Here is a 57,671-nt window from a genome sequence, read left to right on the forward strand (position 1 = left end):
TACCTGAACATACACCCGGAAACCAGTTTGGTTCCATCATTGTAAAAACGAAAACCGGGATTCCGGTTAAACTGGTTTTTGTCAGAAACCGCAATAACAAAAGAGACTGGCTGACGGTACTCAGTACTGATTTGTCCCTGTCTGATGAAGAAATTATCCGTATTTATGGCAACCGGTGGGCAATAGAAGTTTTCTTCAAATCCACCAAATCCCTCATGAAACTTGGCACCGAATTTCAGGGACGCAGCTATGACATGATGATCAGCCACACAACCATTGTTTTCACCCGGTACATCCTGCTGGAATGGCTTCGTAGGAACGAAAAGGATGATAAAACCTTGTGCGAATTATTCTTCAGGCTCTGTGATGACATCCAGGATATGGCACTCTCGACCGCTCTTCAAAGTCTGATGAGCGTATTTGTCGAACAATTAAATTCGGTAGGCTCTAGAAAGTCTACACTGTTAAAAAATCAACTCCAGCTATGGATTGACTCTCAGGCCTCTTTTATTAAGGCTTTGTTTGGTCAATTAGGCTGGGAAAGTTGAGTAACGATGCTTTAACGGGTGTTCATTCACCTTTTATTTTAGCCCTGAACTCGTGAATCCGTTGATTTTCCAAATTTAAATCACATTCGCTCCAACAAGGCAGATTGTTAATCTAATGTTAATATCTAAAAGGTATCTTAACATTACCACTTTCCACTAAAGAAAAAAATAAATTTGACGAAGTTATGTATGAAAACTACAAAAAATTAGATTGATTTAGTGTTTTTAAACCATCATAATTGTCTTTGTTAGATTTAAAAGGAGGATCAATTTTTGAATATCAGTTTTATAGTCGCTTTAATTGCAGCATTGGCATCCGTGCTTGTCGCATTTGTGATTGAGGGCGGTCACCTCGTCGCCATCCTCTCATTAACCGGATTCATGATTGTCGTGTTGGGCTCGATCGCCGCAACCATTATGTCATTTCCGCTTTCCGCCGTTAAACGCATTCCTAAACTGTTTAAAGTGCTGATGCGAAATGAAAAAAATGACCTGTTGTCTTTGATCGAAAACATTAAAGCGATGTCAAAAACAGCGCGAACCAAAGGGATCTTGAGTCTTGAAAAGGAAGTGGTTGACAATGATGAAATTGACCCTTTTACGAGACGCGGTCTGGAATTCATCCTCGATGGTCTTGATCCCGTAAAAACCAGGGAAGCCCTGGAATCTGACCTCGATATGATGGCGGAGCGTCACCATACCGGTGCGGCGATGTTTGAAGCGTGTGGCGGTTATGCACCAACCTTTGGTATCGTCGGGACCGTTCTGGGTCTTATTAATGTACTTGGTTCAATGTCTTCCAATCCGGATGGCCTGGGTGAATCCATCGCTGTCGCTTTTATTTGCACCCTTTATGGTCTTGCAACTGCCAACCTCATTTGGCTGCCCATCGCCAGCACCTTGAAAAACAAGAGTAAACAGGAACTCATCCGCAACTCCATGATCATTGAAGGTTTGATTCTCCTCCAGGAAGGGGCAAATCCCAATTTCATTGAAGATAAGCTAAAAGGTTTTCTATCTAAAGAAGATCTGGCTAAAGCTGGCGGTGGCGAAGATAAAGCCGGCGGCAAAAAGAAAAAAGGTAAATAAAGGAGCATAGATTAAATCAATGAAACGTCGACCAGAAGCAGAAAAGGACAACAGCGAACGATGGATGCTGTCTTACCTTGATTTTATTACCTTGCTCTTTGTTTTTTTTGTGCTCCTTTATTCCATGAGCAATGTGGATGCCGAAAAATATGAAGCATTGGCCAAATCCATGAATTCAGCGTTGGCTGGCGATAAGCAATCCCTTGAAAGCGGTCAGCAGGGCAGTCCCGAGGAAATGCTTGCCGGTCTCACGACAACATCAGACGGTCTGACGGTGGATGAAAACGGCAATGTCGTCGAAGAAGATCTCCTCGACGTCGTCAATTTAGTTAACACCCTGATTGCTGAAAAAGGCCTGCAGAATCAGGTCACGGTTAACATGGGCGATATCGGTGTCTGGATCACCTTTAAGGATTATGTTCTGTTTGATTCTGGAAGTACGGCCATCAAACCGGAGACAATCGGCACTCTGACTGAGCTCGGCGGTATTCTGAAAACTGTTGACAATTATGTCCGGATTGAAGGTTATACCGATAATGTGCCAATCAACAACAATATCTACAATAATAACTGGGACCTCTCTGTCATGCGTGCTTCAGAAGTTCTGGATCTGATTGTAACAAGTTCCGGCTTTCCGCCTGAGAAAATCAGCGCCATCGGTTATGGCGAATATCGTCCCATCGCAACCAATGATACGGATGAAGGACGATCCAAGAACCGGAGAGTCGATATCGTTATATTGAGAACCGATTATAACGCTACTGAAGAAATCCACTAGTTATAAATCTGGTCTGAAATTTTTAAAATGCAAACTGAAAGAGAGGCGCACCTTATGAGATTTGTCCCGACATCTTGCTTGCGAGAAGGAATGGTACTCGGAAATAACCTTTTGGGAAAAAACGGAGAACTGGTACTGGCACATGACGTTACCCTGACCACCGACTTTATCCATCGAATTAAACAACTCAATTACAACGGAATCTATGTGGAGGACGCAATTTCAAGAGATCTTGAAATTGCCAGCATCATCGACGATCGCGTCAAAGCCAAAACGGTTAGCTGCATCAAAGATGTCTTTATCTGTGCCGAAAAAACAAATACCATCACAAAACAGAAATTCACTGAAATGCAGAATCAGATTGAAACCATTATCGACGAGATTCTGAACAATAAAAGCACGATGATCAACATGATCGATTTGAAGGTTTTCGATGACTACACCTATTTCCATTCGGTCAACGTTGCTGTTTTATCCATCGTTCTTGGTGTCTCCATGGGACTCAAGAAACAGGCATTAAGCGACTTGGGCATTGGTGCCATCCTGCACGACATTGGAAAAATATTTATCAGCAAGCAAATTCTCTGCAAAAATGGGATGTTAACAGACGATGAGTTCGGCGCAATAAAAAAACACAGCCAATACGGATATGACTACATAAAAAAGGAATTCAATATGAGTCACTCTGCCCGATTGGGTATTCTCGATCATCACGAAAAATATGAAGGCGGCGGATATCCCAACAGCAGCATCGGCGATGAGATTTCATTGTTCGGACGGATCATCTCCATTGCCGATGTTTACGATGCGATGACGTCGGACCGTTCCTACCGGAAAGCGATTATTCCTTCAGAAGTCATTGAATATATTATGGGAAATTCAGAAACGATCTTTGACCCCGAACTGGTGGATATTTTCATCAAAAAAATAGCCCCCTACCCGACCGGTACCTGCGTGGAATTAAGCAACGGCCTGACCGGCATTGTCATTGAGAATTACGAAAACTACTGTATGAGACCCAAAATCCGTATTTACAAAGATAAAAAGAAGGATATCGAGATGTATGACATCAATCTGGCCGACAAGGATTTTCTTAATGTGACCATCACCAAAGTTGTTGATCTTTCGTTAACTTAACTGCCATCTTATATTTTAGCCTCAAGAAGGTGCTATCATGCCCATCAATTCATGTGAGTCTCAACCACACGAATTGATGGGCATTTTATTTTAACCGGATGTTATTCCGTTTCAAGTTTTCGCCATTTGGGCAGCGGTATGGCACCACCGATGACAGCGCCAATGGTCATCGGTATTATCCCGTTAATCGGGAAACAGATCAGCAACAGCAGGATGACTGCCATCGGCTTTCGCATCACCGTTGCTGTCAATGCCGCGGTCACGACGGCGACACAGAAGATCGGATCAATGGGAAGCATTAAAGCGCAGGCATAGCCGATCACAACGCCGGAAAAGATGGTTGGAAAAATATTCCCGCCGCGCCAGCCCATCTGCGCGCAGATATTCCCGATGAATAATTTCAGAATCCCCGTCAGCAGAAGAACGGCGAAACCCATGCTTTCCCATGAATCCATCACCATCGTCATCTGATGTTCACCTGCAAACATGGTATACGGGAGCAGCATACCCGCGCCACCAAGAATGATGCCGCCAATAATTGCTTTTAAGACCGTGTATCGCTTCAGCGGCGAAACCGCAACTTTAATCAACCGCTGGAAAACATAATAGAGCATTCCGAAAGCCACCCCGATCAGTGCCAGCGGAATGGCCGCCAGCCATTCACCACCGGCCACATTTTCAATCGCCGGAAAGCGCCCCAGGCCCATCCCGCCGCCAAAGATACCTGACAACAGATTTAATGCGCCGAATCCCCCCATAATCCCGACAAAATACATCAGAATTTTCGTGTTCTTCGGAATCACCGTCGGCTTTTTTTCATCTTCGATCTGATTCACAAAGGCAAACAGAGGCGATCCGAAGATGACGCCAATGGTTGCCGCCATCCCGATTTGAGCCAGCTCTTCAACCTCGGCGAAGATAAATTTGAAGCGGTCCGAAAACCAAAAGCACAATCCCACGATGACTCCGGTGAGTCCGGCTTCGGGCCCGATACTGCCGCCAAAAACAAGCGGCAATAGCGCGGCGACTGCGACGACAGGAAGATTATCGTAGGGAACTTTATTTCCCGCTTTCACTTCCACCATGATTTCGCTCATTTCATGGGGGTAGGGACCAAAACGTTTTGTATAAAGCCCGATGACCAGACCGCCAAACGCACAGATCACCAGTGGATAAAATATAAAATCGATATGGACGGGAATGTAAGCCCAGATCAAATCAATGCCCAGATTCATGATATCCAACAGCATCCAGGTAATTCCGCCGATGACGCCGCCCAGCAAGGCGACAAACAAACTCATGACGACTGTCTTTTTCAGTTTAATCCACACAATACCCTCCTCATTTTAAAAAAGACAAACCCGAATAAAAGGGTTTGTCTTTTTGTTTAGCTATTCGTAATAAATTTCATCAATCGCGCATCCTGCCGGAACGATCGGATAAACGCCTTCTTCATTGGAAATCTTGACATGAACCAGCAACGGCCCTGGCTTGTCTTTGATTATTTCAAGAACATTTTTCATTTCCTGCAGATTGGTTACCTTATAACCCGGAATGCCGCTGGCGGCCGCCAGCATCAGGTAATCGGTGCATTGAACAATATCCGTCTGGGCGTAACGCTTATCATTAAAGAGCTTTTGCCATTGACGGACCATGCCCAGTGCTTCATTATCAAACAGGAATATTTTCAGCGGTATCTTGTACTTGCTCACCGTGATCAGTTCCTGACAGTTCATCCGGAAGCTGCCGTCGCCCGCAATCAGAATCACATCCTGATCGGGGTTAGCCAGTGAAACACCGATTGAAGCGCCGAGGCCAAAGCCCATCGTGCCAAGGCCACCGGATGTGACCATCTGAGCCGGCCGCTTGACGTTCCAGTACTGACCGACCCACATCTGGTGCTGTCCGACTTCGGTCACGACGAAGGCTTCCGGATAGGCGTCATTGATGGCATTGATAATGCTTTTGGGATTATAGTCGTCTTTGGGGCAATACGGAATGACCCAGCTTTTTATTTTTTCATACCACTGCGGATATGTTTTTGCCTCGATTTTTTCTGTGATCAGAGGCAGCACATCTTTGATGTTGCCCTGAATCGCAATGTCCGTTTTGACATTTTTGGCGAATTCCGTCGGGTCCACATCGATGTGGATGATTTTCTTGTTTCTTACAAACGCATCGCAGTTGCCGGTGACGCGGTCGCTGAATCGTGCCCCGATGCCGATCAGCAGATCCGAATTGATGACGGCCATATTGGTTTCCTGAAAACCGTGCATGCCGACCATGCCGATGGACAGTTCATGATCTCTCGGGATCCCGCCCAAGCCCATCAGCGAATTAGCGACCGGTATCCCGGATTTTTCAGCCAGCGCCAGCAGCTCTTGATGCGCTTTCGATTTGAGAACACCCCCACCGGTGTAGATCACCGGCTTACTGGCCGCATTGATGGCGGCGATCGCTTCCGCGACTTTTGACATGTCAATTTCCGGATAGACCGGTTTCAATTTGGGAATATCCTTCCATTTATAATCGGTTTTTGATGTAAACACATCTTTGGGTATATCGATAACCACTGGGCCCGGGCGTCCGGACTGAGCGATTACAAAGGCTTCCCTGATGGTATCCGCCAGATCCTTGACATCGGTCACCAGATAATTATGCTTGGTGATCTGCATGGTGACACTTGTGATATCAATTTCCTGGAAAGAATCCCGGCCGAGCAGCGGCGTCGCAACCTGTCCGGTAATCACAACCAGCGGCACCGAATCCATATAGGCGTTGGCAATGCCTGTCACGGCATTGGTTGCCCCAGGACCGGAGGTGGTAATCGCAACCCCCACCGTATCGCTTGTTCTAGCATAGCCATCCGCTGCATGCACACCATTCTGTTCATGACAGGGACCAATTTCTTTAATGTCATGATCCAATCGGTAAAAAGCATCAAACAATGGAATAACCACACCACCAGGAAATGAAAAGACATGTTTTATCCCTTGTTCTTCCAGACAGCGAACGGTGATTTCTGATCCCATCAATAGATTTTTCTCTTCCAAATTTTCACTTCCTTCCTAATAACATTCTTGTTACAAACCATAAAAATGTTCGCGTTTACAAATCTCACGTTACACAAACGCTGGTTGAATTGTGTCGGGTATGCTGAAATCACCATCAGTCACGGCTTTACAAAACGCCTCCATGATGCATACAGTGATTTCAGCAATCCGAACACAAATCAATCCAGTTTATTTTTCAAAGACGGCACCGGTTGAAGCGGACGTTACCAGTTTCCCGTAACGTGACAGATAACCGGTTTTAATCTTCGGTTCCAGTGGTACCCAGGCCGCTTTACGTTGGGCCAGGACTTCGTCACTCACGTTCAGTTTAATCGAACGACCGGGAATATCAATGCTGATGCGGTCCCCTTCTTCAACGAGACCGATCACCCCGCCGGCAGCGGCTTCCGGTGAAATATGTCCGATGGAAGCACCACGGGTCGCTCCGGAGAATCGGCCATCGGTAATCAGCGCGACATCCTTATCCAGTCCCATTCCGGCAATGGCCGAAGTCGGGAATAACATTTCACGCATACCCGGGCCGCCTTTCGGTCCTTCATAACGGATCACAATCACATCACCCTTTTTAATTTTCCCGCCGCGAATTGCTGCCGTTGCGTCTTCTTCTGAATTATAGACACGTGCCGGACCTTCATGGGAAAGCATTTCCGGGGCTACCGCCGCCTGTTTGACCACGCAGCCATCAGGCGCCAGATTTCCGAACAATACGGCTAATCCGCCTGTTTTGCTGTAGGGATGATCCAGCGGATGAATCACATCCGAATTCTTGACGACAACGCCGGCAAGATTTTCGGCGATGGTTTTTCCGGTCACGGTCATGATGCTTAAGTCCAGCAGGTTGCCGTCAGCCAGTGTTTTCATCATCGCCTGAATTCCACCGGCATAATAAAGATCTTCAATATGATGATCTCCCGAAGGAGCCAGTTTGCATAAATGCGGTGTTTTTGCTGAAATCTCATTGACTTCCTGCAGATCGATGATGACGCCGGCTTCATTGGCAATAGCCGGTAAATGAAGAATACTGTTGGTCGATCCGCCCATCGCCATATCGCAGGTCAAGGCATTTTTGAAATTTTCCGCTGTCAGGATATCTTTTGGTTTAATGTCTTTTCTGAACAGTTCCATCACCTGGATGCCGGCTTTTTTGGCCAGTCGGACACGTTCCGCAAAAACGGCTGGAATGGTTCCATTTCCCGGCAGCCCCATGCCCAGCACTTCGGTCAGGCAGTTCATGCTGTTGGCTGTAAACATCCCAGAACAGGAGCCGCAGCCCGGACAAACTGAATCTTCAAAAGCTTTCAATTCATCCTCGTCGATTTTTCCAGCATTGAAAGCGCCAACCGCTTCAAAGGCGGTGTTTAAATCCCGGTCCTTCTGGCCAACTGCCTTGCCGGTCAGCATCGGGCCGCCGCTGACGACAACCGCGGGGATATTCAACCGCGCCGCTGCCATCAGCATACCTGGAATGATCTTGTCACAATTGGGAATCAGCACCAGTGCATCCAGCGCATGTGCCGTCGCCATAACTTCAATGGAATCCGCAATCAGCTCTCTGGAAGCCAGGGAGTATTTCATCCCGCTGTGTCCCATGGCAATTCCGTCACAAACGCCAATCGCCGGAAATTCAATCGGCGTTCCGCCGCCCATGCGCACACCTTCTTTAACCGCTTTGGTGATGGTATTCAGATGGATATGTCCCGGGATGATTTCATTGAATGAATTGACAACACCAACCAGTGGCTGTTCCAGTTCTTCATCGATATAACCCATGGCCTTAAATAATGAACGTTGCGGAGTCGTTTCGACTCCTTTTTTTACCTGATCACTTTTCATTTGATATCCTTTCATTTAAAAAATTCTAGGCATTTGGAAATACTTATTGTTTGCTTCGTTGCCGGTTTGCGCCGGTCCCTTTACTTTCTGATTTGAAAGCAGAAAGTTATATTTAAAGATTTTCGATAATTTTCTGACCCATTTCAACAGTTCCTACCAGTTTCATACCTTCGGAATAAATATCACCGGTGCGGTAACCCTGGGCCAGCGTCTTTTTAACCGCTGCTTCAATGCAATCCGCTTCTTTGATTAAATCCAGTGAGAAACGCAGCATCATTGCGACTGAAATGATGGTCGCAATAGGATTGGCTTTATCCTGTCCAGCAATGTCAGGAGCTGAACCGTGAATCGGTTCATACATACCAAATTTACCATCAGACAGACTGGCTGATGGCAGCATCCCGATGGAACCGGTAATCATGCTGGCTTCATCGGAAAGAATATCGCCAAACAGATTGCCGGTCACGATCACATCAAACTGTTTGGGATTGATGACCAGCTGCATAGCGGCATTGTCGACATATAAATGATTAAGTTCGACTTCCGGGAAATCTTTGGCAACTTCCAGCACACAGCTTCTCCAGAAACGAGACACTTCAAGCACGTTGGCCTTATCGACATTGGTTACTTTTTTATTTCGTTTCATCGCAATTTCAAAAGCCTTACGGGCAATCCGCAGCACTTCAGGTCGGGTGTATTTCATGATATCCCAGGCTGCTTCATCGCCGTCGCGACCTTTTTCTCCAAAATAAACATCACCGGTCAATTCACGAACGACCATGATGTCCAGTCCTTCTCCGGCAATTTCCGGTTTTAATGGACAGGCTGCCTTTAATTCTTCATAGAGAATGGCCGGTCGAAGGTTTGCATACAGTCCCAGGGCTTTTCTGATTCCCAATAGTCCTGCTTCAGGGCGTTTGTCGCCAGGAAGGTTGTCCCATTTTGGGCCGCCCAGAGCGCCAAGAATAACCGCATCACTGGCTTTACAGATATCAACCGTTTCTTGTGGCAATGGTGACCCTGTTGCATCGATGGCTACACCACCTGCCAGAACCTCTGTATAATTAAATGTATGGTTGAATTTTTCGCCAATTTTATCAAGTACTTTTGTACTGGCCCCAACAATTTCAGGGCCGATTCCGTCACCGGGAATAACTGCTATTTTATAATTCATCAATCTGTCTCCTATTATGTTTATTTTTTTGTTGTCTCCAAAGCTACTGTGAGCTTCGCTGCCGCTTTGCGCGAACCAATTGTTACACTGTACGTCGGACAGTCTACCGACTGTTCGCCTACACGTTACACAATTGGTTGCGCAAACCGACATCAAAGCAACTTCTGTTTGTTCTTGAAAATTCTTGCAATTATCTGAGTATTATTGTTCGTTTATAAAATTTACGAGACCGCCAGCGGCGATCAGTTTTTGCATGAATTCAGGGAATGCCTGTCCCTGGTAGGTTTTGTTTTTTGAAACATTTATAATGAGCCCCGTATTAAAGTCCACTTCCACCGTATCACCGGCTTCGATATCCGCTGCTGCTTCCGGACATTCCAGAATCGGCAGCCCGATATTGATTGCGTTGCGATAGAAAATACGGGCGAAATCGGCAGCAATGACGCAGGAAATTCCCGCCGTTTTGATTGAAAGCGGTGCATGTTCCCGGGAAGAACCACAGCCAAAATTCTTATCCGCCACGATGATGTCGCCAGCTTTTACAAGTTTCACGAAATCGGCATCGATGTCTTCCATACAGTGCTGAGCCAGTTCGCTGGGATCGCTGGTGTTAAGGTATCGGGCTGGAATGATCACGTCGGTATCAACGTTGCTTCCGTATCTGAATACTTTTCCTTTTGCTTTCATGATGACTCCTTTTTCCTATAACTCTGTCGCGGCATTGCAAAACGTCCGTGCGCTTCGCTGCCGGTTTCGCGAACCAATGTGTACACTGTACGGCGGACAGTCTGTCGACTGTTCGCCTACACGTTACCAAATTGGTTGCGAAACCGCCATCAAAGCTACTTAGGTTTGTGCTTAAAACATTTCGCAATTTCCTATAATTCTGTCGGATCGGCAATCCGGCCGAGGATGGCTGAGGCTGCTGCCACCTCCGGGTTTGCCAGATAGACTTCCGAGTCAACATGACCCATCCGCCCTACAAAATTTCGGTTAGTGGTCGCCACACAACGCTCTCCAGCCGCCAGAATTCCCATATGGCCGCCAAGACAGGGGCCGCAGGTTGGGGCGCTGATAATCGCGCCGGCTTCCACAAAGGTTTTAAAGTAACCCAATTCCATACACTGGAGATATATTTTCTGTGTTGCCGGAATAATCAGAGTCCGGACGCCTTTTGCAACCTGATGTCCCTTAAATATTTTCGCTGCTTTCGAAAAATCAGACAAGCGGCCATTGGTGCAGGAACCGATCACCACCTGATCGATATAAACAGGCTCGGTGATTTCATCGGTTGTCCTGGTGTTTTCAGGCAAGTGCGGGAAAGCGACCGTCGGTTTGACGGTTGATAGATCAATTTCGATGACTTGCTCATATTCTGCATCTTCATCGGCGGCGTAAACGGTGTATTCTTTCTGTGAATGCGATTCGATATAGTCAATGGTGCGATCATCCACTGGAAAGATGCCATTTTTGGCGCCAGCTTCAATCGCCATATTGGCGATGGTGAAACGATCATCCATCGTCAGGTTGGCAATACCAGCCCCGACAAATTCCATCGATTTGTAGAGCGCACCATCCACCCCGATCATTCCGATGATATGAAGAATGACGTCTTTACCGGACACGTATTGATTCATTTTTCCTGTCAGCACAAATTTTAGCGCCGCTGGAACTTTGAACCAGGCTTTTCCGGTCGCCATGCCGGCTGCCATATCGGTGCTGCCGACGCCGGTTGAAAACGCGCCCAGCGCACCATAGGTACAGGTATGTGAATCGGCCCCGATGACCAGGTTTCCGGCTACCACCAGTCCTTTTTCAGGAAGAAGGGCATGTTCAACACCCATCTGACCGATTTCAAAATAATTCGTAATCTCATGTTCTCCTGCGAACATTCTCATTTTTTTGCATTGTTCTGCAGCTTTTATATCTTTATTGGGAGCGAAGTGGTCCGGAACCAGCGCCACCTTGTGCTTATCAAACACCGCTGCGGCTTTGATTTTATCAAACACATCGATGGCTACTGGCGCTGTAATGTCATTTCCTAACACAAGGTCCAAATCAGCCATAATTAAATCGCCTGGTTTTACCTCACTCAGGCCTGCATGAGATGCTAGTATTTTCTGCGTCATTGTCATCCCCAATGCCACTCATCTCCTTTCAATTATCTATATCAATTTATATTCTTTTAATTTACGTTCCATATCGTTTAAAAGCTTGTATTCGATGGAATCGATGAGTGCAATCAGACTGGCCTCGATCAGGTCAGTCGATACGCCGACATTGGTCCAGATGTCGATCCCATCAGAGCTTTCGATCAGCACCCTTACCTTTGAGGCGGTGCCGGATTTCGAATCGATCACCCGAACTTTGAAGTCCGTCAGCCGGACCTCGCTGATCGTCGGGTAGAAGACTTCCAGCGCTTTTCTCAACGCCTTGTCGAGGGCATTCACCGGGCCATCGCCTTCCGCAGCATTGATTTCCGATTGGCCTTCAACGTTGACTTTAACCACCGCGGAAGAACTCAGCGCTTCTTTGTAATGCGTCTGCTCGCCGATTGTTTTGAAGTCCTCCAGGGTGAAAAACGGCTTGTATTTGCCGAGCTCCTTCCGAATCAGGAGCTTCACACTGCTTTCGGCACCTTCAAACTGGTAGCCCTGATATTCCAGCTCCTTGATGCGATCCATCACTCGTGTGGTTTCCTCTGATTTTTTGGTCAGACTGGGATCCACTTCGTTGATCAGCTGGATGATGGTGCTGCGACCGGAAACTTCGGACATCAGAATTCGCCGCTCGTTTCCGACTGCTTCCGGCGGAATATGTTCAAACGATGACGGATTTTTCAGCACGGCATCAATATGCATGCCACCCTTGTGGGCAAAGGCCGATTTCCCGACAAAAGGCTCCCTGCCGCTCAGACTGTAATTGGAAATTTCTGCAATCCGGATGGCCGATGAGGTCAGCTTCGACAACTCTTCTTCAGCCAGACAATCATATCCCATTTTCAACTGCAGATTTGGAATAATCGAAGTCAGATTGGCATTGCCACAGCGTTCGCCATAGCCCAGAAACGTTCCCTGAACCTGCCTGGCACCAGCCTGGACCGCCATCAGCGTATTGGCCACAGCCACCCCACTGTCATTATGACAGTGAATGCCGATTGGAATGCGCAGTTTTTTTCGCACATCGGTGACAATCTCCTGGATTTCAAAAGGCAGGCTTCCCCCGTTGGTATCGCATAAAGCCAGATAGTCAGCGCCGCCTTCCTGGGCCGCCAGCAGCGTTTCGATGGCATAGGGCGGGTCGTTTTTATAACCATCAAAAAAATGCTCCGCATCAAAGGTCACGTCTTTGCCTTTGGCCTTGAGATAGGCCATCGTCTCTTCAATCATCCGGAGATTTTCTGCAAGCGTCGTTTTAATGATATCGGTAATATGGAAGGTCCAGCTTTTTCCAAAAATTGCCACCGCCGGCGTCTGGGTTTCCAGGATCGCTTTCAGATTTGCATCTTCTTCGACCGCAATACCGCCGCGGCGGGTGCTACCAAAAGCGACCAGGCTGGCATGTTTCAGCTGCATCCCTTTGATTCGATTGAAAAACTCGATATCTTTTGGATTGGAACCGGGATTGCCGGCTTCAATATAATCAACCCCTATTTTATCCAGGGTTTCCACCACACGGATTTTGTCTTCGACGGAAAAGGAAATCCCCTCCGCCTGGGCTCCGTCTCTCAATGTCGAGTCGAAGATTAATATTTTTTCAGCCATTCCCATCCTCCCTTATCAAGAATTTTCATTTTTCTTTTCCTGGGTTTCTTTGATATAAAGCATCTGATTGACCGCATCCACATAAGCTTTTAAACTGGCATCAATGATGTCGGTGCTTAAGCCGCGGCCATGATAAACATGGGTGCCGTCCGATATTTTCACATGTGCTTCGCCCTGAGCATCAGTCCCGTCGGTGACCGCTTCGACGCCATAATCAATCAGGGTCAGTTCGCCACAGTCAACCAGCTCGCTGATTGCCTTGAAGCCGGCACTGATTGGACCATCAGCCAGCGAGACACCTTCGATCAGATCGCCATTCTTTCGCAGCCGAATGGTGGCCGCCGTTGAAATGGTATTTCCGGTGCTGATGATGAAGCGATCCAGGAAATAGATTTCCGGAATGGCCAGCTGCTTCTGTTCCACCAAGGCCAGGATGTCTTTGTCCGAGATGTCTTTTTTCTTGTCAGCCAGCACTTTGAACTGTTCAAAAAGGTCAACCACTTCTTCCGGTGTAAAACTGCTGTATCCCAAAGAATCCAGTTTTTCCACAAAAGCATGCTTGCCGGAATGTTTTCCCAACACCATTTTATTTTCCTTCAACCCGATCGATTCCGGGGTCATAATTTCATAAGTTTCCTTGTTGGCCATCATGCCGTGCTGATGGATTCCCGCCTCATGCGCAAAGGCATTTTCTCCGACAATGGCTTTATTGGGCTGAACCTTGACACCGGTCAGTTTTGTCAGCAACCGGCTGGATCGATAAATCTCGGTCGTATCGATGTTTGTCTCCACCTGATAAATATCATGTCGGGTTTTCAAGGCCATGACGATTTCTTCCAGCGCGGCATTCCCTGCCCGTTCGCCAATGCCATTCACCGTACATTCAACCTGACCGGCTCCTGCCTGAATCGCGGCCAGCGTATTGGCCACACCCAGCCCCAAGTCATTATGGACATGAACTGAAATCGTCGCTTTGTCGATGTTGGGAACATTGTTGCGGATGCCTCCAATAAACCGGGCATGTTCATCCGGGGTTGCATAACCGACCGTATCAGGCACATTGACGATGGTAACGCCCTCGTTGATGACCCCTTCCAGGACGCGATACAAAAATTCCGGACGGGTTCGGGACGCATCTTCGGCTGAAAATTCAACTTCACCAAAAAGATTTCTGGCAAACTTCGCCATCGCAATCGCTTGTTTCACGACTTCCTCCGGCGACATTTTAAGCTTGTATTCCATATGAATGTCTGACGTCGCCAGAAAAAAATGAAGTCGCGGATTAACCGCACCTTTTAACGCTTCATAAGCGGTCGTGATGTCTTTTTCGGTGCTTCTTGCCAGACTGGCAACGGTTGTATTTTTCAGCTCGTTGGCAACCAGTTTGACAGACTCGAAATCACCAGGAGATGCAATCGCAAAACCTGCTTCAACAATGTCGACTTTAAGACGTTCGAGTTGTTTCGCCATCTCTAATTTTTCTTTCAAGTTCATACTGCAACCTGGTGATTGTTCTCCATCCCGAAGAGTGGTATCGAATATTCTAATAATTCTGCTCATTGCATCTCCTCCTATATATTTATATTTAAAATTTTTTTTGTTAAAAAAGGGCAGAAGGTCTTCTGCCCTTAATGCGAAATAGTTGTCAATCCAATCGATCCGATTATTGATAAACACTAACGTAGTACCGACAATTGTTACATCGTGTTGCACCCTAAGGGGCAGGCTCTATGCATCAAGGCGAACAGGCGGTAGCCTGTACGAATTGCAAGCATACAACTGATTAACAATTGGTCGGTACGGTGTTATCAACAACCTGAAAAATCGATCCGATTATTTTTTTAACCAGGACATCATGGTTCTTAAATCTGCGCCAACTTTTTCAACCTGAGTTTCGCTTTCAATTCTGCGTTTGGCATTGAAATAGGGACGGCCAACCTGGTTTTCAAGCAGCCAGTTACGTGCGAATGTACCATCTTGAATGTCGTTTAAAACACCCTTCATTGCTTTTTTGGTTTCATCGGTGATGATTTTGCTGCCAGTAATGTAATCGCCGTATTCAGCGGTATCACTGATGGAGTAACGCATGAAGCCGAATCCGCCGCTGTTGACTAAATCAACAATCAGTTTCATTTCGTGAACACATTCAAAGTAAGCACTTTCCGGTTGATATCCAGCTTCCACCAAAGTATCAAAACCAGCTTTCATCAGGGCTGTTACACCACCGCAGAGAACAGCTTGTTCCCCGAAAAGATCGGTTTCGGTTTCTTCTTTGAAAGTTGTTTCAAGAATACCGGCACGACCTCCGCCAATACCAGAAGCATAAGCTAAACCGATATCGTGGGTGTTGCCAGCTGGATCCTGATGAACAGCAATCAAATCCGGCACACCTTTGCCTTCCTGATACTGACTTCTGACCGTATGACCTGGTCCTTTTGGTGCGATCATGAAGACATTGATATCTGCTGGTGGGTTGATCTGTCCATAATGGATATTGAAACCGTGAGCAAATGCCAGGTAGTTGCCTGCTTCAAGATTTGGTGCAATATCAACTTTGTAAATTGCTGCGGCTTTTTCATCTGGCAGAAGAATCATGATAACGTCAGCAGCTTTAGCAGCATCTGCTGCTGTCATTACTTTTAATCCAGCAGCTTCGGCTTTAGGCCAAGACTTGCTTCCTTCGTAAAGACCTACAACAACATTCACACCAGAATCTTTTAAATTCTGGGCATGTGCATGTCCCTGACTTCCGTATCCAATTATCGCAACAGTCTTTCCATCTAATAATCCTAGATTACAATCCACATCATAAAACATTTTTGCCATTTGTTAATTTCCTCCTAGATTTTAATCTTCTTAATTTATATAAATCCACTTATAAAGTGATGATTATATACTCATGATTCGCTAAAAAAGCACCAGAGATTTGGATGAAACGTCTACGAGATTAGCGGTCCATAAGGCGACCGCTAACCCTGCATTAGTTTTATACCCAAATAAAAAATTTGGACAAAACGTCTACGAAGCATTTGGCCTTTTTGGGGGCCAATTGCTCATGCATTAGTTTTATACCCAAATGAAAAATTTGGACAAAACGTCTACGAAGCACTTGGCCTTTTGGGGGCCAATTGCTCATGCATTAGTTTCATTAGCCAAATCAAAGATTTGGATGAAACGTCTACGAAGCATTTGGCCTTTTTGGGGGCCAATTGCTCATGCATTAGTTTTATACCCAAATGAAAAATTTGGACAAAACGTCAAAAAACCGCCTCTGTTTATAACAGAGGCGGATTCAATATCCACGGTACCACTCTAAAAATGAAATAGTCTCACAACCATTTCCTCTTCTGGTCTGAACGCATAAGCGAACCTAACCATAGTCATTTAACGCTGACATTCCAAAAAGGATTACGGCCTCCCCTACTCATTGGGTAAATTTTCAGGTCAGCAGCTCGCAAGTGAGTATTACATACCATTGAAATATTGGAATCACACCATTCTCCAACTCTCTAAAATTCAATCTTCGGTATTTTTCTCTTGGTCATCGCCGTTGTTTTATTTGTTTATTTTGCTTATCATTTGTGTCATTATATCGGTTAATTTTATCTTTGTCAATCACTAAAAATCATGATATCGGTTTCTAGTTTTATACTTCCACAATTTCGTATTTTTTATTTCCCAGACCGATTTTGACACCGTGGTCAATGGCCACTTTCCAGTTAGTTTCTGGATGCGTCATCGTGAACCGATCCTGATCTTCCGGATCGCTGACATGGTGCTCATGAATCCGTTCATCCAGATAGCTGCCAGCAATAATCGGTGCTTTGTTGCAGGCATCTGCGCACGCAACGTCCAATGCAACCGGATCGACTGATGCGAAAATTCCAACATCCTGAATAATCGGCAAGTCGTTTTCCACGTGACAGTCACAGTTCGGAGAAACGTCCATTACAAAACTGATATGCAACTGCGGTCTGCCGTCAACGACCGCCTTGGTGTATTCCGCGATTTTCTTATTGAGGATATCCTTGCTTTCATCGTATTTGGGAGAAATCGCATCGAAAGGGCAGATTCCCACACAGCGTCCGCAGCCGACACAGAGATCCGGATTGATGCTCGCTTTTCCTTCATCGCCGCCGTAGGAAATGGCGTTCATCGCACAAATTTTCGAACACACTTCACAGCTCCGGCATTTCTTTTCCTTGACAAAAGGTTTGCTGGATGAGTGCATTTCCATTTTTCCACGACGTGATCCCGAGCCCATTCCGATGTTTTTCAGGGTTCCGCCAAATCCGGTGTCCTCGTGTCCCTTAAAGTGAGTCATCGAAATGATCACATCCGCGTCCATAATGGCCCGGCCGATTTTCGCTTCGCGGATAAACTCGCCGCCCACTACGGGCACCTCCATATCATCCGTTCCTTTGAGTCCATCGGCGATGATCACATGACAGCCGGTCACAAATGGATTGTATCCATTTTCATAGGCAGCATCCATATGTTCCAGGGCATTTTTCCTGCGACCCACGTAAAGTGTATTGCAGTCCGTTAAAAACGGTTTACCGCCCTTCGCCCTGATGACATCAACGATCACCTTAGAAAAATTTGGTCGCAGATAGGCGATATTCCCCGGTTCACCCAGATGGATTTTTATCGCAGCGAATTTATTCTCGAAATCAATCTCGCCAAGACCGGCCTCCAGCACAAGCTTTTCCAGCTTTTTTAGAATGTTGTTTGAACCAGTCGTCCGAAATGTTGTGAAATAAACTTTCGATTTTTTATCCATATCTCTTCCTCCTAATATCAAATGATTTTGCCTTCATCCGTTTCTGATCAGAAATGAAGGCTCAGTATTCCGACCGTTTCTTTTCAAAAAAGTCCTTCAATATTTTTTCACATTGTTCTTCACAGATACCAGCATAGATTTCCATTTTCCGCGGCAGCATGGGATGTTGCCCCAGATAGGCCGTCGATTCAACCCCGCCGAATTTTTTTTCCGCAACGCCATAGACGAGCAAGGGTATTCGCGCCTGGATGACCGCGCCCATGCACATGACACAGGGTTCTGCAGTAACAAACAGCTGGCAGTCATCCAGCCGCCATCGCCCCAGTTTTTCAGCCGCTTCCCGGATCACCAGCATCTCGGCGTGCGCCGTCGGATCGGATAATGTTTCCTTCCGATTATGAGCGATCGCAATGACTTCTTTGTCGCAGACCAGAACGGCGCCGATGGGCACCTCGCCTTTTTTTTCACCGGCTTCTGCTGCTTCAATTGCCAGCGCCATATAATCCTGAAATGTACTATTTTTTGAGATTTCGACACCTCCTCATCAATTCGCCAATCAGCAGATCATTACTTTTTCAGTTCTTCCAAGTCCGCATCAAATCAGCAATCCCAGCAGCACACTAGCCCATCCCCGTTGTTCGGATCCGGTTTTCGGATTTTCCGAAGACTGTTTCTGTACCGGTGCAACCGGCTGGGGTTCAGGTGTTTTTCCTTCCGTCACATTGGCATTATTAACGGCTGCCAGAAAGCGCTCGTTTCCGGCTGCCTGCAGGTAGGTCGTCACGGCCTCATCACAGGCAGCATATTCATTGACGATACTGGCTGCCTTGAGCTCCGGATAGTCGCTGCTGGTTGCCAGGTAATTGTTGCAGGCCACCGTAACCATTTGGTTCGGATTCAAATCCACGCCGCCGATTTTTGCCGAAAATACCCGTTCACCCTTGGCTTTTGAAAGATCGTACTGCGCTTTGATTCCGTTCCACTGAAGATAGCTGCCGCTGTTGCTCGGCCAGGAATTGTTGTTGGCGTCTTTTGCCGTTCGGTTATTGATTCCGATTTCGATGCTGGTCTCCAGCATGCTTAAAATGTCAGCCCCGGAAACCTTTTTGGTGACCAGATAATTGCCGAATGGCAGCACATCGATCACCTGGCCTTTCGTAATATCACCTGCTGCTATCTCGGCACGGATGCCACCGGCATTTTCAACGGCAACATCTGCTCCCGTTGCGTACAGATAGCTGTCTGTCAGCACCCGGCCCAGATTTAATTCGCCCAGCCGGACCTCCTCCCAAATATTGTCAGTCGCGCCGCCAAGCTTGACCGGTGTATTTCCGACAATTTGTTTTTTGATCGGCTCCTGTCGCGTCTCAATTTCAGCAATGAGATCCGCCACCGTTTTGTCGGCCGGAATCAGTTCATCGGTTGCCTGACTGACCGTAATCAGTTTCTCCGCCTTGCTTTCAACAGTATAAGTCGGTTCAACGGCCTGAGTATCGGTCATATTCGCTTGACTTGTCAGAATCGGCTCCGGTCCCGGAACCTGCTCACTAACGGTGTTACTGTCGCTGATGATGCCAGCTTCACTGACAGCCACTGCTTTTTGTTCATTCTCTTTCAAGGTGAGCTCAACCTCACCCACCGCACTTGAATAGCAACCGGTCTGAACAATCAACGTGCCATTGACTTCAGTATTTTCAACATCATGGGTGTGGCCGTCGACGATGACATCAATCCCCGGCACATTCTGAGCCAGTTCATCACTGCGCATCAGAACGCCATTGCCGGAATCACCGATATGGGTCAGGGCTACGATCACATCACAGCCTTGCGCTTCCAGCGCCGCAACGGATGTCCTGGCCGTCTCAAGCACTGACTCCTCAATACCAAAGGTCAGCCCCTGTACATTATCCGGCGCGGTATCCGCATAGATATCGGGACTGATCAAACCGAACACCCCGATTTTAATCGTTTCTCCGTTCGCATCAATTGCTTTGATCAGATAATCATCGTTAAAAAACGGATTGCCGGTATCGCTGTAGGTGACATTAGCGCCCAATATTTTTGTGTTCGCCATCACTCCGAGCGTCAATAATCTGGCACTGCCATAGTTGAAGTCGTGATTTCCGGGAGCCATGGCATCAAAACCGACGGCCGCCATCAGTTCGGCAATGCTGCCGCCCTTTTCGATGGTGGCAAAGGATTGTCCGTGAAAGATATCGCCCCCATCTACAGTCAGATCGGGACTCTCCTGATTGATGATGGTTTTAAGCTTGGCATAGCCAATGGTTTTGTTCGCACTGTACATATACCGAGCATGGGTATCATTGGTATGGATGATTTTCAGGGTAATCGTTTCATCATCGTTTACAGTCGCCGCCAAAACCGCTGATCCCCAGCATCCAAAAATTATCAGAACCATCAGCAACAAGCTCAGAATCCGTTTGCACTTTTTCATTTCTTCTCCTCTTCGCCTCTTTTTCAACCGCTACTTGTAAAAGAAACGGCTGCACCTTTTCGCAATCACCCGTTTTTTTTACATGCCGGGGTCTTTCAGGCTATTATATATTTTTTTCTACCTTTTGAAAAGAAGCAACCGCAAATAAAAAAAACTGCCTTCGGAATTAAATCCGAAGACAGTATAACAATCTGACTTATTGCAAGGCCGTTCTGTGGGTATACTTGATCAGCGCTTTGCAGACCGCGGTGGTTAAAACACCGGCCACAATGGCTTCGGGCAGGCCGTTGATGGCAATAACCGATAAAATGATCCCGTAGAGCGTTGAAAATGCGACATTCTTTGCCTGCGCATAGCTCTGTCCAAAAAACAGGTAGATAAAATTCATAACCAGCAGCGTATTGGTCAGTGATCCGCCCACGCCTGCGATACCCAATGCCAGCACATCGCTGTTGTTAATCTTTTTCATCCCTTTATAGAGATAATAGGGAACGACGCCGACTAAAATTCTCGGCAAGAAACAGATAACCAGACTCCAGAAATTGCCGGAAGTGCCGCCAATCGAATAGAAAGGTGTAAACACAAAAGATGTCACCGTCGGATTGAACGTGTTGTTAAGCAAACTCGTCAGGCCAAAGACAAATCCCAGAAAAGCACCATAAACTGGTCCTAAAAGAATACTACCGATAATGACAGGGATGTGAATAATAGTCGCCCGCGTGAATCCTAATGGGATATACCCGAGAAACGGTGTCACTGCCAAAAGAACAATGATCGCAACAAAAAAGGATAGTTTGACCAAATCGTTGGTCTTTACGTTTTTCATTCTTTACCTCCTGCTATCGTTCCAGTCATGCCGGATACAATGCATGTATATTCTAACGTCTTTTTTAAAAAATTTCAAGCAAAACTTGTGTTTACTCTTATCACATTCATTTGATATAATAGATACAGCATATTTTTAATATGTGGTTGTCGACAAACACCGTACCGACAATTGTTAATAAAAATCCAAACAAATGAAAATAAATTTCAAAAAGGAAATTCAGATGAGAAAACTATTGAAGAATAAAACCGTCGTTCTCGGTATTACCGGCAGTATCGCCGCTTATAAAATGGCGAACGTGGCCAGCAGTCTGGCTAAAATGGACTGCGACGTCCAAGTCATCATGACAAAGAATGCGCAGGAATTCATTTCGCCGCTTGTTTTTGAAAGTTTGACCGGAAACAAATGCATTGTGGATACGTTTGACCGCAATATCAGTTATGACATCGCGCATGTCAGTCTGGCCAAGAAGGCCGATCTTTTCATGGTCGCACCGGCCTCTGCCAATGTCATCGGTAAAATCGCCCACGGTATCGCGGACGATATGCTGACTACTACCATTATGGCCTGCCGCTGTCCCAAGCTGATTGCACCGGCCATGAACACCGCAATGTACGAAAACATCATTGTCCAGAATAATCTGAGCATTCTCAACGGATTCGGCTACAACATCATCGATCCCGCCGTCGGCATTCTTGCCTGCAAGGATTTCGGCCCCGGCAAACTGCCCGATGAAGATTTGCTGATCAGCCATATTCTCCGGGAAATCGCCTATCCCGATGACCTGTGCGGAAGAAAAATCCTGATTACTGCCGGACCGACCGGTGAAGCCATTGATCCGGTCCGCTATATCACCAATCATTCCAGCGGGAAAATGGGTTATGCCCTGGCTAACGCGGCCATGCTGCGCGGTGCCGAGGTCACCCTGATCAGCGGAAAAACAGCCCTTAAAGTGCCCGCTTTCGTCAAGCATATCCCGGCCTTTTCTGCCAGTGAAATGTGTGCCCAGGTCATGGACCATTTTGAAGAAACCGACATCGTCATCAAATCGGCGGCTGTCGCCGATTTCAAACCCAAGCACTACTCCGATGAAAAACTGAAGAAGAAAGCCGGTCTTCCCGAGATACAATTGACCCCCACAATTGATATTCTAAAAACGATCGGCGAGAAAAAACGGTCTGATCAATTCGTCTGCGGTTTTTCAATGGAAACCGAAAATATGATCGAAAACACCATCGATAAACTGAAGCGCAAGAATGTCAACATGATGGTTGCCAATAACTTGAAAGAAAAAGGTGCCGGTTTTAACAGCTCGACCAACCGGGTCACGATCATCACCGCGGAGCGGACCGAGGAACTCCCGCTTTTATCCAAGGATGACGTGGCTCACCGGGTTCTCGATGCCATCATCGAAGCATTCTGATGACCATTTCGCAACTCAGCCATGTTGCCATGGAAATGGGCGTGATTCTGCTTTCAAATGGTGCCGAGACCTACCGTGTCGAAGAATCGATGCACCGAATCTGTCTCGCACTGGGCGCTCAGGAAGCTGAAATTTTCTGCGTCCCCACCACCATTATCATTTCGATCACAATGGATGACACCGCGCCGCTGACTCAGACGCGACGGATTCATACCCGCATCACGGATCTGACAAAGGTTGATGAAATTAATCATCTGTCACGGAAAATCTGTTATGAGGCCATCCCCTATGATGATCTGATTTCTGAAATCGGGCGCATTAACGCCGCACCTTCCTATCCCTATGTTCTTCAGGTTTTAGCCTTTGCCTTTATTTCGCAGATGTTCACCCTTTTTTTCGGTGGAAATCTGCAGGACAGCTGCATCGGTTTCGTGATCGGCATTGCCACCAAGCTGCTGATGGACCTCATGGGCCGGCTGGAAACAAACAGCTTTTTCATCAATATGATCGGCGGTGCGATCGCCGCATTGGTGGCCGTAACCGCGTCCGGACTGGGATTGACCACGCAGATGAATACCATTATCATCGGATCGATCATGACACTGGTTCCGGGACTCGTGATTACCAATGCCATTCGCGATATCATCGCCGGCGATTATCTTTCCGGTTTAACAAAGGGTGTCGAGGCACTACTGATCGCGGCTGCAATTGCCGCGGGCGTGGCAGTGCCGCTGAGCCTGCTGCGACCGTTCTGGGGAGGTTGAACAGATGACTTATTTTTTACCTTGTCTATATGCGTTTATCGCCTCTTTCGCATTCGCTGTCGTGTTCAATATCAAAAAAAACAAACTGCTGTTTTCCGCACTTGGCGGTTTCGTGGGGCAACTGACCTTTGCGTTATTTCAGTTAATCATCAGCAATGACGTGGTTCTGTACCTGTTTGCCACCATCGCTATTTCCCTCTATGCGGAAATCATGGCCCGGTTGACGAGTTCGCCAACCACTATTTACCTGGCCGTCGCGCTGATTCCTCTGGTTCCGGGCGGCGGAATGTACTATACCATGCTCGATTTTATCAATGGCGAGATCGATCTCGCGATTTCAACCGGGGTTCATACCCTACTGATTTCAGGGGCCCTGGCGATGGGCATCATCCTGGTTTCGTCTTCGGTGACGCTGACCCGAAAGGTCATGCTTAAAAGACGGCACCTAAAAGAAAAGCGTGAATCAGCATAAGCTGTTGATATACCATACCCGTACCGACCAATTGTTAATCAGTTGTCGGTACTACGTTTCCAGTTTGACTACTGAATCTATTGCCGGACCTCCGACAAAAAAAGGCTCATTATTTTATCTGACCATACGGTCCAGGATAAATAATGAGCCTTTTTCTGACATATCAACTGCAAAGCCGATCAGCAGCAGTCGCCGCCACTACAATCGGAATCGCTGCAGTCTCCGCCGCCGCAGCAGCTGCAGCCTGACGCGCTTTGTGATTTTTTAATCATTTCGATGACATCTTCTCTGGTCATCCCCGACCAGCTGACCAGATCTGAATTTGTGGGATAATCACCCATCTTTTTAATTTCGCCATCCACCACCGTGAGTGGCAGTGCGCCCATTCCGATGTTAATCAGCGCATCATTCACTTTCGGGTTCTGAACGAAAACCTCCGGTGAATCGGTGAGATTATACCGTTCGATTTCCTTACCCATGCTTACCAGTTCGCCGACGATCGCCGTTATCCGCAACAGGTCCGCATCCACACCTGGTCCACAGACACCGGTTGGGCAGCACATTGCCGGTTCAAAAATTTCCACTTTACTCATTTCATTCTCCATTTCATTTCTGTGCCAATGTGCACAAATGTTCTCAATCAAACGATTCGAACGAACCCTTATTCCAGGAAGCCGTCGATGATTTTTGCTTCCGCTTCGCTTTCTGTCAGTCCCAATGTCATCAGCTTGATCATCTGGTCGCCGGCAATTTTCCCGATGGCCGCCTCATGAATCAGCATCGCATCCAGACTGTTTGCGGTAATTTCCGGAATGGCTTTCACCACGCCGTGATCCATAATGATGGCATCGCACTCCGAATGGCCCATACATCGGGTATTGCCGTTGATTTTTGAAATAAAGGTCTGTTTTGAATGTTCCCTCGCTACGGAGCGGGAAATCAGATTGACGCTGGAATCCTCACCGTCCATATCCACTTCAAAGCTCGATTCAGCGAACTGATCGCCATGGGTCATCAGCTTTTCTTTGATCACAAGTTTGGCATTGGCCTTGAGCTTCGCTTTCGTGAAGCGTTTGGTGGAATCCACGCCTTTGATCTGCGTGGTTTCCATTTCCATAAAGCTGCCTTCTTCCTGTTGCACCTCTGTGACCGGATCGATGACCCGCTTGCCGGTGCCAGTTCCCACGCCGATATGCTTTTCAACATACAGAACATGAGAATTCTTTCCCAGGAAGAAACGATGAATGCCGTTATGTTCAGAACCGTCGCAGCTGTCGCCCGTGCTGACGCCGCAGCCGGCGATGATTTTAACGTCGGCATTTTCACCGATATAAAAGTCGTTGTAAACCAGATCGTGAACGCCGCTGCAGGAAACCAGTGCTGGTATATAAACATTCTCGGATTTGGTATTGGGTTTGACGATGATATCAATGCCGGATTTGTCTTCTTTTCCGACAATTTGAATATTTTCACTGGACTGTCTCGCCACACTTTTACTGTTGTCTCTGATGTTATAAGCGCCTTTTGGCAATTCATCCAGTCCGCTGACTTCTTTTAATAATTGTTTTGCGATATCATTCATTTCATTCATATTAAGCCTCCACAATATCCTGACAATTCAGACAGTTCAAAGGATCTTCGCAATGGAGCAATTCAGGCAGCACACTGTCCTTGGCGCCGCGTTTGATGATCGCCCCATCGACCATCGCGATGATCTCATCCGCCACATCCAGAATGCGTTCCTGATGCGAAATAATAACGATGGATACTTCCTTGTTGCTGTGCATTTTTTTGAACACATCAATCAGATGGTTGAAGCTCCATAAATCAATACCGGCTTCCGGCTCATCAAAAATCGATAAAATCGTATTTCTGGCGATAACCGTGGCAATCTCGATTCGCTTGATTTCTCCCCCCGACAATCCCGCATTGAGTTCCCGATTGATATAGTCTTTGGCGCACAGGCCGACTTCAGACAAGTAGTGACTTGCCTCGGCGACAGACAGGTCTTTTCCCGCGGCAACATTCAAAAGGGCATGCACGGTAATCCCCTTGAAACGAATTGGCTGCTGAAACCCGAAACTGATTCCTTTTTGGGCGCGTTCCGTAATACCTAAATTGGTGATATCTTCACCATTGAACGTAATCTTACCTTTGGTTGGTTTGACAACGCCGGTAATCACTCGGGCCAAGGTGGATTTTCCACCGCCGTTTGGGCCAGTTATGGCAACAAATTTGCCTTTTTCAATCGATAAATTAACATCTTTTAAGATCTCTTTTTCGTTGTCCACTTCAAAAGAGACATTTTCAAGTTTTAACATTTTTTCTCCTTCTCATTCCTTCTCCAGCAAGTTTCTATGGTATATTCTAACACTATTTTTGCATTTTTCATACTATTCAAAGGGTAAATTTTTATTCGTCATCCGACCTCTGCGACTTGATTTTTTTAAATTGTCGACAAATTTTAACCCTTAGTCTTCATATCCCTGCGGATGACTGCGGTGCCATTCCCAGGCTGTTTTTATAATCGTATCCAGATCAGAATACTTCGGCACCCACCCCAGCTGATTTTGCGCTTTCTGTGACGAAGCGATCAGCACCGCCGGATCACCGGGACGGCGATCGGCCATTTCCACGCGAAACGCTTTTCCGGTAATGGCCTTCGCCTGTTCAATCACTTCTTTAACCGAAAAACCGTTTCCATTTCCCAGATTGAACACATCACTCTCGCCACCTTTGAAGAGTCTTTCCATCCCCAGAATGTGTGCCGCTGCAATATCCATCACATGGATATAGTCCCTGACACAGGTTCCATCCGAGGTCTGATAGTCCTCACCAAATACCGAGATTTGCTCCCGCTGACCTAACGCTGTTTTTAATATCAGTGGAATCAAATGAGATTCTGGGCTGTGATCCTCCCCGATATTTCCGGCCGGATGAGCGCCCGAAGCATTGAAATAGCGAAAAACCATATATTTGAGCCTGTGCGCTTCGCCGGTCCATCGCAGCATTTTTTCCACTGCCAGTTTTGTTTCGCCGTAGGTATTGGTGGGATGCTTTGCCGCCGATTCTAAAATCGGTATTTGTTCCGGCTCCCCGTAGACCGAGGCCGAGGACGAAAAAACAAATTTCTTCACCCCGCATTCAACCATGGTCTCTAACAGGCACAGCGTTCCATACACGTTATTATTGTAATAATCCAGTGGCTTTTCCATGGATTCTCCCACCAGCGAATTGGCACAAAAATGCATCACACAGTCCAGCCGATGCTTTTTGAACACTTCATTTAAAAAGCCCTTGTCTCTGATATCTCCGGTTTCAATGACAACCCCTTCAGGAACAGCACCAGAATGCCCGGTGGAAAAATTATCCAAAACGACCACCTGGTAGTTTTTTTCCACCAAATCTCTAACCACATGTGAGCCTATATATCCGGCTCCGCCACATACTAAAATTTTCATGGTATCTCCTGTTTTGCAGAATCGAATTTTTAATTCTATTTTATATTCAAATTGATGATTCACTTAAATATCATAATCCAGTATAACAAAATTACGCAACAATAACCAGCAAAACAACACATCATTTGAAATTACACTGCTAAATAACTGAATAACGATCAAAAATGAGCTCAGGAACAACGGTACGGTGGTTTATCGAGAACGACAAAAGGAACCCCGGAGGATTCCTTTTGTCGTTTATTTAACAGGTAATTGCGAAATTCAAATGAAACGAACAACGATTGCTTTGATGTCAGTTTTCACAAACAATTTTGTAACGTGTAGGCGAACAGTTCAACGAACTGTCCGCCGTACAGTGTAAAAATTGTTTCGTGTAAACTGGCAGCGAAGCTCACGGCCGTTTCGCAATCACTTTTTGTTCTTTATTACATTTCTGATCTTTGTTTGTAACCCATGTAACGTTCGTAAGCTTCTTCTTTGGCTTTTTTATAAAGCGTTGCTGAAACTTCCGGGAAAGTCAGTTTCAACGAGGTATAACGAACTTCTGAATCCAGGAAGTCGGTGAATTTATCCATATCCGGTTCTTTAGAATCCAGGATGAACGGATTTTTTCCTTCTTCTTTCAGAGTTGGGTTAAATCGGTACAGATGCCAGTAACCGGATTCCACTGCAAAAGCTTCATGGGCCTGAGTGCGGCTCATTCCGCCTTTAATACCGTGATTGATACATGGTGCATAGGCAATGATCAGCGATGGGCCATCATAAGCTTCCGCTTCCGTGATTGCCTTGATAAACTGATTCTTGTCCGCGCCCATTGCAACCTGTGCAACATAGACATAACCATAGGTCGCTGCCATCATGCCCAGATCTTTTTTCTTGACTCTTTCACCGGCAGAAGCAAATTGAGCAACCGCTGCAGTCGGAGTCGATTTTGAAGCCTGGCCGCCGGTATTGGAGTAGATTTCCGTATCCACTACCAGTACATTAACGTTTCTTCGTGATGCCAGAACATGATCCAGTCCGCCATAGCCAATATCGTAGGCCCAACCGTCACCACCAAAGATCCATTGGGATTTTTTAACCAGGTAAGATTTATTGTCATTGATGAATTTGACGCGTTGACCTAATTGGCCGGCTGGAGAATAATCTGCCAGCGCTTTGACAAGTTGATCCGATGCAGCTTTTGAAGCGTCGGTATTCTTTCGGCCATCAATCCACGCATTGGCTGCCGCTTTCACGCCTTCAGGCGCATCTCCGGCAATGATTTCCTTGAGGTAGTTTTCAATGGTATCGCCCATTTTTTCAGTAGCAAGCGACATACCAAAGCCAAATTCGGCATTATCTTCAAATAATGAATTTCCCCAGGCTGGACCTTTTCCTTCAGCGTTTTTCGTATAAGGTGTTGATGGCGAAGATGCGCCCCAGATTGATGTACAGCCGGTTGCATTCGCAACCATCATGCGGTCACCAAACAATTGGGTAATGGTTTTGATATAAGGTGTTTCCCCACAGCCTGCACAAGCGCCTGAGAATTCCAGCAGTGGCTGACAGAACTGGCTGCCTTTAACCGTCGCTTTGTTCATCAGACTGTCTTTCACTTTGACCGTCATCGCATAATCCCACAATGGAATTTGAGCGGTTTCGGATTCGATTGGAACCATATCCAGCGCTTTTGTTTTTGCCGGACAAACATCCTGACAGTTGCCACAACCGGTACAATCCAGTGTGCTTACCTGAATGCGGTATTCCAGTCCTTCGAGTTGTTTTCCTTTCGCTTCAATGGTTACAAAACCTTCCGGAGCTGCCGCTTTTTCGCCTGCGTCCACCAGAATCGGTCGGATCGCTGCATGCGGGCAGATGAATGAGCACTGATTACATTGAATACAATTTTCCGGAATCCATTTTGGCACGTTCATTGCGATGCCACGTTTTTCAAATGCGGACGATCCGGCCATAAAGGTTCCATCTTCTACTCCGGTAAATGCCGAAACTTTGATGCTGTCTCCTTCAAACCGACTGATCGGACGAAGAATATCTTTAATAAATTTAGGCACACTTTCTGCTGGTGTTGTTTCAGCCGCAAGAGCTTTCCAGGAGGCTGGGATATCCACTTTAACCAGTGCATTAATTCCCTGATCGACGGCTTCATTGTTCATATCAACAATCTTCTGGCCTTTTTTACCATAAGATTTCTGGATGCCAGCTTTTGAGAAAGCCACGGCATCTTCGATTGGAATGATATTGGCTAATTTGAAGAAGGCCGACTGCATGATCATATTGGTTCGACGACCCAGGCCAATCTCTTCGGCAATCTTGGTTGCGTTGATGATATAGAACTGAATATCATTTTCTGCCATGTATTTTTTCATCGTAGCCGGTATTTTTTCTTCCAGTTCTGAAACATTCCAAACCGTGTTAAGCAGGAAGATTCCGCCCTTTTTCAGTCCTTTTAACATATCGTACTGATTGACGTATGCCTGTGTTGAACAGGATACAAAGTCCGAATTGTTGATCAGGTAAGGTGATTTAATCGGTTTTTTACCGAATCTCAAGTGTGAAACGGTAATCCCGCCGGATTTTTTACTGTCGTAATCAAAATAACCTTGAGCGTATAACTCGGTATGGTCACCAATGATTTTAATCGCTGACTTGTTCGCTCCGACCGTTCCGTCAGAACCAAGTCCCCAGAATTTGCAGGCGGTTGTGCCTTCTGCTCCGGTAACGATGTTTTCGCCTAACTCCAGGTTGGTATAGGTGACATCATCGACGATTCCAATGGTGAATTTGTCTTTTGGGGCATCGAGTTTCAAATTGTCATAAACGGCTTTAATCTGTGCCGGGGTGGTGTCTTTTGAGCTTAAACCGTAACGTCCGCCGACGATCAGCGGTTGTACCGGTTTTCCGTAGAATACGGTACAGATATCCTGATATAAAGGCTCTCCGAGTGAACCGGGTTCTTTTGTTCTGTCTAATACGGCAATCTTTTTAACTGTTTTTGGCAACACTTTCAATAAATATTCCGGTGCGAACGGTCTGAAAAGTCGGACTTTAATCAAACCAACTTTTTCGCCTTTGGCAGCCAGATAATCAATGGTTTCTTCAATCGTATCGGTTACCGATCCCATCGCAACGATGATGTTTTCAGCATCCGGTGCGCCACAATAATCAAACAGATGATATTCCCGACCGGTTTCAGCGGAGATTTTTTCCATGTAATCTGCGACGATTTCAGGCACATTTTCATAATAAGGATTGCAGGCTTCTCGTGCCTGGAAGTAAATATCCGGATTTTGAGCGGTTCCACGGGTGACCGGATGTTCCGGATTCAAGGCCCGATTTCTGAATTCCTGGATTGCCTCATAATCCGCCAATTTTTTGAAAACATCATAATCAATGACTTCAATTTTCTGAATTTCGTGGGATGTTCTGAAGCCATCGAAAAAATGCAAAAATGGAACTCTTGATTTAATTGCCGCCAAATGGGCAATTCCCGCCAAATCCATTACTTCCTGAACACTGCTTGATGCCAACAGCGCAAAGCCCGTTTGACGACAAGCCATAACATCACCGTGGTCACCAAAAATGGATAATGCATGCGCTGCCAGCGTACGGGCAGTAACATGAAAAACACCAGGCAATAATTCGCCGGCAATTTTATACATATTGGGAATCATCAGCAATAATCCCTGAGAGGCTGTAAACGTTGTGGTTAACGCACCGGCTGCTAAAGAACCATGTACGGCTCCGGCAGCGCCACCTTCAGACTGCATTTCAGAAACTTTTACCGTTTCATCAAAGATATTTTTTCGTCCTTGAGAAGCCCAAACATCCGCATATTCTGCCATTGGGGATGAAGGGGTAATTGGGAAAATTGCAGCTACCTCTGTAAACGCATAAGCAACGTGTGCAGCTGCAGTATTTCCATCCATTGTCATCATTTTTTTAGGCATGATTTTCCTCCTTGAAATTAAAACAGATTGTATTTATTGAGTACATAAACAGCAAAATTTTATCAACAAAATTATATCATAATAGTTTTTGAGTGTATACACTTAATTACAGGTAATTTTTTACCCCGAAAAACTTGAAAAACAGCACTTGTTTACCATATCTTTTATAATGTTATACTTTTTATTCATTAAGTCGTTTTTCAATGGCTGCGATCGTTTCTTTAAGAACTTTAGTCCGGGCAAAATATTTGTTATTTGCCTCAACAATAATCCATGGGGCATTTACCGTTGACGTTTTCAGCAACATTTCATCCACCGCAATTTTATAAATTTCCCATTTTTCGCGGTTCCGCCAGTCCTCATCCGTGATTTTCCATCCTTTGTGCGGGTTATCCTGTCTTTCAGTAAAGCGTTTGAGCTGTTCATCCTGGTCAATGTGCAGCCAGAATTTGATGACAATCGCCCCCCAATCAGAGAGATGCTTCTCAAATTCATTGATTTCCCGGAAGCTTCGGTCATACTCTTCCTGGGTGCAAAAGCCCTCAATCGGTTCTACCATGACGCGACCATACCAGGTGCGATCCCATACGCCCAAATGCCCATTCTTGGGAATATCCCGCCAGAACCGCCATAAGTAATGATGCATTCTTTCAATATCGCTTGGACTGGCCGTGGGATATACGGTGTAGCCCCGCGGATCGAGGTTTCTCGTCAGCCTTTTGATGCAACCACCCTTTCCGCCGGCATCCCAGCCTTCAAATCCAACAATCAGCGGAATTCTCTCCTTGTATAATTCGTACTGCAGCAGCCTGATTCGCTTCTGGCAGTCTTTTATCTCTTCCTGATATTCTTCTTCACTGATTTCCTGATCAAAGACAACACCATCGAGCACCTTGGAATGAAACGGCATATCGCCTTCATGAATCAAGGGTTTCAGTTCGATTTCCGGTGCCGTTTTAACTTTCTCAATCGCTTTTTCCAAACGGGTTTCCAAAACACTCAAAACCTTGATCAAGGCATAATCTTTGTATTCACCTTCAATAATGATCCAGGGGGCACACTCACTGTCGGTTTGTTCAAGTCCGCGATTCACCTTTTCATACAGCTTATCGTAGTGTTTGTTTTCTTTTTTGTCCCGGGGCGTTACTTTCCAGGCGGTGGCATCATTTCCAAGTAGTTTATTGAAACGTTTTTTCTGCTCTTTTTTACTGATGTGAACAAAAAACTTTAAAATAATCATGCCGTCATCCGATAAGGTTTGCTCAAATTCATTGCACTGTTTCATAAATCCCAGCAGGTTCAATGAGTCAATCGATTTTCGGTAAATCAGGTCACTGTAGTAACTTCGATTGAAAATGCCGATCTGTCCTTTTTCAGGTGTCTTCGTCCAGTAACGCCATAAAAAGGGACGGAATATTTCATCTTCGCTTTCCTGTTTTTTGAAATTATGGACGCGAAATGAGCGGGGATCCATTGGCATCAGCAGTTCATTGATCAGGGTTCCCTTTCCGGCGGCATCCCATCCTTCAAAGATGATTAATACCGGTATCCCCAAGTCATGAACCGTGCGCTGAAGTTCACCCAGCCGAATCGACAACCGTTCTTTTTCAGCTCGATAAGCCTCTTTGTCAATCGTCACACCTAAATCAATTTTTTCCAGCATAGCAGCCTCCTCTTATCTATCATTTTGAATAAAATTTAGAAAAAAAAGGGTGTCATTAAGACACCCTGATGTTGAAGCTAAAATTATATTTCGTCTATTTATTGAATTTTGCGTAAGTCGCATCCAAATCGGGATGGGACAAGGTTTCCATGACATAATCCGCATATTCTGATCCGGTTGCCCCGGTATCGCGGCCTGTCAGGACCAGTTTTTTCTCATATAAGCCGCAGATGTCCAGTGCTTTCTGGAGCATTTCTGCTTTTTCCTGATATCCGATGTGTTCCAGCAGCATGCCGGCAGCCCGAATAATGCTGCAGGGATCGGCATATTGGCCACGGCCTTCGGTTACCATTCGCGGTGCCGAACCATGAATCGCTTCAAACATTGCATATTGCTTACCAATATTTGCTGATCCAGCCGTGCCGACGCCGCCCTGAAATTCAGCTGCTTCATCGGTTAAGATATCGCCATACAGGTTCGGTAAAACCAGTACTTTGAATTGGCTTCTGCGTTTTTCATCAACAAGTTTAGCTGTCATGATATCAATATACCAGTCATCCATTTCCACTTCTGGATAGTTCTTGGCAATCGCTTTGGCAGCATCGAGGAATTTTCCATCGGTAGTCTTGATAACATTGGCCTTGGTAACGACGGTTACTTTATTCTTGCCGGATTTCCTGGCATAATCAAAGGCCGCCTTGATAATCCGATCCGAACCTTCCTGAGTCGTAACCGTAAAATCGATGGCGAGGTCATCATTGACATGAATGCCCTTGCTGCCGATGGCATAAGCACCTTCTGTATTTTCCCGGTAGAAAGTCCAGTCAATTCCTTTTTCAGGCACACTAACCGGACGAACATTGGCAAACAAATCCAACTCCCGTCGCATCGCAACATTGGCACTTTCGATATTCGGCCATGGATCGCCTTCTCTTGGTGTTGTGGTTGGTCCTTTTAAAATAACATCGCAGGTTTTCAGTTCCGCCAGCACATCATCCGGAATGGCTTTGCCGCAGGCAGCGCGGTTCTCTATGGTCAAGCCGTCGATTACCTTAAGGACAATTCGGCCCTTTTTAATGTCTTCCGACAGTAAAAACTCCAGGACGCGTTGCGCTTCAGCGGTAATAAAGGGACCAATTCCGTCTCCGCCGACAACGCCAATGACGATCTTGTCTTTCGCTTTAAAATCAGTAAAATCATTCTGGATCTTCATTCTTTCGATGCGTTCCAATTGCTCTTTAACCAGTTCTCCAAAATGTTCTTTAGCTCTTTCAATTTGTTGTTCGATCAAGTTAAATCCTCCGTCAAGTTTTTTTATTTGATTTGTCTTATTTTATCTATTAAGAAGCTTTTAGAATGAAGCTTTTTAACCGTTTGATGGGTCTTGTATTTTCAAAAATCAATTCCTTCGTCGCCACGCATTTATCGACTGCGGTCACAACCCAGCCGCCGACATGCATTGGTGGAATCGGGGTTAGCGGGAACATGTGTTTGACAATCATATCCGCCTGACGTTCGTCAATATCAAAGTATTTCTCCGCATTGACCAGCGCCGTTTTCGGATGCGAAAAGCCATGCATTTCTTTGATCCGTTTGATGCCCTTGGAATCTTTCTTCTGGTTTTGCCAGGACTCCGTAAAAAAATCGTGCAGCGTTGCTCCTCTGGCTACCGATTCATAATCTAATCCGAGAATCTTAGCTACACGATAGGAATAATAGCCAACTGAAACCGAATGCTCATATAATCCATTGCCGTGATGTTCAATCTTTTTTAATTTCTGAAATTCGCTGTGTGTTAATATATCGCCGACAATGGTTTCAAACTCATGATAGTATTTTTTTGTTTCCATTGAGACCTTTCTTGATTGGTTTATTTTTTTGTTCTTAATGAACTGACTAGATTATTATAGCATAATATCTTTATTCTAACTTATAATTTGAAAAATTGTTTGTCAAAAAAACAAAAAAAAGAACCTTGTAAACGAAAAAAGTGTTAAACTAAAACTAAAAGATCAGAAAGGATATTAATATGAACGTAAAAAAATTTCTTATCGGAGCCGGCCTGGCTTATACCGCCAGCATTGCCCTTTACACTGCTTTTGCCGTTAAAAAGGGCAAAGAATTTGAGGCCGACCTTGATAAAAGCCCAGAATCGCTGGATGACTCGGTAATCTGCGGTGGAAAAATGAAGTCATTCAATGGCCAGACCATGCAGGACCTTCGCCTTGGTGCTTTTTGTGGTGGCATGCAGCTTGATTTTTCGGATGTTGTCACCGATAAAAGCGACTACCGGATGGATATAAAAGTATTAAGCGGCGGCTTCAATGTTATTCTCCCTGATAATTTCAAGGTGAAAATTGTGGATACTTGTCAATTTGGCGGTATTGCCGATAATACGATCTGCACTGATCCGGAAAATCCCGTTTCGCTTTCCGTTTTTGCCGATGTCAAATGTGGCGGCATCAATTTTGAAAATGCCAACGCTGACCATGATCCATTTAAAAAATGCTGTCATCACGAAAAACAGAACGAAGTCAACATATCCATCGACGATTAAAAATCACTCCGGCCAGACAATTGAAATGATTGTCTGGCCGGAATTTTCTGCCATTTTATAACCGCTTTTCCAGTTCCGCAGTCAACGCTTCGTAACCGGGTTTGTGCAGCAGGGCAAACATATTTTTCTTGTAAGCTTCAACGCCTGGCTGATCAAAGGGATTTACCCCCAACAGATAGCCGTCCAGTCCGCAGGCCTTTTCGAAAAAGTAGATCAGTTTTCCCATGGTAAATGCATCCAGCCGGTCCAGATGAATAATGCCGTTCGGGACGTTTCCGTCAACATGTGCCAGCAGCGTTCCTTTAAAGGCTTTTTCGTTAATTGCATCAAGCTTCCGGCCAGCCAGGTAGTTGAGCCCCTCCAGATCCGCTTCATCGTGAAGAACCGCAATGGCCGACTGTTCCTCATCGATGATCAGCACGGTTTCAAAATGATTTTTGGGACCGTCCTGAATCATCTGTCCCAGTGAATGGAGGTCCGTCGAAAAATGAACCGCGGCAGGAAATAGCCCTTTGCCGTCTTTTCCATCGCTTTCTCCGAAAAGCTGTTTCCACCATTCCGAAAAGTATGAAAGCGACGGCTCATAATCAACCAGTATTTCTATTTTCTTTCCGCTGTTGTAGAGGACATTCCGGTATAGTGCATACTGAAAACAGGGATTCTCATCAAAATGCGGATTCTGATAATCCTCATAACCTGCCTTTGCTCCGGCCATCAGTGCATCGATATCGATGCCGGCGGCGGCAATCGGCAGCAGGCCGACAGCGGTGTATACCGAATAGCGTCCCCCGACATCGTCAGGAATCACAAAGCACTCATAGCCTTCTTTGTTGGCCATGAATTTCAGTGCCCCTTTCGACTCATCGGTGGTGACAAAAATACGCTCTTTGGCCTCGTTTTTGCCATATTTTTTTTCGATGAATTCTTTGAAAAAGCGAAAGGCGATGGCCGCTTCCGTAGTCGTTCCGGATTTGGAGATGACATTCACGCAGACTTCCTGATCTTTGAGCAAAGCCAACAGGTTTTCAAGATACTTGCCGCTGATGTTCTGTCCGGCAAAATAAATTTTTGGGGCCTTTCTTTTGGAACGCGGCTCGTCATTATAAAAGGGACTGGTTAATGCCGCGATCACGGCTTGAGAGCCAAGATAGGATCCGCCGATACCGATCACCACCAAGGCATCACAGTTCTCCTGTATTTTTTTTGCTGCTTTTTTTATCCGGGCAAATTCATTTTTATCGTACTTTACCGGATAATCCACCCACCCCAGGAAATCATTGCCGATACCGGTTTTGTTCATCAAATCCTCATTTGCCTGAGCCAGTTGATCAAAACGATTTTCAAACTCGCCGGGTTTTATATCTGTGTAGGAGAAATCAAAATGAATACTCATTAGCTAAGCCTCTCTTCGTGTTAAAATTATCACACTATTCTATCTCATTATAATTATCATTGATTCATTATAACACAGCCACCAGCCATTCTCCAGCCACTATTTTGCTACGCCTGGGAAATCATCAGACTGCGCAAATCTTAAAGCATGATTCTTCAATAGTGACTTTTTTTATTCATTATGATAAAATGAGCAAAATCAAGAAATGAAGAGGTGTGAAATGGAAACGCGAATACTGGGAAAAACCGGATTGGAAGTGTCCCTTATTGGGTTTGGTGGTATTCCAATTCAACGCTGTAAACAGTGGGAAGTCGACGAAATTGTTGAAAACCTTGTTGAAGAAGGTGTCAATTTCATTGACACTGCCAGAGCTTACACCAATAGCGAAAAAATGCTGGGCGAAGCCCTGAAGAACTGGGGGCGCGAACATTTTTTCCTCGCTACAAAAACCCCCAAGCTAAGCTACGATGATGTAATGGCTGACGTGAACACGAGCCTGAGCGAATTACAGACTGATCACATTGATTTATACCAATTTCATAATGCGAAAACCATGGCCGCCTATGAAACCATCATGGGACCGGAAGGCGGTTACGCCGCTCTGGTTGAATGTAAAGCGAAAGGGCTGATCAAACACATCGGCATCACCTCGCACAGCTACGAAGTACTGGATCGCGCGCTGGATGAGGCCATGTTTGAAACCATTCAGTTTCCTTATAATATTGTCGAAAATCGGGGCGCCAGTCTTTTCGAAAAAGCCAACCAGAAGAACGTCGGCGTTATCGTCATGAAGCCCCTTGCCGGCGGTGCTTTTATGAATCCGAATTATGCACTGCGCTGGGTGGCCGAAAACCCCAATATCTCGGTTCTGATTCCCGGCATGGATTCGGTCAAACAGGTGCTTGAAAACACAGCCGTTGGCAATCATTTTGTGCCTTTGACCAAAGAGGAACGATCTGTTTTTGAAGCCGATGCCAAGGCGCTGGGAAAAACATTCTGCCGCCGTTGCGGATACTGCGCCCCCTGTTCCCAGGGGATCGATATCCCGATGCAGTTTATCGTCGAAGGCTACTACCGTCGTTACGATCTTGAAGAATGGGCGCTGGATCGTTACCGCAGCTTTGCCGCCAACGCTTCCGACTGTATCGAATGCGGTGAATGCGAACCGCGATGTCCCTACAACCTCCCCATCCGGGAAATGCTCAAAAAGACCCGTGAACTCTTCGATCCATTAATATAAGTTAAAAAAAAAGGGGCTTTTGCAAAAGCCCCTTTAAACTGTATATTAAGCATTAACGTAGTGCCGACAATTGTTACATCATGTTGTGTGCCTCAGAGCGGACATGGCGATAGCCTGTCCGATTCTGCAGCATACAACAGATTAACAATTGGTCGGCACGGTTTTTTCGCCAATTCCACGGGTTTTTATCCCCTTCTTTTTTTAAAAATCTCCCAGATACAGACGGCCCATGGCATCTGCTGCCATAATTGCAGCGTAAACGACGTCGGCATCGACATCAAAAGGTTCATTGTGAATCGTTTCGCCGGGATCAGAAGCTGAAACGGCTACCGCCATGATCTTTTCCGGTGTCGGTTCGGTGCATCCGAGTTCACCCAGTGTGATCGGAAGCCCGACAGAAAGACAGAAATCAATTACTTCTTCAATTTCATCCATCGATCTGTTTTCCATAATCAATTGCACGAGGGTCCCGAAGGCCACTTTTTCGCCATGATACATGTGGTGGCATTCCGTCAGTACGGTCAGTCCATTATGAACTGCATGAGCCGCCGCCAAGCCGCCACTCTCGAAACCGACACCGCTGAGATAGGTGTTCGCTTCAATCACGTTTTCGACTGCCGGTGTGCAGACCTTCATTTCTATTGCCAGTTTTGCCTTCAAGCCGTCTTCAATCAGTGTATCATAACACAATTCCGCCAGTGCCAGGGCTGATTTAGTCGGATGTGCCCCCGACATCGTCGTGCCATTAGAATCCATCGTCGCCTGGGCTTCAAAGTAGGTTGCCAGCGCATCGCCCATCCCGGACACAAAGAGTCTGGCCGGGGCATCTTTGATGATATCGGTATCCATGATCACCAGTTCCGGATTTTTAGGCAAAACCAGATATTCATCAAAAATTCCGTCTTCGGTATAAATAACCGCCAGTGCCGAACAGGGTGCATCGGTGGACGCAATCGAAGGCGCAATCACAACCGGCGTTTTTTCGTAATAAGCGACCGATTTTGCCGTATCCAGGGTTTTTCCGCCGCCGATGCCAACGACAACATCGCAGCCATTTGCTTTGACAATTTTTTGAAGCCGTTCTATTTCAACTTTCGAACATTCACCATTAAATTTTTCGGGGATGAATTTGATTCCGGCCGCTTCAAAGTTGCTTTTCAGCTCATCCGCCTTCGTCCGCATCATCGTTCCACTCATCAGCACGAGCGCTGATGTACCAAATTTTCCAACATGTTCCGGTAATTTGCCAACTTCTCCAGCACCTTGAACATAACGGCTAGGAGACATAATGATTTTTTGCATTTTTCCTACCTCCGAAAATTATATTTGATTCGGTTATCATTATATCAAAGATGCCGAAAAATGAATTCGTTATCATCTGAAAAATTCAGCTTAATACGGATATTATTTGCGGCTGCAATCTTCTTTTCTGTCGAAATTAGTAAAATTTTGTTAATCACTGAAACTAAAAAGCACCCGGCCTTGCCGCTGTTTGGCAAGGCCGGGTGCACTACGATGCAGGTTTTTCGTTAGTCAGGCAAGATAAAAGTCGCCGTTTGAATTGACATCAATACTCAACGTTTGGCCCTCATGAACATTTCCCTGAATAATCTCTTTTCCGATCATCGTTTCAATGTATTTCTGAAGGTAACGTTTGAGCGGTCTCGCTCCGTATGCCGGATCAAAGCCCAGCTCGATGATGGTTTCGATGGCTTTTGGTGTCAGTGACACAGTAATGCGTCGCTCCACCAGTCGCTTCTGCAGATCCTGCAGCAGCAGCTCGACGATTTTTCCGATTGCTTCCTTGTTCAATGGTTTGTAGAGAACAATTTCATCGATGCGGTTTAAGAACTCCGGTCGGAAATAATTCTTCAGCAGTTCCATCACTGCCGCTTCGGTCTTTTCTGTAATTTCGCCGTAGGCATTAATCCCTTCCAGCAGATACTCCGACCCGATGTTTGAAGTCATGATGATGATGGTGTTTTTGAAATCAACGGTTCTTCCCTGCGAATCGGTAATCCGGCCGTCATCGAGAATCTGCAGCAGAATATTGAACACATCTTTGTGGGCTTTTTCGATTTCATCCAGCAGGATGACACTGTACGGTTTACGTCTGACCGCCTCAGTCAACTGGCCACCTTCTTCATAGCCAACGTATCCCGGAGGAGCTCCAATCAGTCGCGATACCGAGAATTTTTCCATGTATTCACTCATATCGATCCGGATCATATTATCCTCTGAATCGAACAGGGTGGCTGCCACAGCCTTTGCCAGCTCGGTTTTACCGACACCGGTTGGTCCCAGGAACAGGAACGATCCGATCGGGCTGTTGGGATTCTTGATGCCCGCTCTTGAGCGAATAATGGCATCAACCACCTTCTGAATCGGCTCTTCCTGGCCGATGACGCGCTGTTTAAGAGTATCTTCCAGCCCCAGCAGCTTTTCGCGTTCGCCGGAAACCAGTTTGCTCAGCGGGATACTGGTCCAGTCGGAAATGATTTCGGCAATTTCTTCTTCGGTCACTTTTTCACGTTTTAAACTGTCGCCTTCACCCTTCTCATCGGTTTTCTTCTTAATTTCCTCGATTTTGGCTGTTTTTTGAGGAATCAGTCCATATTCCAGCTCCGACGCTTTTCGGTAATCCCCTTCACGAATCGCTTTTTCACGCTCGTAGGTCAGCTGGTTCAGTTCCTCCTGAAGGGATTTGAGCGTATCCGCCGATTTTTTCTCATTATCCCACTGCATGCTCATGGCATTGAAACGTTCTTTGTATTCTGCCAGCTCCTTCTGCAGCCGTTCCAGCCGTTCCTTGCTCAGGGTATCTTTTTCTTTTTTGAGGGCAACCTCTTCAATTTCCAGCTGCATCATCTTCCGGCGGGCCTCATCCATTTCTTCCGGCATGGAATCCATTTCTGTCCGAATTTTGGCGCAGGCCTCATCAATCAGGTCGATGGCTTTGTCCGGCAGAAACCGGTCCGAGATGTAACGGTTGGACAGAGTGGCCGCGGCTACCAGCGCATTGTCAAGAATCTGAACCCCATGATACCGTTCATACGTGTCTTTAAGTCCCCGGAGAATCGAAATCGTATCTTCAACCGTTGGTTCATCCACCAGCACCGGCTGAAAACGTCTTTCCAGGGCTGGATCTTTCTCGATATACTGGCGATATTCATCCAGCGTCGTTGCGCCGATGCAATGCAGTTCGCCTCTGGCCAGCATCGGTTTTAACATATTGCCGGCATCCATGGCGCCTTCGGTTTTGCCCGCACCGACGATGTTGTGCAGCTCGTCGATGAACAGAATGATCTCGCCGTTGCTGTCGACAACTTCTTTCAGTACCGCTTTCAGTCGTTCTTCAAATTCACCGCGATATTTTGCGCCGGCCACCAGAGCGCCTAAATCCAGTGCAATCACGCGTTTGTTCTTGAGTCCTTCGGGCACATCGCCGGCGACAATTCGCATTGCCAGCCCTTCGACAATCGCTGTTTTACCGACTCCCGGTTCCCCGATGAGGACGGGATTGTTTTTGGTTTTACGGCTGAGGATTCGAATGGCATGGCGGATTTCCGAATCGCGTCCGATGACGGGATCTAGTTTATTGTCTCTGGCATCCTGGACCAGATCATGTCCGTATTGATTCAAGGCTTCATAGGTGACTTCGGGGTGATCATTAACGACCCGCTGTCCGCCGCGCACCTCTTTCAGCACTTTTTCCACTTCACTCCTGGTGACGCCATAGCGCTCGAGAATCTCAACCGCCTTGGATTTTTTTCCCAAACTGTAAAGGGCCAGCAACAGACACTCCACCGAGATGTACTGATCATCGAGTTTTTTTGCTTGTTTATAAGACTCATTTAAAACTTTTTCGGTGTCACTGCTGATGTATATTTTTCCCTGTTCACGACCGGGTCCGGAGACGCTGGGCATTTTTGCGATTTCGCTGCGCAGTTCCTCGGAAATGGTATGAGGATTTTTGCCGAGGCGGTCCATGATTCGGCCGACGACCCCATTTTCCTGAGTAATCAGACTCATCAATAAATGTTCCGGCGCGATTTCCATGTGGTTGTTTTCGCCGGCGATTAATTCTGACGTTTTGATCGCTTCCAGTGATTTTTGTGTGAATAAATTCATATCCATGATTTTTTACCTCTTTTTACTTTTTGTAATAATATTTATAAATCTCCTCTAACAGAGAATTGATGTTATTTTTTCGTTCATCGATGCTTGAAAAGTAAGCATTCATCGCACGATCAATCATTTTCAGATACCGGGTCAGATTTTCTGTCACCGTCTCAATATCCTGCGACAATTCTCCCTCGTCTTTGAATTCCCGCACAAATTTATGATTGATCTGCGCTTCCGCTAAATCGGCATCTTCGTTTTGCTCTTTTTCAATCGTTGTGATCAGATTGAAGAATTCATTAAAATGATCATTCAAATTTTCGGATTTTGTCCGGGAACTGATTTTCAGCACCGCATACTTTCCGCGCTCGCTGCTGATAAATTCGTAACTGTACCGGACTTTCGGGCGGTATTTGTATTTGAGACTCTTGCCGAATTGAATACTTGAATTCTTGTTGATTTGGCTAACCGACAGGGTATCACTGAAATTCACATCGAGCTGTTCAAGTATTTTCTGGATTTTCTGTTCCGGGGTTACCATGCCGATTTTTTCAGCCAGTATATCGTTGATTAGTTGGGAGCGGTTTGTATTCCTGGTATAGGCCATTTGATCGATTTTTTCAACAATTTCGTCAAATAGCATTAAGCTGTAAACACTTTTTATCATTTCATCACTCCTTTCATATAAATAATAATTCCAATTCATTGTTTTGTCAATCTATTTATATAAATCAAATATCAATTTATGTTTTTTTTAGTTGTTTTTAAGAATTCTCCTAGCCATTTCATACCCAAACAGATGGTGACTAATCAAAAAAGAGGCCATGACAAAGTCGGTTGAGACTGCCATGGCCGCCGCGGCGCAAAAAAAAGCATCGATAAACCAAAATTTAAAGCCAATGATCAGCCATTGCGAGCAACGGTTAATCATTGGCCTTAAAAGTTTATCGACACTTTATATGATTTGAATTTAGATGATTCCATTTCAAGTGTTTTACATTCCTGAACGCTGATACAGAAAATTCTATAAAAGCGAATAGACAAATGCAGATAACATAAACAAAACACCCGAAACTTTGGTTGTTTTTTCCAGGAAACCTTCAAATCCTTTTGCTTTTTTCTTTCCAAATAAGGATTCAGCACCACCTGCGATGGCTCCGGACATCCCTGCTGCCTTACCTGGGGATAAGAGTATTGCTGCAACAAGAACAATACTTGAAATAATCAATATAACCAGTAAAGCTGTTTTCATTGGTATCACCTCCGTATATAATCGTACATGATATGATATCATAAAAAGCACGGATGATCAAATAATATTTTATCGCTGAATCAGGGTTTCGCCGGTCATTTCTGCCGGTTTGGGAATATCCATCAGATCAAGCAGGGTCGGCGCGACATCGGCCAGCTTGCCATCATTTCTCAATGAAATTTTGCCGGCGCCGGCGATGATGCATTTTACTCTATTGCAGGTATGGGCGGTAAAGGGCTGACTGGTTTCATAGTCGATCATTTTTTCAGCATTCCCATGGTCCGCCGTCACCAGCACCGTGCCGCCTTTTTCCAAAATGGCCTGAACCACTTTTTGGGCACAGGCATCCACTGCTTCAACCGCTTTTTCAGCGGCTTCAAACACGCCGGTATGTCCGACCATATCGGCATTCGCAAAATTCAGCACCATCAGCTGATATTTTTCGCTTTCAACGGCTTCCACCGCCTTCTGTGCCACTTCATAGGCGCTCATTTCCGGTTTCAAATCATAGGTCGCCACATGCGGCGAGGGAACCAGGATCCGGTCTTCCAGCGGATACTGCTTTTCCAGACCACCATTGAAGAAATAGGTCACATGGGCATATTTCTCCGTTTCGGCGATTCGCAGTTGCGTGACGCCCAGATTGCTGAGATACTCGCCCAGGGTATTGTCAACGGACTGCGGTTTAAACGCGATGGCGATGTTCTCAAAGGATTGATCATACTGAGTCATTGAAATGAACTTCACCGGCAAATATCCGCTTTTTCTGCTGAACTCATTAAAATCCGGGTCGATAAATGCCCGGGTTATTTCCCGCGCGCGATCCGGTCGGAAATTGTAGAAGATAATGCTGTCGTCTGCCTTGATCCGCTTGTCCTCATCTGTGTCGATGACAGTCGGCAGAATAAACTCGTCGGTGACGCCCTTCGCATAGGTCTCTTCCATGACTGTCAGCGCCGATTTGGCATGTTCCCCGGCTGCGGCTGTCATCGCGTCGTAGGCTTTTTCCACGCGCTCCCAGCGGTTGTCCCGATCCATCGCATAATACCGTCCAATCACGGTTGCGATTTTTCCAATGCCGATTTCCGCCATCTTTTCTTCCAGCGCTCTGATATGGCCGATGCCGCTGTCCGGCGCCGTATCCCGGCCATCCATCAGGCAATGCACATAAACCCGGCTGAGTCCCTGTTGCTTGGCCAGTTTAAGCAGTGCGTACAGATGGCGTTCATGGCTGTGAACCCCGCCGTCAGACAAGAGTCCCATGATATGCAAAGCGCCAGCCTTTTCCTTGGCCGAACGGATCCCGGCAAGAAAGGCTTCATTTTCAAAGAAGTCGCCGTCTTCAATGGATTTGGTGATTCGCGTCAATTCCTGATAAACGACTCGTCCGGCACCGAGGTTCAAATGACCCACTTCGGAATTACCCATCTGTCCTTCGGGCAGTCCGACCCCGAGTCCGCTTGCCGTGATCAGCGTATGGGGATTTTCTTTGTAAAACGCATCGAGAAAGGGGCTTTTCGCTGCTTCAACCGCATTACCCTTCTCCTCACATTCTGAACAGCCATAGCCATCAAGAATAATGAGGGCAGTTAAATTTTTTTTCATTGTGTCTCACACCTTTCAATCGATTTTTCTATTACAGGTTGTTGGTAAAACCCGTACCGACCAATTGTTAATCAGTTGTATGCTGCAGAATCGGACACTCTTCGAGATGTCCGCCATGATGCAGACAACACGATGTAACAATTGTCGGTACTGCGTTTGTTCTTTATCTTACTATTATTCATCGAACTCTTCGCTGCTTATAGTTTTCTGAAAAATTCAGTTTTTCTATAGCTCCAATCAGAATTTAACAATTTCGGAAAAGGTCGGTTTGAGGGAGGCGCCGCCGACCAGAGCACCATCGATGTTTTCCATGGCCATCAGTTCTTTGACGTTGCCGGGATTGACGCTGCCGCCGTATTGAATGCGCACTTTTTCGGCAGCTTCCGGGCCGTACATCTTGGCGATGGTTTTTCTGACCCAGCCGCAGGATTCATCGGCTTCTTCTTTGCTGGCTGTTTTACCGGTTCCGATTGCCCAGATTGGTTCATAGGCGACCACCACTTTGGTGATGTCATCGATATTCTTCAGGCCTGCTTCGATCTGTCCGACCACTTTGGCTTCGGCTTTTCCGCTTTCGCGTTCTTCCAGGGTTTCGCCGCAGCAGACGATCGGGGTGATTTCCAGCGACAGCGCTTTGATTGCTTTCTGATTCACGGCTTCATCGGTTTCATTGAAATACTGACGTCTTTCGGAGTGACCGATGATCGCATATTTCACGCCAATGGCTGTGAGCATCTCGCCAGAAATTTCACCGGTAAAGGCGCCATTCTTTTCAAAATGCATGTTTTGTGCCCCAATGCCTACATTTGAGTCTTTTGTCATTTCAACCGCTTTTTGAAGACCAAGGTAGGTTGGACAAAAAACGACTTCAGCTTCGGCGCCTGCCACCAATGGCAAAAGCGTATTGATCAAGGTTTCCGTTTCAAAAATGTCATGATTCATTTTCCAGTTTCCGGCAATTATTGGTTTTCGCATTTTTTTCTCTCCTTATCGATCCTGTAAAATTTCGATGCCCGGCAGTTTTTTTCCTTCAAGGAATTCCAGCGACGCGCCGCCGCCGGTGGAAATATGGCTCATGCCGTCTTCAAATCCGAGGATTTTCACGGCTGCCGCCGAGTCGCCGCCGCCGATGATGGTAATCGCATCGGATTCTGCCATTGCTTTAGCAACGGCTGCAGTTCCTTTGGCAAATGCCGGCATTTCAAACACGCCCATCGGTCCGTTCCAGATCACGGTCTTCGCCGCCAGAATCGCTTTTTCAAATATTGCCGACGTCACCGGACCGATATCCAGTCCCATTGAACCATCCGGAATCGTCGTCACATCGACCGTTTTATAGGGCGCGTCGGCAGCAAAGGCCTCAGCGGCAACCACATCAACCGGCAGCAGCAGCTGTACCCCTTTTGACTTGGCTTTCGCCATCAGCTCTTTGGCCAGACCGATCTTGTCTTCTTCCAGCAGGGATTTTCCGATGCCATATCCCTGAGCTTTGAGGAAAGTATAAGCCATGCCACCGCCGATGATCAGCGTATCCACTTTTTCCAGCAGGTTGTTGATCACGCCGATTTTATCCGAAACCTTGGCCCCACCCAGGATCGCGACAAATGGCCGGGCCGGCGCTTCCAGCGCTTTTCCCATAAAATCCAGTTCCTTTTGAATCAGGAAACCGGAGACCCCGGGCAGGATTTCCGCAATCCCAACCGTTGAGGCATGAGCCCGATGCGCTGTTCCGAAGGCGTCATTGACAAAAACATCGCCCAGATCTGCAAGTTCTCGCGCAAATTCGGGACTGTTCTTCTTTTCTTCGGGACGGAAACGCGTGTTCTGAAGCAGCAGCACATCTCCCGGTTTTAGCGACGAAGCCGTGGCCACGGTGATCGAGCCGGTCACGACCGGATCATCATCAAAAATAACTTTTCTTTTCAACAATTCGGACAGTTTTTCCGCTACCGGAGCCAGTGAGTATTTAGGATCGGGGGCATTATTCGGCCGTCCCAAATGCGACATCAGAATCAGCGCGGCGCCCTGATCCAAAATATAATTGATGGTCGGCAGAGCCGCCACAATTCTGGTTTCATCAGTAATCCTGCCGTTTTCATCCAAGGGAACATTAAAATCCGCCCGCATTAAAACTTTTTTTCCTTTTAATTCGATATCCGATACGGTTTTCTTACTCATTTTTTTATCCTTTCCGTTTAAAGAAATTCAGAAGCAGTTGCAGATTCTGCAAAAGCTCCTGAAAGTTTTTGTTCGTTTCTATTTGATTTTATTAGATTTGAGTTGCCACGAAACTAACTAAACGTACTAATTGTGCTGTGTAAGACATTTCATTATCATACCAGGAAATGATTTTCACCTGTTGTTTTCCGCCCTCAACATTCATGACTTTGGTTAAGGTTGCATCGAACAATGATCCGTAGGACATGCCAATAATGTCAGTTGATACGATCGGTGCTTCATTATAGCCTAATGTTTCGTTTGCGGCGGCTTTCATGGCGGCATTGATTTCTTCTGCGGTGACGTCTTTTTCAAGCACGCAGGTCAGGTCAACCAGCGAACCAGTTAAAACCGGTACCCGCAAGGCAAATCCGTCTAATCGACCGTTTAACTTAGGCAGTACTTTTCCGACTGCAGCAGCCGCACCGGTAGAGGTTGGAATGATGTTCTGAGCAGCTGCACGGCCTCTTCGCAGATCTTTATGCGGACGGTCAAGCGTTACCTGGTCATTCGTGTAACCATGAACCGTTGTCATCAGACCACTGACCAGGCCAAAATTATCGTCGAGTACTTTGGCAACAGGAGCCAGACAGTTGGTCGTGCAGGAAGCCCCGCTAATGACGGTTTCGGTACCATCCAGGACATTATCGTTGACGTTGAAGACGATGGTTTTGACATCGCCTTTTGCCGGAGCCGATACAATCACCTTTTTAGCACCCGCTTTGATGTGTTTTCCGGCACCAGCCTGATCGGTAAAGAATCCTGTCGATTCAATCACAACATCCACACCCAGTTTTCCCCATGGCAGGTTTTCCGGATCTTTTTCACCAAATATTTTTATTGATTTTCCATCAACCACGATGGCATCGTCTTTGACGTCGATCGCATTTTCCTTGAATTTTCCCTGAGAACTATCATATTTTAATAGGTATGCTAACGTTTTTGCGTCCGTTAAATCGTTGATCGCGACGATATCAAATGCGGGATTATCCGCCATCAATCTAAATGACAAACGACCGATTCTACCAAAACCATTAATTGCTACTTTTACAGACATATTATCTGCCTCCTTAAAATATATATATTTAATCTATGACTCAGCCAGAAGACGATTTAGTTTGTTTCTGGCAGGGTTGACAACTTTTCGAGAATTTCTCTGGCGGCACTTTCATCGGTGATCAGCACCATATTCTCACGCACACGGCTGATTGCAATAATTGCTTCCGCTTTCGAAACACCGCCGGCTACAGCGATGGTATGGGGGATCTTTTTGAAGTTTTCAATGCCGACACCAATGGTGCTTGAGGGCGAAACAACTTCTCCGTTGATATCAAAATAGTGACCGAAGGCCTCGGCAACCGCCCCTTTTTCCAGGATTTCCCGCTTATCGGCAGAATTCAGGTTACGCCAGTCGGCCAGTACATCGGCACGGCCCAGTCCGAAAATAAAGATGTCGATTTCATCCATCTTATCGAAAACCCGTTTGATTTCAGGATAGTCTTTTAAAGCCTCCAGCAGACGCTGGTCGATATTGTCCGGCAGATGCAGCAGTTCATAATTTGAATGCAGCTTCAGCCCGATTTCCGCCACGACATTATTCGCCTGGGTTGAATGGCTTTTTCCGATCCCGCCCCGGGCCGGAATCACATAGACATCCGGGTAAAAGGCTTCCCGCATCTCGTCGGCTACAGCCGCGGTGCAGCTGCCCCCGGTGAGCGCCAGCGTATCCTTGTACTTCATGACGGATAAAACATATTTTGCTCCGGAACGTCCCATAAAACGAAGCACTTCATAATTCATATCCATGTCGCCGGGACAAATGATTGCACGGCGTAAATGAAGCTTGTCCATCAGCACCTGTTCCAGTTGTTCAAGGCCATTATAGGCATAGAGCAGATTCTTCAGTTTCAGCAGCGCTTCTTCGCCTGCTTTTGTAATTACTACCCCTTGCCGCTCGACTGAAACAAGTTTTTGCTTCTGAAAAAAATCAATTTCATTTCGCACCTGGCGTTCGCTCATGTCCAGAACAAAAGCCAGATTTCTTCGTCCAATGGGCTGCTCACTGCTGATCGTTGACAAAATATTGTAACGCATTTCAATAAGACGATTCACTTCTGGCACAACAAGCTCCTGGAGCTCGATCACTTCTTTGCTGATTTTTATTTGGTTTGTCACAGAATCACCTTTCCTTCGAAAACGCATACTCACTTTTGTCCCACTGGGACATTTTGATTATACATCATCTCTATTATAAAAACAAGTTAAAAAAAGAGCCGCTCAAAAAACAACGATACCGGCCAATTGTCCACTTGTTGCAGGCACCGGGGCTGCCCCCAGGCTGCAACATAATCGTGCAATGGCCGGTATGATTTTACGCCGACTGGCTATTTAATTGTCCAAAGGTGCCGCTCACGAACACCCGCCGCTTTTTTCACTACTGTCTCAATGATATTCTTTTCGCTTGGATGATGGTTGAATCATCAGCGCTTCCCGATATTTGGCAACCGTCCGCCTGGCCACATTGAGATTTTTGTCCTGCAGCATTTCCGAAATTTTCTGATCGCTCAACGGCTTTTGCTTATCTTCGCCGCCGATCATTTCCTTGATGAAACGCTTGATCGCATCGGAAGACTTATCCTCATCGCCCTGGGCATAGCCACGCTTGAAGAAAAACTTCAGCGCAAAAGTCCCCTTCGGCGTTTGGATATATTTGCCATGAATGGCGCGGCTTACCGTTGATTCATGCACCTCAACCATCTCCGCAACAGCCTTCAGGGTCAGCGGCCGCAATTCCTCCACGCCTTCAAAAAAGAAATTACGCTGATACTGGGCAATTGCCTCAATCACTTTTTTAATCGTGTCCCGTCGCTGCTCGATACTTTTAATCAGAAAGTTAGCACCGTCCAGTTTCTTTTCAAGGTATACCCGTATTTCATCGTTTTTTTGCGAATTTTTCAGCAGACTTCTGTAGTAATTGTTGATCCTTAGCCGTGGTGCCGCTGCTTCATTGATTTTGACCACCAATTCCCCATCCACGATTTCAATGCTTCCATCCGGAATCACATAGGAGACTCCCTCAAAACAGGAAAACTCACGGCCCGGTTTGGGTTCGAGCGTCTTGATGACTTCCTTGAATTCATAGACTTCTTCTACTGAAAGCCCGGTTGCCTGGGCAATGCGCTTAAATTGATTCTCCGCCAGCGCCATCAGCTGATTCCTGATGATGTCGAGAAAGACTTCATCATCATCATAGCCCATCTGGCGCAACTGAATAAGCAGACATTCTACAATATTCCGCGCTCCGACCCCGGCGGGATCAAACCCCTGAATGATTTCGATCACCCTGGCGACCAGTTCTTCATCCACACCCAGAATGTCTATGATGTAGTTTTCATCAACAATCAGATAGCCGTTGTCATCAATGCAGTCAATCAGGTAGTCCCCGGCCAGTCTTTCTTTTTCACTCAGTGTCTGTGCCAGCAGTCCGAACTGCAGGTGCAGATACTCGCTGAGGGTCTGCGCATTCGAAGAGAATTTCTCAAAACCGTATTCTTCATCCGGATCAGGACTGCTCTGCGCCTGTCCCCGGTATTCAGAAACTTCCATGCTCTGAAAATACTCATCCCACCGCACGTCCTCTTTCTGCGACACTTCTTCTTTAACCGTCTCCTCATGAGCAGGAGCCGCTTCTTTCTGCGAATCCTCATTGTGCTCCAGAACCGGATTCTCCAGCATCTCGTTTTCAATGAGACTGTTCAATTCAATTGCTGTCAACTGAAGAATTTCAATGGACTGACGCATTTCCTGCGTCATGATCAGTTTCTGACTCTGGCTTATATTTAAATCAAATTTCAAATCCATTTTTTAACCACCTGGTTATTTCTTCCAATAAAATAAAGACCAACTTTCGTTGGTCTTCATTTTATCATATGCTACTTAAGTTCTTCAACAAATTTAATCACATTGACAGCCGCAATTGCGCCGTCGGCGACCGCCGTCACCACCTGCCTTAGCGATTTTTTTCTCACGTCGCCGGCAGCAAATATTCCCGGTATATTCGTGTGCATTTCTTCATCCGTGATCAGGTAATCCCTGGCATCCCGTTCGAGGTAGCCCACAAAAGGTTCCGTGTTTGGTTTCTGGCCGACAAAGACAAATACCCCGTCAAAGGGAACTTCTGTGGTTGCGCCAGTCTTGACGTTTCTGACGACAACCGCTTCAACCAGACCGTTTCCCTTTATTTCCTCAACCACCGAATCCAGGATCATGCTGATCTTTTCATTGTCCCGGATTCGCTGCTGCAGAATCTTGGCGCCCCGAAGCTCATCACGACGATGAATAATGACCACTTCTTTGGCGAATTTCGTCAGATACAAAGACTCTTCCAGGGCCGTATCGCCGCCACCGACGACGGCAACTTTCAGGCCGCGGAAAAAATTCGCATCGCAGGTCGCACAGTAGGACACACCCATGCCTCTCAATTCCTTTTCACCTTTGCAGCCAATCATTTTGGGCTCGGCGCCGGTGGCTACAATCAGCGTTTGAGTCGCCAGTGTTCCAGAATCCGTTTCGACCAAGAAGCCGCTGTCCGTTTTGGTAAAGGAGAGATAGGTGCGCGTCGAAAACTCCACCCCGAATGCCACGCACTGTTCCCGCATCCGTTCAGTGAGACTGGGTCCGGTACTGCCGGCAGGGGCGCCCGGATAATTTTCGATATCCCAGCTGGTTGCAATCTGTCCGCCGATTCCGCCTTTTTCAATAATCAACACCTTCAGTGCGCCCCGCGCCGCATAAACCCCCGCACACAAGCCCGCCGGCCCCGCACCGATTATTATCGTATCATAACTCATAAAAACACCTCTCACTCGTATAATTACTACCGTTGGTTTTGTTGCCGGTTTGCGCGAATCAATTTGTACACTGTACGGCGGACAGTCTATCGACTGTTCGCCTACACGTTACCAAATTGATTGCGGAAACCGACAGCAAAACTACTACTGTTCGAATCTTCAATCTTTCTCAATAACAAACGTTTCCATCAGCGCTGATTTTTGATCAGGTTGCTGTTGCTGATGAACTCTTCGATTTCTTTTTCAGACTCTTTGAGCATTTCTTTTTTGTATTCGTCAAATTGATTCTCTTTAACAATTTCCAGCGACCGTGTTTCCAGCTTCAGATTCTTCACGACTTCAATCTGAAGATCGATTTTCGCGGTGATTACGTCGATTCTCTTTTCCACGATCGCAATCTGTTCCTTCAGAAACGACATATAATGAATGTAAACCTGACAGGCGGTGGGCGTAATGGAGGCCGCCATATCTTTTTCATAATTCGCCTGGCACTTATCCCGCTGATCTTCCAGATCCAGCATTTTATCCATTTCTTCACTCAACTGCCGGGTCAGACTGCCCATGATCATCATTTCATTTTCCAGGTTCTGGTCTTTGTAGGAAAGAAGCTTTCCCAGCTGAAATTGAAACTTTTTCATAAGACAGCCTTCTTCATTGATTCAATACTTTCCGCAAGCAGACATTTTTCATGTACCTGCTGCTGCAGAAATTTATTGATTCCGTCAATTTTTTTAATGGCGACATCAAGGGCCGGATTACTGCCGCTTTTATACGCGCCAATACTGACTAGATCATAATTGGTGTCATAAACCGACATCATATTGCGCATTTTGGAGGCCGCTACCAGTTGATCCTTGTCCGCAATATTGGACATCAGCCGGCTGACGCTGCTTAAAACATCAATGGCCGGATAATGATTTCGGGAGGCAATTTTTCGGGACAGCACAATGTGCCCGTCAATGATCCCTCTGACGGTATCAGCCACCGGTTCGTTCATATCATCGCCCTCGACCAGAACCGTGTAAATACCGGTGATCGAGCCGGTATTGAAATTTCCGCTGCGTTCAAGCAGCTTCGGCATCATGGCATAAATCGACGGTGTGTATCCCCTGGCAACCGGCGGTTCACCCGTAGCCAGACCGATTTCCCGCTGTGCCATGGCAAATCGTGTTAATGAGTCCATCATCAGCAGCACATCATTGCCCTGATCCTTGAAATACTCCGCAATAGTGGTTGCCGTCAGAGCACATTTCATGCGCTGCATCGGCGGCTGATCAGAGGTGGCAACCACGAGCACCGATCGTTCCAGCCCTTCTTTGCCCAGATCGTTTTCCAGAAACTGCCGCACTTCTCGGCCTCTTTCGCCAACCAGAGCAATCACATTGACCTGCGTTTTTACATTTCTGGCAATCATGCCCATGAGGGTGCTTTTACCAACACCGCTCCCAGCAAAGATTCCCATTCTCTGTCCTTTGCCAATGGTCAGCAAGCCGTCGATAGCCTTGACGCCAAATTCCAAAACTTCTTCAATCGGCGGCCGTGACAGCGGATTAGCGCCGCTGCTCTGAATCTCATAGGGCACGCAATCCTCAATCGGCCCTTCACCATCAATGGGTTCCCCCATTGCATTGACGACTCTGCCGATCATGTTTTGAGACACACCGATCTTAAGCGTCGATCCGGTTGGTTCAACAATATTCCCGAAACTGATGCCATCCGCTTCTTCGTAGGGCATCAGCAGCACTTTATTGCCGCGGAATCCGACCACTTCCGCCAGAATAAAATTCTCCGCATTGGAATCAAATATTTTGCACAAATCACCGATGCTGCATTCCGGTCCAACCGATTCGATCATCATGCCGACGACCTTTTCAATTTTCCCAAAATAATGATAGGTTTCAGCGCGACGAATCGCTTTGCAAATCTTCGCTCTATCCATTTAAAGCCTCCAACTAAGAATTTTCCTGAATTGTTTTGTTCAGCTGCTGAAGCTGTACTGGCAGACTCATATCAATTACCGCATCATCGGTTTCCACCATGATCTTATCATCTTCTCTCATGATGATCACCTTGGATTTATTGGATAGTTTTTTTATCTTTTCTACGATTTCCTTGGTTACATGAAAATCGATGGTTTTATGACTCTCCGACAAATAGATTTTCAGTCCAACATCATCGCCGTGAATCACCTCATCAAAAATTTTCAGAAAGACATCATTGTCCTCCTGAATCTGCTGTCGCATTATTTTTCTTGAGATTTCAAAAGCAATTGCCAGTAAATCCGCTTCCTGGCTTTCCAGCGCCACCTGCCGCTCCTGGTTCATACAGTCAATGACTTCCCTGATCTCCTGCAGTCCCAACTCGGCTTCTGCGGCCGCCGCTCTGAGCCCTTCCTGGCGGCCTTCTTCCAGTCCCAGCCGGAGCCCTTCATCATAACCGGTGGCATAGCCCTCTTGATAGCCAAGCTCCTCAGATTTCTGCTTGATCTCCTCGCTGCTTTTTAATGCACTCTTGACCAGGTCATTGGCTTTTCGCAGCGCTTCGGCATTTTTGAATTCGTTCAGCCGGTTCTCCTGGGCCTGCGTCAATTCCCCGTTTGCCTGAGCCTGTTCGATTTGATCCTTTTCCTGGGTTTGCTCATCTGATTGAACACTTGTTCTTTCGTCCTGCAGATTGTTTTCTGACGGTTTTTTTATGGATACCATCTCCTGGGTAACCCATTTAGCCTTAACAATACTAGACAATAATCTCGTCCTTTCCGCCCTTGGAAGTTACAATTTCGCCTTCGTCTTCCAGTCTTCTGATCACGGACACGATCTTTTGTTGAGCTTCTTCAACATCACGCACCCTGACATTATGCAGGTATTCCATCTCACTCTTAACGGTGTCGCCCATACGTTGGGACATGTTTTCGAAAATAATATCCGAAACGCCCTTGTTTGCACCTTTAAGCGCAATAGCCATTTCTTTTGTATCGATTTCCTGGAGGAATCGCTGAATTGACATTGGATCCAGAATGACGATGTCTTCGAATACAAACATCCGCTTTCTGATTTCCTCAGAAAGTTTGGCATCATTTTTACTGAGTTCATCAAAGATATATTTTTCAGTTCCTCGATCGATGTTGTTCATGATTTCAGCAATATAATTAATACCGCCGACTTCAAGCAGATCAAAGGAAACAACGGATTCGAATTTCCGTTCGAGAATGGTTTCGACCTGTCTGATGATCTCCGGCGAGGTTCGATCCATTTTGGCAATGCGCTCGACAACATCCACCCGGATACTTTTGGGCAATTCGGAAATGACTGCCGACGCCTGGTCTGCTCGGGCATAAGATAACACCAGCGCTATGGTCTGCGGATGTTCATTAATAATCATATTCATCAGATTCTTGTAATCAGCTTTTCGAATAAATTCAAACGCTTTTGTCCGCAGGGTTTTGGTCACTCGTTCTAAGAGGGCACCTCCCTGTTGGACACCAAACGCCTTTTCGAGGACATTCTTTGCATAGGTGACCCCACCTTCGACGTACACCTTCTGGGCGACGCAAAGGCCATAAAATTCATCGATAACCTGATCGGAGACATCCGGGGAAATACTCCCCTGTCGGGTGATCTCATAAGTTAGTATCTCAATTTCATCTTCACTCAAGTGCTTGTAGATACTCGAAGCGATATCTGCGCCAAGGGAAATGACCACTTGAGCGGCTTTTTGTCTTGGTGTTAAGCCTTCATCCATATTCGTTGACATCCTTTATTTAACACTACTCATTCACTCTCATTTTTCAGCCATGATTTAAACAGCTGCGCCGCAATTTCCGGATTCATTTGTGCGAATTCTTTGACTTTTTCCTTTTTATCATCCTTCAGCGGTTTAATCGGTTCAATCGGTGGCACCGCCGAACCTTCCTCACCCGCCATCGCCGCAAACAGCTCGTCCGCTTCAGCTTCCTGACCCGGACCGAAAGAAGCCTCAAAGCCTTCACCTTTGACTTTCTTTTTCTTCCTGCCCCGCATCAGAATAAACATCAGAATCAGCAGCAGTAACAGAACCCCGCCGGCAATGCCGCCAAAAACAAGGATGTTTTGTGTGGTCAGACCGCCTTGCTGCTCCACTTCTACGTTGTCTTCTGTGCCTGCAAACTCGAAATTTCGAATCGTGACGTTTTCCGGCGCCACACCCGCGGCAAACGACACCAGCTGCACAAGGTTCTCGCGTTCCGTGGCATTCAGATCTTTCTGATCAATGGCAATCCCGATAGAAACAGCCTGAATCGCCGCATCGGTCTTTTCCGTCTGGGTGATTTCCTGACTGACTGAATAGGTTTTGTCTTCCGTAATGCCGGTGACGGTCCCGCCATTTGCCCTAGCATTTTGAGCATAGGTGGTCACATCGGTATTTCCGGTTGTGCCGGCAACGCCGCCGGTTGTCGTCGTTCCTCCCGACACATTCATCGTTGACGATTCCTGATTGACAACCCCGGTATTGTCCCCATCCGCCGATGGCGTGTAAGCCGTGGTTTCCTTCTTCATCGAATCGGTATTCAGAGTCGCCGTAACCGAAATTTTATATTGCGCCGGATCATAGGGGCCAGCCAGCACATTGTTCACTTTTTTCTTGATGTCATCTTCAACTTTTGAGGTTAATTCAATTTTCGAGTTAGTGCCACCGCCTAATGTGGAAGCGCTTTTAACCAGATCATTGCCTTCCCCATCAGTTAATGCGATATTATCCTTTGAAAGGCCCGAAACAGACTTTGCGATCAAATTCTGGATTCCCAGAACCTGGCTTTCGGTCAGTGTGGCCCCCTTATCTAAATGAATAATGACAGAAGCCGTTGTGTTTTCCGTCTCCTGCAAGTAAAATACATTTTCAGTCGGCACTGAAATCGTGACAACCGCATCGCTGACGCCGTCCAGCGTTTTGATGCTCGCCGCAATTCTTTCCTGCAGCTGCATATTTTCATTTTGCTTTCTTTCATAATCGGTAGAAAGCATGCTATTGTTATCCTGGACCACATAATAACTCAAACCATTTTTGGGATAACCCGCTGATGCCAACTGCATCCTGACGGATGCTTCGTCCTGCTCCGGCACCGTAATATTGCCTTTGGAATCAAGCCGCACATCGACGCTCTTGTCCGCAAGCGCAGACATGATTTCCGTCGTTTCCGATTCCGTTAAGTTCTCGAAAAGCGGCACATAGGTTTTATGATTCAAGACGGCGGTCAACACCAGC

Annotated in this window: 46 protein-coding genes and 1 pseudogene (1 of these 47 running past the window's edge); 9 read left to right on the top strand and 38 right to left on the bottom strand. The window is 46.4% G+C overall.

Annotation, left to right across the window (positions count from 1 at the left end):
- The 4 genes and pseudogenes from GH808_RS10070 to GH808_RS10085 all read left to right on the top strand — a co-directional run.
- Positions 1–548 (top strand): annotated as a pseudogene (locus tag GH808_RS10070) (IS4 family transposase); the annotation flags it as partial.
- Between the two features lie 273 nt (positions 549–821).
- The gene (locus tag GH808_RS10075) at positions 822–1,637 is read left to right on the top strand and encodes a motility protein A (protein WP_186842663.1); all 816 of its coding nucleotides are present in this window, start codon (positions 822–824) and stop codon (positions 1,635–1,637) included.
- A 19-nt stretch (positions 1,638–1,656) separates the two neighbouring features.
- Positions 1,657–2,415, top strand: coding sequence for a flagellar motor protein MotB (locus tag GH808_RS10080; RefSeq protein ID WP_186842664.1), 759 nt, complete (start codon positions 1,657–1,659; stop codon positions 2,413–2,415).
- A gap of 90 nt (positions 2,416–2,505) precedes the next feature.
- Positions 2,506–3,552, top strand: a complete 1,047-nt coding sequence (locus tag GH808_RS10085; protein ID WP_243166183.1) for an HD-GYP domain-containing protein — start codon at positions 2,506–2,508, stop codon at positions 3,550–3,552.
- Positions 3,553–3,653: 101 nt separating this feature from the next.
- Here the strand turns inward: GH808_RS10085 and GH808_RS10090 are convergent, their stop codons facing one another.
- The 13 genes from GH808_RS10090 to GH808_RS10150 all read right to left on the bottom strand — a co-directional run bounded on the left by GH808_RS10090 (position 3,654) and on the right by GH808_RS10150 (position 21,461).
- Positions 3,654–4,883, bottom strand: coding sequence for a chloride channel protein (locus GH808_RS10090; protein WP_311135777.1), 1,230 nt, complete (start codon positions 4,881–4,883; stop codon positions 3,654–3,656).
- Positions 4,884–4,943: 60 nt separating this feature from the next.
- Positions 4,944–6,605, bottom strand: a complete 1,662-nt coding sequence (ilvB, locus tag GH808_RS10095) for a biosynthetic-type acetolactate synthase large subunit (protein WP_243166184.1) — start codon at positions 6,603–6,605, stop codon at positions 4,944–4,946.
- Between the two features lie 189 nt (positions 6,606–6,794).
- Complete coding sequence (ilvD, locus tag GH808_RS10100; protein WP_186842666.1) at positions 6,795–8,459, bottom strand: dihydroxy-acid dehydratase; 1,665 nt, start codon at positions 8,457–8,459, stop codon at positions 6,795–6,797.
- A gap of 112 nt (positions 8,460–8,571) precedes the next feature.
- A complete protein-coding gene (gene leuB, locus GH808_RS10105) occupies positions 8,572–9,636 on the bottom strand; it encodes a 3-isopropylmalate dehydrogenase (protein WP_207722308.1) in 1,065 nt (354 codons plus the stop codon).
- A 198-nt stretch (positions 9,637–9,834) separates the two neighbouring features.
- Positions 9,835–10,320 (bottom strand): 3-isopropylmalate dehydratase small subunit, encoded by a 486-nt coding sequence (gene leuD / locus GH808_RS10110; protein ID WP_186842668.1) that lies wholly within the window; start codon positions 10,318–10,320, stop codon positions 9,835–9,837.
- A gap of 191 nt (positions 10,321–10,511) precedes the next feature.
- Complete coding sequence (leuC, locus tag GH808_RS10115; protein WP_186842669.1) at positions 10,512–11,774, bottom strand: 3-isopropylmalate dehydratase large subunit; 1,263 nt, start codon at positions 11,772–11,774, stop codon at positions 10,512–10,514.
- A 24-nt stretch (positions 11,775–11,798) separates the two neighbouring features.
- Positions 11,799–13,397: a citramalate synthase gene (gene cimA / locus GH808_RS10120; protein ID WP_186842670.1), complete on the bottom strand. Its 1,599-nt coding sequence runs from the start codon at positions 13,395–13,397 to the stop codon at positions 11,799–11,801.
- Positions 13,398–13,412: 15 nt separating this feature from the next.
- Positions 13,413–14,957, bottom strand: a complete 1,545-nt coding sequence (locus GH808_RS10125) for a 2-isopropylmalate synthase (RefSeq protein WP_186842671.1) — start codon at positions 14,955–14,957, stop codon at positions 13,413–13,415.
- 273 nt (positions 14,958–15,230) lie between these two features.
- Positions 15,231–16,223 carry a ketol-acid reductoisomerase gene (gene ilvC / locus GH808_RS10130; protein ID WP_186842672.1) on the bottom strand — a complete coding sequence of 331 codons (993 nt, stop codon included), beginning with the start codon at positions 16,221–16,223 and terminating at the stop codon, positions 15,231–15,233.
- An 820-nt stretch (positions 16,224–17,043) separates the two neighbouring features.
- On the bottom strand, positions 17,044–18,180 hold the full coding sequence (locus GH808_RS10135) for a DUF362 domain-containing protein (protein WP_186842673.1): 1,137 nt from the start codon (positions 18,178–18,180) through the stop codon (positions 17,044–17,046).
- Between the two features lie 61 nt (positions 18,181–18,241).
- Positions 18,242–18,679, bottom strand: a complete 438-nt coding sequence (locus GH808_RS10140; protein WP_186842674.1) for a nucleoside deaminase — start codon at positions 18,677–18,679, stop codon at positions 18,242–18,244.
- A gap of 96 nt (positions 18,680–18,775) precedes the next feature.
- A complete protein-coding gene (locus tag GH808_RS10145; protein WP_186842675.1) occupies positions 18,776–20,635 on the bottom strand; it encodes a bifunctional metallophosphatase/5'-nucleotidase in 1,860 nt (619 codons plus the stop codon).
- A gap of 196 nt (positions 20,636–20,831) precedes the next feature.
- Positions 20,832–21,461: an ECF transporter S component gene (locus GH808_RS10150; protein ID WP_186842676.1), complete on the bottom strand. Its 630-nt coding sequence runs from the start codon at positions 21,459–21,461 to the stop codon at positions 20,832–20,834.
- 223 nt (positions 21,462–21,684) lie between these two features.
- On the opposite strand from GH808_RS10150, the gene coaBC reads away from it, so the two are divergent.
- Genes coaBC through GH808_RS10165 form a run of 3 tightly spaced genes read left to right on the top strand, consistent with a single transcriptional unit; the run spans position 21,685 to position 24,120 of the window.
- Positions 21,685–22,884 (top strand): bifunctional phosphopantothenoylcysteine decarboxylase/phosphopantothenate--cysteine ligase CoaBC, encoded by a 1,200-nt coding sequence (gene coaBC, locus GH808_RS10155; protein WP_186842677.1) that lies wholly within the window; start codon positions 21,685–21,687, stop codon positions 22,882–22,884.
- Complete coding sequence (locus tag GH808_RS10160; RefSeq protein WP_186842678.1) at positions 22,884–23,648, top strand: threonine/serine exporter family protein; 765 nt, start codon at positions 22,884–22,886, stop codon at positions 23,646–23,648. The genes coaBC and GH808_RS10160 overlap by 1 nt, the downstream gene beginning before the upstream one ends.
- 4 nt (positions 23,649–23,652) lie before the next feature.
- Positions 23,653–24,120 carry a threonine/serine exporter family protein gene (locus GH808_RS10165; RefSeq protein WP_186842679.1) on the top strand — a complete coding sequence of 156 codons (468 nt, stop codon included), beginning with the start codon at positions 23,653–23,655 and terminating at the stop codon, positions 24,118–24,120.
- 179 nt (positions 24,121–24,299) lie between these two features.
- Here the strand turns inward: GH808_RS10165 and arsD are convergent, their stop codons facing one another.
- The 8 genes from arsD to GH808_RS10205 form a co-directional block, all read right to left on the bottom strand.
- Positions 24,300–24,713, bottom strand: a complete 414-nt coding sequence (arsD, locus tag GH808_RS10170; RefSeq protein WP_186842680.1) for an arsenite efflux transporter metallochaperone ArsD — start codon at positions 24,711–24,713, stop codon at positions 24,300–24,302.
- Between the two features lie 68 nt (positions 24,714–24,781).
- On the bottom strand, positions 24,782–25,702 hold the full coding sequence (locus GH808_RS10175; protein ID WP_186842724.1) for a SufB/SufD family protein: 921 nt from the start codon (positions 25,700–25,702) through the stop codon (positions 24,782–24,784).
- 10 nt (positions 25,703–25,712) lie between these two features.
- Positions 25,713–26,441 carry an ABC transporter ATP-binding protein gene (locus tag GH808_RS10180; RefSeq protein ID WP_186842681.1) on the bottom strand — a complete coding sequence of 243 codons (729 nt, stop codon included), beginning with the start codon at positions 26,439–26,441 and terminating at the stop codon, positions 25,713–25,715.
- 150 nt (positions 26,442–26,591) lie between these two features.
- Positions 26,592–27,581 (bottom strand): UDP-glucose 4-epimerase GalE, encoded by a 990-nt coding sequence (gene galE, locus GH808_RS10185; protein WP_186842682.1) that lies wholly within the window; start codon positions 27,579–27,581, stop codon positions 26,592–26,594.
- 425 nt (positions 27,582–28,006) lie between these two features.
- Positions 28,007–31,531 carry a pyruvate:ferredoxin (flavodoxin) oxidoreductase gene (nifJ, locus tag GH808_RS10190; protein WP_186842683.1) on the bottom strand — a complete coding sequence of 1,175 codons (3,525 nt, stop codon included), beginning with the start codon at positions 31,529–31,531 and terminating at the stop codon, positions 28,007–28,009.
- A gap of 181 nt (positions 31,532–31,712) precedes the next feature.
- Complete coding sequence (pap, locus tag GH808_RS10195) at positions 31,713–33,194, bottom strand: polyphosphate:AMP phosphotransferase (RefSeq protein ID WP_186842684.1); 1,482 nt, start codon at positions 33,192–33,194, stop codon at positions 31,713–31,715.
- A 94-nt stretch (positions 33,195–33,288) separates the two neighbouring features.
- Positions 33,289–34,482: an isocitrate/isopropylmalate family dehydrogenase gene (locus tag GH808_RS10200; RefSeq protein WP_420797526.1), complete on the bottom strand. Its 1,194-nt coding sequence runs from the start codon at positions 34,480–34,482 to the stop codon at positions 33,289–33,291.
- 52 nt (positions 34,483–34,534) lie between these two features.
- Positions 34,535–35,044 carry an HDIG domain-containing metalloprotein gene (locus tag GH808_RS10205; protein ID WP_186842686.1) on the bottom strand — a complete coding sequence of 170 codons (510 nt, stop codon included), beginning with the start codon at positions 35,042–35,044 and terminating at the stop codon, positions 34,535–34,537.
- A gap of 179 nt (positions 35,045–35,223) precedes the next feature.
- Here GH808_RS10205 and GH808_RS10210 point away from each other — a divergent pair, with 179 nt between their 5' ends.
- A complete protein-coding gene (locus GH808_RS10210; protein WP_186842687.1) occupies positions 35,224–35,751 on the top strand; it encodes a hypothetical protein in 528 nt (175 codons plus the stop codon).
- Between the two features lie 55 nt (positions 35,752–35,806).
- Here the strand turns inward: GH808_RS10210 and GH808_RS10215 are convergent, their stop codons facing one another.
- Complete coding sequence (locus tag GH808_RS10215) at positions 35,807–37,144, bottom strand: glucose-6-phosphate isomerase (protein WP_186842688.1); 1,338 nt, start codon at positions 37,142–37,144, stop codon at positions 35,807–35,809.
- A gap of 220 nt (positions 37,145–37,364) precedes the next feature.
- Between GH808_RS10215 and GH808_RS10220 the strand changes: the two genes are divergently transcribed.
- Positions 37,365–38,384, top strand: a complete 1,020-nt coding sequence (locus GH808_RS10220; protein WP_186842689.1) for an aldo/keto reductase — start codon at positions 37,365–37,367, stop codon at positions 38,382–38,384.
- 201 nt (positions 38,385–38,585) lie between these two features.
- Here GH808_RS10220 and GH808_RS10225 read toward each other — a convergent pair whose 3' ends face one another.
- From GH808_RS10225 to fliF, 16 genes are all read right to left on the bottom strand, one after another.
- Positions 38,586–39,686 (bottom strand): glycerol dehydrogenase, encoded by a 1,101-nt coding sequence (locus GH808_RS10225; protein ID WP_186842690.1) that lies wholly within the window; start codon positions 39,684–39,686, stop codon positions 38,586–38,588.
- Positions 39,687–39,917: 231 nt separating this feature from the next.
- Positions 39,918–42,521 (bottom strand): ATP-dependent chaperone ClpB, encoded by a 2,604-nt coding sequence (clpB, locus tag GH808_RS10230; protein WP_186842691.1) that lies wholly within the window; start codon positions 42,519–42,521, stop codon positions 39,918–39,920.
- A 16-nt stretch (positions 42,522–42,537) separates the two neighbouring features.
- Entirely contained in the window at positions 42,538–43,173 is a 636-nt protein-coding gene (locus GH808_RS10235) for a hypothetical protein (RefSeq protein ID WP_186842692.1), read from the bottom strand.
- A gap of 357 nt (positions 43,174–43,530) precedes the next feature.
- Positions 43,531–43,758, bottom strand: coding sequence for a preprotein translocase subunit SecG (gene secG / locus GH808_RS10240; protein ID WP_186842693.1), 228 nt, complete (start codon positions 43,756–43,758; stop codon positions 43,531–43,533).
- Positions 43,759–43,827: 69 nt separating this feature from the next.
- Positions 43,828–45,363 carry a 2,3-bisphosphoglycerate-independent phosphoglycerate mutase gene (gpmI, locus tag GH808_RS10245; protein WP_186842694.1) on the bottom strand — a complete coding sequence of 512 codons (1,536 nt, stop codon included), beginning with the start codon at positions 45,361–45,363 and terminating at the stop codon, positions 43,828–43,830.
- A gap of 237 nt (positions 45,364–45,600) precedes the next feature.
- Positions 45,601–46,338: a triose-phosphate isomerase gene (tpiA, locus tag GH808_RS10250; protein ID WP_186842695.1), complete on the bottom strand. Its 738-nt coding sequence runs from the start codon at positions 46,336–46,338 to the stop codon at positions 45,601–45,603.
- A gap of 12 nt (positions 46,339–46,350) precedes the next feature.
- Positions 46,351–47,541 carry a phosphoglycerate kinase gene (locus tag GH808_RS10255; protein WP_186842696.1) on the bottom strand — a complete coding sequence of 397 codons (1,191 nt, stop codon included), beginning with the start codon at positions 47,539–47,541 and terminating at the stop codon, positions 46,351–46,353.
- A 91-nt stretch (positions 47,542–47,632) separates the two neighbouring features.
- A complete protein-coding gene (gap, locus tag GH808_RS10260) occupies positions 47,633–48,637 on the bottom strand; it encodes a type I glyceraldehyde-3-phosphate dehydrogenase (RefSeq protein ID WP_186842697.1) in 1,005 nt (334 codons plus the stop codon).
- Positions 48,638–48,693: 56 nt separating this feature from the next.
- On the bottom strand, positions 48,694–49,755 hold the full coding sequence (locus tag GH808_RS10265) for a sugar-binding transcriptional regulator (RefSeq protein ID WP_311135779.1): 1,062 nt from the start codon (positions 49,753–49,755) through the stop codon (positions 48,694–48,696).
- Positions 49,756–50,022: 267 nt separating this feature from the next.
- On the bottom strand, positions 50,023–51,441 hold the full coding sequence (gene rpoN, locus GH808_RS10270; RefSeq protein ID WP_186842698.1) for an RNA polymerase factor sigma-54: 1,419 nt from the start codon (positions 51,439–51,441) through the stop codon (positions 50,023–50,025).
- 71 nt (positions 51,442–51,512) lie between these two features.
- Entirely contained in the window at positions 51,513–52,430 is a 918-nt protein-coding gene (trxB, locus tag GH808_RS10275) for a thioredoxin-disulfide reductase (RefSeq protein WP_186842699.1), read from the bottom strand.
- A 188-nt stretch (positions 52,431–52,618) separates the two neighbouring features.
- On the bottom strand, positions 52,619–53,068 hold the full coding sequence (locus GH808_RS10280) for a flagellar FliJ family protein (RefSeq protein ID WP_186842700.1): 450 nt from the start codon (positions 53,066–53,068) through the stop codon (positions 52,619–52,621).
- Positions 53,065–54,369 carry a flagellar protein export ATPase FliI gene (fliI, locus tag GH808_RS10285; protein ID WP_186842701.1) on the bottom strand — a complete coding sequence of 435 codons (1,305 nt, stop codon included), beginning with the start codon at positions 54,367–54,369 and terminating at the stop codon, positions 53,065–53,067. Before fliI ends, GH808_RS10280 begins: the two co-directional genes overlap by 4 nt.
- Positions 54,370–54,382: 13 nt before the next feature.
- Entirely contained in the window at positions 54,383–55,174 is a 792-nt protein-coding gene (locus GH808_RS10290; RefSeq protein WP_186842702.1) for a FliH/SctL family protein, read from the bottom strand.
- Positions 55,167–56,171: a flagellar motor switch protein FliG gene (fliG, locus tag GH808_RS10295; RefSeq protein WP_186842703.1), complete on the bottom strand. Its 1,005-nt coding sequence runs from the start codon at positions 56,169–56,171 to the stop codon at positions 55,167–55,169. Before fliG ends, GH808_RS10290 begins: the two co-directional genes overlap by 8 nt.
- A gap of 29 nt (positions 56,172–56,200) precedes the next feature.
- A protein-coding gene (gene fliF, locus GH808_RS10300; RefSeq protein WP_186842704.1) for a flagellar basal-body MS-ring/collar protein FliF crosses the window boundary here: on the bottom strand, positions 56,201–57,671 show its 3' portion. Its footprint extends 113 nt past the window's final position; 1,471 of the gene's 1,584 nt are visible here — the last part of the coding sequence; the start codon falls outside the window, past its right edge; it ends in the stop codon at positions 56,201–56,203.

Source organism: Acetobacterium fimetarium, assembly GCF_014284475.1.
GTDB classification, from domain to species: Bacteria; Bacillota; Clostridia; order Eubacteriales; family Eubacteriaceae; genus Acetobacterium; species Acetobacterium fimetarium.

Bases quoted from the DNA above. Each gene is read 5' to 3' on its own strand.
- rpoN (WP_186842698.1), bottom strand. From the start codon at position 51,441: ATGGATTTGAAATTTGATTTAAATATAAGCCAGAGTCAGAAACTGATC.
- GH808_RS10160 (WP_186842678.1), top strand. From the start codon at position 22,884: ATGACCATTTCGCAACTCAGCCATGTTGCCATGGAAATGGGCGTGATT.
- GH808_RS10220 (WP_186842689.1), top strand. From the start codon at position 37,365: ATGGAAACGCGAATACTGGGAAAAACCGGATTGGAAGTGTCCCTTATT.
- leuD (WP_186842668.1), bottom strand. From the start codon at position 10,320: ATGAAAGCAAAAGGAAAAGTATTCAGATACGGAAGCAACGTTGATACC.
- clpB (WP_186842691.1), bottom strand. From the start codon at position 42,521: ATGGATATGAATTTATTCACACAAAAATCACTGGAAGCGATCAAAACG.
- gap (WP_186842697.1), bottom strand. From the start codon at position 48,637: ATGTCTGTAAAAGTAGCAATTAATGGTTTTGGTAGAATCGGTCGTTTG.
- nifJ (WP_186842683.1), bottom strand. From the start codon at position 31,531: ATGCCTAAAAAAATGATGACAATGGATGGAAATACTGCAGCTGCACAC.
- coaBC (WP_186842677.1), top strand. From the start codon at position 21,685: ATGAGAAAACTATTGAAGAATAAAACCGTCGTTCTCGGTATTACCGGC.
- GH808_RS10215 (WP_186842688.1), bottom strand. From the start codon at position 37,144: ATGAGTATTCATTTTGATTTCTCCTACACAGATATAAAACCCGGCGAG.
- cimA (WP_186842670.1), bottom strand. From the start codon at position 13,397: ATGGCTGAAAAAATATTAATCTTCGACTCGACATTGAGAGACGGAGCC.
- GH808_RS10080 (WP_186842664.1), top strand. From the start codon at position 1,657: ATGAAACGTCGACCAGAAGCAGAAAAGGACAACAGCGAACGATGGATG.
- GH808_RS10145 (WP_186842675.1), bottom strand. From the start codon at position 20,635: ATGAAAAAGTGCAAACGGATTCTGAGCTTGTTGCTGATGGTTCTGATA.
- galE (WP_186842682.1), bottom strand. From the start codon at position 27,581: ATGAAAATTTTAGTATGTGGCGGAGCCGGATATATAGGCTCACATGTG.
- ilvD (WP_186842666.1), bottom strand. From the start codon at position 8,459: ATGAAAAGTGATCAGGTAAAAAAAGGAGTCGAAACGACTCCGCAACGT.
- GH808_RS10225 (WP_186842690.1), bottom strand. From the start codon at position 39,686: ATGCAAAAAATCATTATGTCTCCTAGCCGTTATGTTCAAGGTGCTGGA.
- gpmI (WP_186842694.1), bottom strand. From the start codon at position 45,363: ATGAAAAAAAATTTAACTGCCCTCATTATTCTTGATGGCTATGGCTGT.
- GH808_RS10150 (WP_186842676.1), bottom strand. From the start codon at position 21,461: ATGAAAAACGTAAAGACCAACGATTTGGTCAAACTATCCTTTTTTGTT.
- trxB (WP_186842699.1), bottom strand. From the start codon at position 52,430: ATGAGTTATGATACGATAATAATCGGTGCGGGGCCGGCGGGCTTGTGT.
- GH808_RS10085 (WP_243166183.1), top strand. From the start codon at position 2,506: ATGGTACTCGGAAATAACCTTTTGGGAAAAAACGGAGAACTGGTACTG.
- GH808_RS10255 (WP_186842696.1), bottom strand. From the start codon at position 47,541: ATGAGTAAGAAAACCGTATCGGATATCGAATTAAAAGGAAAAAAAGTT.
- fliI (WP_186842701.1), bottom strand. From the start codon at position 54,369: ATGGATAGAGCGAAGATTTGCAAAGCGATTCGTCGCGCTGAAACCTAT.
- GH808_RS10210 (WP_186842687.1), top strand. From the start codon at position 35,224: ATGAACGTAAAAAAATTTCTTATCGGAGCCGGCCTGGCTTATACCGCC.
- tpiA (WP_186842695.1), bottom strand. From the start codon at position 46,338: ATGCGAAAACCAATAATTGCCGGAAACTGGAAAATGAATCATGACATT.
- GH808_RS10165 (WP_186842679.1), top strand. From the start codon at position 23,653: ATGACTTATTTTTTACCTTGTCTATATGCGTTTATCGCCTCTTTCGCA.
- GH808_RS10280 (WP_186842700.1), bottom strand. From the start codon at position 53,068: ATGAAAAAGTTTCAATTTCAGCTGGGAAAGCTTCTTTCCTACAAAGAC.
- GH808_RS10175 (WP_186842724.1), bottom strand. From the start codon at position 25,702: ATGAATGATATCGCAAAACAATTATTAAAAGAAGTCAGCGGACTGGAT.
- GH808_RS10205 (WP_186842686.1), bottom strand. From the start codon at position 35,044: ATGGAAACAAAAAAATACTATCATGAGTTTGAAACCATTGTCGGCGAT.
- pap (WP_186842684.1), bottom strand. From the start codon at position 33,194: ATGCTGGAAAAAATTGATTTAGGTGTGACGATTGACAAAGAGGCTTAT.
- GH808_RS10235 (WP_186842692.1), bottom strand. From the start codon at position 43,173: ATGATAAAAAGTGTTTACAGCTTAATGCTATTTGACGAAATTGTTGAA.
- ilvC (WP_186842672.1), bottom strand. From the start codon at position 16,223: ATGGCAAAAATGTTTTATGATGTGGATTGTAATCTAGGATTATTAGAT.
- secG (WP_186842693.1), bottom strand. From the start codon at position 43,758: ATGAAAACAGCTTTACTGGTTATATTGATTATTTCAAGTATTGTTCTT.
- GH808_RS10125 (WP_186842671.1), bottom strand. From the start codon at position 14,957: ATGAGCAGAATTATTAGAATATTCGATACCACTCTTCGGGATGGAGAA.
- fliG (WP_186842703.1), bottom strand. From the start codon at position 56,171: ATGGATGAAGGCTTAACACCAAGACAAAAAGCCGCTCAAGTGGTCATT.
- arsD (WP_186842680.1), bottom strand. From the start codon at position 24,713: ATGAGTAAAGTGGAAATTTTTGAACCGGCAATGTGCTGCCCAACCGGT.
- GH808_RS10135 (WP_186842673.1), bottom strand. From the start codon at position 18,180: ATGGATAAAAAATCGAAAGTTTATTTCACAACATTTCGGACGACTGGT.
- GH808_RS10140 (WP_186842674.1), bottom strand. From the start codon at position 18,679: ATGGCGCTGGCAATTGAAGCAGCAGAAGCCGGTGAAAAAAAAGGCGAG.
- GH808_RS10180 (WP_186842681.1), bottom strand. From the start codon at position 26,441: ATGTTAAAACTTGAAAATGTCTCTTTTGAAGTGGACAACGAAAAAGAG.